General features: G+C 37.7%; 61 protein-coding genes, 1 tRNA gene, 1 rRNA gene, 1 pseudogene and 1 riboswitch (1 of these 65 running past the window's edge). Of the genes and pseudogenes, 32 read left to right on the forward strand and 32 right to left on the reverse strand.

The window, feature by feature from the left end; genetic code table 11:
• A 16S ribosomal RNA gene (locus AC4G3K_RS10350) occupies nt 1–324 on the reverse strand; the annotation flags it as partial.
• Between the two features lie 593 nt (nt 325–917).
• Nucleotides 918–1,820: a DMT family transporter gene (locus AC4G3K_RS10355; RefSeq protein WP_491133257.1), complete on the reverse strand. Its 903-nt coding sequence runs from the start codon at nt 1,818–1,820 to the stop codon at nt 918–920.
• A 130-nt stretch (nt 1,821–1,950) separates the two neighbouring features.
• Between AC4G3K_RS10355 and AC4G3K_RS10360 the strand changes: the two genes are divergently transcribed.
• The 5 genes from AC4G3K_RS10360 to AC4G3K_RS10380 all read left to right on the forward strand — a co-directional run bounded on the left by AC4G3K_RS10360 (nt 1,951) and on the right by AC4G3K_RS10380 (nt 4,559).
• Complete coding sequence (locus AC4G3K_RS10360; RefSeq protein ID WP_491077747.1) at nt 1,951–2,634, forward strand: MgtC/SapB family protein; 684 nt, start codon at nt 1,951–1,953, stop codon at nt 2,632–2,634.
• A 278-nt stretch (nt 2,635–2,912) separates the two neighbouring features.
• Nucleotides 2,913–2,984, forward strand: a tRNA-Ala gene (locus AC4G3K_RS10365).
• Between the two features lie 272 nt (nt 2,985–3,256).
• Complete coding sequence (locus AC4G3K_RS10370) at nt 3,257–3,571, forward strand: ArsR/SmtB family transcription factor (protein WP_491077746.1); 315 nt, start codon at nt 3,257–3,259, stop codon at nt 3,569–3,571.
• 81 nt (nt 3,572–3,652) lie between these two features.
• A complete protein-coding gene (locus tag AC4G3K_RS10375) occupies nt 3,653–4,081 on the forward strand; it encodes a DMT family transporter (protein WP_491077714.1) in 429 nt (142 codons plus the stop codon).
• Nucleotides 4,082–4,094: 13 nt separating this feature from the next.
• Nucleotides 4,095–4,559, forward strand: coding sequence for a DMT family transporter (locus AC4G3K_RS10380; RefSeq protein ID WP_491077713.1), 465 nt, complete (start codon nt 4,095–4,097; stop codon nt 4,557–4,559).
• Nucleotides 4,560–5,383: 824 nt separating this feature from the next.
• On the opposite strand, the gene AC4G3K_RS10385 is transcribed toward AC4G3K_RS10380, so the two are convergent.
• Nucleotides 5,384–5,563 carry a hypothetical protein gene (locus AC4G3K_RS10385; protein ID WP_491077712.1) on the reverse strand — a complete coding sequence of 60 codons (180 nt, stop codon included), beginning with the start codon at nt 5,561–5,563 and terminating at the stop codon, nt 5,384–5,386.
• A gap of 174 nt (nt 5,564–5,737) precedes the next feature.
• Nucleotides 5,738–6,220: pseudogene (locus AC4G3K_RS10390) on the reverse strand (GNAT family N-acetyltransferase).
• 137 nt (nt 6,221–6,357) lie between these two features.
• On the opposite strand from AC4G3K_RS10390, the gene AC4G3K_RS10395 reads away from it, so the two are divergent.
• Nucleotides 6,358–6,564, forward strand: coding sequence for a hypothetical protein (locus AC4G3K_RS10395; protein ID WP_491077711.1), 207 nt, complete (start codon nt 6,358–6,360; stop codon nt 6,562–6,564).
• A 220-nt stretch (nt 6,565–6,784) separates the two neighbouring features.
• On the opposite strand, the gene AC4G3K_RS10400 is transcribed toward AC4G3K_RS10395, so the two are convergent.
• A complete protein-coding gene (locus AC4G3K_RS10400) occupies nt 6,785–7,585 on the reverse strand; it encodes a formate/nitrite transporter family protein (protein WP_491077710.1) in 801 nt (266 codons plus the stop codon).
• Nucleotides 7,586–7,767: 182 nt separating this feature from the next.
• Nucleotides 7,768–8,298, reverse strand: coding sequence for an HD domain-containing protein (locus tag AC4G3K_RS10405; RefSeq protein WP_491077709.1), 531 nt, complete (start codon nt 8,296–8,298; stop codon nt 7,768–7,770).
• A gap of 431 nt (nt 8,299–8,729) precedes the next feature.
• Here AC4G3K_RS10405 and AC4G3K_RS10410 point away from each other — a divergent pair, with 431 nt between their 5' ends.
• Nucleotides 8,730–9,227: a cupin domain-containing protein gene (locus AC4G3K_RS10410; RefSeq protein WP_491133258.1), complete on the forward strand. Its 498-nt coding sequence runs from the start codon at nt 8,730–8,732 to the stop codon at nt 9,225–9,227.
• A gap of 222 nt (nt 9,228–9,449) precedes the next feature.
• Nucleotides 9,450–10,196: a YqcI/YcgG family protein gene (locus AC4G3K_RS10415; RefSeq protein ID WP_491077707.1), complete on the forward strand. Its 747-nt coding sequence runs from the start codon at nt 9,450–9,452 to the stop codon at nt 10,194–10,196.
• A 79-nt stretch (nt 10,197–10,275) separates the two neighbouring features.
• Here AC4G3K_RS10415 and AC4G3K_RS10420 read toward each other — a convergent pair whose 3' ends face one another.
• A complete protein-coding gene (locus AC4G3K_RS10420; RefSeq protein ID WP_491077706.1) occupies nt 10,276–10,473 on the reverse strand; it encodes a YwbE family protein in 198 nt (65 codons plus the stop codon).
• A 114-nt stretch (nt 10,474–10,587) separates the two neighbouring features.
• Between AC4G3K_RS10420 and AC4G3K_RS10425 the strand changes: the two genes are divergently transcribed.
• Nucleotides 10,588–11,061 (forward strand): hypothetical protein, encoded by a 474-nt coding sequence (locus AC4G3K_RS10425; RefSeq protein WP_491077705.1) that lies wholly within the window; start codon nt 10,588–10,590, stop codon nt 11,059–11,061.
• Nucleotides 11,062–11,143: 82 nt separating this feature from the next.
• Here AC4G3K_RS10425 and AC4G3K_RS10430 read toward each other — a convergent pair whose 3' ends face one another.
• The 7 genes from AC4G3K_RS10430 to AC4G3K_RS10460 form a co-directional block, all read right to left on the reverse strand.
• Complete coding sequence (locus AC4G3K_RS10430; protein ID WP_491133259.1) at nt 11,144–11,923, reverse strand: enoyl-CoA hydratase/isomerase family protein; 780 nt, start codon at nt 11,921–11,923, stop codon at nt 11,144–11,146.
• Between the two features lie 249 nt (nt 11,924–12,172).
• Nucleotides 12,173–12,538, reverse strand: a complete 366-nt coding sequence (locus AC4G3K_RS10435; RefSeq protein ID WP_491133260.1) for an SCP2 sterol-binding domain-containing protein — start codon at nt 12,536–12,538, stop codon at nt 12,173–12,175.
• Nucleotides 12,539–12,651: 113 nt separating this feature from the next.
• Complete coding sequence (locus AC4G3K_RS10440) at nt 12,652–13,869, reverse strand: acyl-CoA dehydrogenase family protein (RefSeq protein WP_491133261.1); 1,218 nt, start codon at nt 13,867–13,869, stop codon at nt 12,652–12,654.
• On the reverse strand, nt 13,829–14,998 hold the full coding sequence (locus AC4G3K_RS10445) for an acyl-CoA dehydrogenase family protein (RefSeq protein ID WP_491133262.1): 1,170 nt from the start codon (nt 14,996–14,998) through the stop codon (nt 13,829–13,831). Before AC4G3K_RS10445 ends, AC4G3K_RS10440 begins: the two co-directional genes overlap by 41 nt.
• A gap of 32 nt (nt 14,999–15,030) precedes the next feature.
• Nucleotides 15,031–15,636 (reverse strand): TetR/AcrR family transcriptional regulator, encoded by a 606-nt coding sequence (locus AC4G3K_RS10450; protein ID WP_491133263.1) that lies wholly within the window; start codon nt 15,634–15,636, stop codon nt 15,031–15,033.
• Nucleotides 15,637–15,797: 161 nt separating this feature from the next.
• Nucleotides 15,798–16,760, reverse strand: coding sequence for an ABC transporter substrate-binding protein (locus AC4G3K_RS10455; protein WP_491133574.1), 963 nt, complete (start codon nt 16,758–16,760; stop codon nt 15,798–15,800).
• A gap of 118 nt (nt 16,761–16,878) precedes the next feature.
• A riboswitch (cobalamin riboswitch) is annotated at nt 16,879–17,072 on the reverse strand.
• Nucleotides 17,073–17,107: 35 nt separating this feature from the next.
• Nucleotides 17,108–17,410 carry a DUF6509 family protein gene (locus tag AC4G3K_RS10460; RefSeq protein WP_491077699.1) on the reverse strand — a complete coding sequence of 101 codons (303 nt, stop codon included), beginning with the start codon at nt 17,408–17,410 and terminating at the stop codon, nt 17,108–17,110.
• A 153-nt stretch (nt 17,411–17,563) separates the two neighbouring features.
• Between AC4G3K_RS10460 and AC4G3K_RS10465 the strand changes: the two genes are divergently transcribed.
• A complete protein-coding gene (locus tag AC4G3K_RS10465; RefSeq protein WP_491077698.1) occupies nt 17,564–18,253 on the forward strand; it encodes a polysaccharide deacetylase family protein in 690 nt (229 codons plus the stop codon).
• Between the two features lie 164 nt (nt 18,254–18,417).
• On the opposite strand, the gene AC4G3K_RS10470 is transcribed toward AC4G3K_RS10465, so the two are convergent.
• The 5 genes from AC4G3K_RS10470 to AC4G3K_RS10490 all read right to left on the reverse strand — a co-directional run bounded on the left by AC4G3K_RS10470 (nt 18,418) and on the right by AC4G3K_RS10490 (nt 22,891).
• On the reverse strand, nt 18,418–18,750 hold the full coding sequence (locus tag AC4G3K_RS10470) for an antibiotic biosynthesis monooxygenase family protein (RefSeq protein ID WP_491133264.1): 333 nt from the start codon (nt 18,748–18,750) through the stop codon (nt 18,418–18,420).
• Nucleotides 18,751–18,817: 67 nt separating this feature from the next.
• The gene (locus AC4G3K_RS10475; RefSeq protein ID WP_491077696.1) at nt 18,818–19,855 is read right to left on the reverse strand and encodes a siderophore ABC transporter substrate-binding protein; all 1,038 of its coding nucleotides are present in this window, start codon (nt 19,853–19,855) and stop codon (nt 18,818–18,820) included.
• 375 nt (nt 19,856–20,230) lie between these two features.
• Complete coding sequence (locus AC4G3K_RS10480) at nt 20,231–20,995, reverse strand: iron ABC transporter ATP-binding protein (protein WP_491077695.1); 765 nt, start codon at nt 20,993–20,995, stop codon at nt 20,231–20,233.
• A complete protein-coding gene (locus tag AC4G3K_RS10485; RefSeq protein ID WP_491077694.1) occupies nt 20,992–21,948 on the reverse strand; it encodes an iron chelate uptake ABC transporter family permease subunit in 957 nt (318 codons plus the stop codon). Before AC4G3K_RS10485 ends, AC4G3K_RS10480 begins: the two co-directional genes overlap by 4 nt.
• Nucleotides 21,935–22,891, reverse strand: coding sequence for an ABC transporter permease (locus AC4G3K_RS10490; RefSeq protein WP_491133265.1), 957 nt, complete (start codon nt 22,889–22,891; stop codon nt 21,935–21,937). The genes AC4G3K_RS10485 and AC4G3K_RS10490 overlap by 14 nt, the downstream gene beginning before the upstream one ends.
• Before the next feature lie 383 nt (nt 22,892–23,274).
• Between AC4G3K_RS10490 and AC4G3K_RS10495 the strand changes: the two genes are divergently transcribed.
• Nucleotides 23,275–24,339: a YeeE/YedE thiosulfate transporter family protein gene (locus tag AC4G3K_RS10495; RefSeq protein ID WP_491133266.1), complete on the forward strand. Its 1,065-nt coding sequence runs from the start codon at nt 23,275–23,277 to the stop codon at nt 24,337–24,339.
• Nucleotides 24,340–24,360: 21 nt separating this feature from the next.
• Entirely contained in the window at nt 24,361–24,588 is a 228-nt protein-coding gene (locus AC4G3K_RS10500) for a sulfurtransferase TusA family protein (RefSeq protein ID WP_491133267.1), read from the forward strand.
• Between the two features lie 47 nt (nt 24,589–24,635).
• Here AC4G3K_RS10500 and AC4G3K_RS10505 read toward each other — a convergent pair whose 3' ends face one another.
• Together AC4G3K_RS10505 and AC4G3K_RS10510 are read right to left on the reverse strand one after the other, a co-directional pair.
• Nucleotides 24,636–25,559 carry an MBL fold metallo-hydrolase gene (locus tag AC4G3K_RS10505; protein WP_491133268.1) on the reverse strand — a complete coding sequence of 308 codons (924 nt, stop codon included), beginning with the start codon at nt 25,557–25,559 and terminating at the stop codon, nt 24,636–24,638.
• A 22-nt stretch (nt 25,560–25,581) separates the two neighbouring features.
• Entirely contained in the window at nt 25,582–27,018 is a 1,437-nt protein-coding gene (locus AC4G3K_RS10510) for an NAD-dependent succinate-semialdehyde dehydrogenase (protein ID WP_491133269.1), read from the reverse strand.
• 189 nt (nt 27,019–27,207) lie between these two features.
• On the opposite strand from AC4G3K_RS10510, the gene AC4G3K_RS10515 reads away from it, so the two are divergent.
• From AC4G3K_RS10515 to AC4G3K_RS10545, 7 genes are all read left to right on the forward strand, one after another.
• A complete protein-coding gene (locus AC4G3K_RS10515; RefSeq protein ID WP_491133270.1) occupies nt 27,208–29,286 on the forward strand; it encodes a peptidoglycan D,D-transpeptidase FtsI family protein in 2,079 nt (692 codons plus the stop codon).
• Nucleotides 29,287–29,419: 133 nt separating this feature from the next.
• Nucleotides 29,420–29,878, forward strand: coding sequence for a hypothetical protein (locus AC4G3K_RS10520; RefSeq protein WP_491133271.1), 459 nt, complete (start codon nt 29,420–29,422; stop codon nt 29,876–29,878).
• Between the two features lie 265 nt (nt 29,879–30,143).
• Nucleotides 30,144–31,607, forward strand: coding sequence for a hypothetical protein (locus tag AC4G3K_RS10525; RefSeq protein ID WP_491077686.1), 1,464 nt, complete (start codon nt 30,144–30,146; stop codon nt 31,605–31,607).
• Between the two features lie 235 nt (nt 31,608–31,842).
• Nucleotides 31,843–33,303 (forward strand): spore germination protein, encoded by a 1,461-nt coding sequence (locus AC4G3K_RS10530; RefSeq protein WP_491133272.1) that lies wholly within the window; start codon nt 31,843–31,845, stop codon nt 33,301–33,303.
• Between the two features lie 10 nt (nt 33,304–33,313).
• Entirely contained in the window at nt 33,314–34,423 is a 1,110-nt protein-coding gene (locus AC4G3K_RS10535; protein ID WP_491133273.1) for a GerAB/ArcD/ProY family transporter, read from the forward strand.
• 5 nt (nt 34,424–34,428) lie between these two features.
• Nucleotides 34,429–35,550 (forward strand): Ger(x)C family spore germination protein, encoded by a 1,122-nt coding sequence (locus AC4G3K_RS10540; RefSeq protein WP_491133274.1) that lies wholly within the window; start codon nt 34,429–34,431, stop codon nt 35,548–35,550.
• Nucleotides 35,551–35,581: 31 nt separating this feature from the next.
• Complete coding sequence (locus AC4G3K_RS10545; RefSeq protein WP_491133275.1) at nt 35,582–36,367, forward strand: potassium channel family protein; 786 nt, start codon at nt 35,582–35,584, stop codon at nt 36,365–36,367.
• A gap of 1 nt (nt 36,368) precedes the next feature.
• On the opposite strand, the gene AC4G3K_RS10550 is transcribed toward AC4G3K_RS10545, so the two are convergent.
• The 3 genes from AC4G3K_RS10550 to AC4G3K_RS10560 all read right to left on the reverse strand — a co-directional run bounded on the left by AC4G3K_RS10550 (nt 36,369) and on the right by AC4G3K_RS10560 (nt 39,614).
• Complete coding sequence (locus AC4G3K_RS10550) at nt 36,369–36,791, reverse strand: YugN family protein (RefSeq protein WP_491133276.1); 423 nt, start codon at nt 36,789–36,791, stop codon at nt 36,369–36,371.
• A 161-nt stretch (nt 36,792–36,952) separates the two neighbouring features.
• A complete protein-coding gene (locus AC4G3K_RS10555) occupies nt 36,953–38,305 on the reverse strand; it encodes a glucose-6-phosphate isomerase (RefSeq protein ID WP_491133277.1) in 1,353 nt (450 codons plus the stop codon).
• Between the two features lie 145 nt (nt 38,306–38,450).
• The gene (locus AC4G3K_RS10560) at nt 38,451–39,614 is read right to left on the reverse strand and encodes an iron-containing alcohol dehydrogenase (RefSeq protein ID WP_491133278.1); all 1,164 of its coding nucleotides are present in this window, start codon (nt 39,612–39,614) and stop codon (nt 38,451–38,453) included.
• Nucleotides 39,615–39,756: 142 nt separating this feature from the next.
• Here AC4G3K_RS10560 and AC4G3K_RS10565 point away from each other — a divergent pair, with 142 nt between their 5' ends.
• Entirely contained in the window at nt 39,757–39,999 is a 243-nt protein-coding gene (locus AC4G3K_RS10565; protein WP_491077678.1) for a DUF378 domain-containing protein, read from the forward strand.
• A 46-nt stretch (nt 40,000–40,045) separates the two neighbouring features.
• Here the strand turns inward: AC4G3K_RS10565 and AC4G3K_RS10570 are convergent, their stop codons facing one another.
• Both AC4G3K_RS10570 and yugI read right to left on the reverse strand, forming a co-directional pair.
• Entirely contained in the window at nt 40,046–41,248 is a 1,203-nt protein-coding gene (locus tag AC4G3K_RS10570; RefSeq protein ID WP_491133279.1) for an ornithine--oxo-acid transaminase, read from the reverse strand.
• A gap of 205 nt (nt 41,249–41,453) precedes the next feature.
• Complete coding sequence (gene yugI, locus AC4G3K_RS10575; RefSeq protein WP_491077676.1) at nt 41,454–41,858, reverse strand: S1 domain-containing post-transcriptional regulator GSP13; 405 nt, start codon at nt 41,856–41,858, stop codon at nt 41,454–41,456.
• Nucleotides 41,859–42,102: 244 nt separating this feature from the next.
• Between yugI and AC4G3K_RS10580 the strand changes: the two genes are divergently transcribed.
• Nucleotides 42,103–43,449, forward strand: a complete 1,347-nt coding sequence (locus AC4G3K_RS10580; RefSeq protein ID WP_491077675.1) for a sodium-dependent transporter — start codon at nt 42,103–42,105, stop codon at nt 43,447–43,449.
• 44 nt (nt 43,450–43,493) lie between these two features.
• A complete protein-coding gene (locus tag AC4G3K_RS10585) occupies nt 43,494–43,838 on the forward strand; it encodes a helix-turn-helix domain-containing protein (protein ID WP_491133280.1) in 345 nt (114 codons plus the stop codon).
• A gap of 908 nt (nt 43,839–44,746) precedes the next feature.
• On the opposite strand, the gene AC4G3K_RS10590 is transcribed toward AC4G3K_RS10585, so the two are convergent.
• Both AC4G3K_RS10590 and AC4G3K_RS10595 read right to left on the reverse strand, forming a co-directional pair.
• Complete coding sequence (locus AC4G3K_RS10590; protein WP_491133281.1) at nt 44,747–45,913, reverse strand: aminotransferase; 1,167 nt, start codon at nt 45,911–45,913, stop codon at nt 44,747–44,749.
• A complete protein-coding gene (locus AC4G3K_RS10595) occupies nt 45,910–46,410 on the reverse strand; it encodes an Lrp/AsnC family transcriptional regulator (RefSeq protein ID WP_491077672.1) in 501 nt (166 codons plus the stop codon). Before AC4G3K_RS10595 ends, AC4G3K_RS10590 begins: the two co-directional genes overlap by 4 nt.
• A 220-nt stretch (nt 46,411–46,630) precedes the next feature.
• On the opposite strand from AC4G3K_RS10595, the gene AC4G3K_RS10600 reads away from it, so the two are divergent.
• On the forward strand, nt 46,631–47,800 hold the full coding sequence (locus AC4G3K_RS10600; RefSeq protein WP_491133282.1) for a MalY/PatB family protein: 1,170 nt from the start codon (nt 46,631–46,633) through the stop codon (nt 47,798–47,800).
• Between the two features lie 113 nt (nt 47,801–47,913).
• On the opposite strand, the gene AC4G3K_RS10605 is transcribed toward AC4G3K_RS10600, so the two are convergent.
• The gene (locus AC4G3K_RS10605) at nt 47,914–48,117 is read right to left on the reverse strand and encodes a hypothetical protein (protein ID WP_491077670.1); all 204 of its coding nucleotides are present in this window, start codon (nt 48,115–48,117) and stop codon (nt 47,914–47,916) included.
• A 164-nt stretch (nt 48,118–48,281) separates the two neighbouring features.
• On the reverse strand, nt 48,282–49,022 hold the full coding sequence (locus tag AC4G3K_RS10610) for a peptidylprolyl isomerase (RefSeq protein ID WP_491077669.1): 741 nt from the start codon (nt 49,020–49,022) through the stop codon (nt 48,282–48,284).
• 130 nt (nt 49,023–49,152) lie between these two features.
• Here AC4G3K_RS10610 and kapB point away from each other — a divergent pair, with 130 nt between their 5' ends.
• Complete coding sequence (kapB, locus tag AC4G3K_RS10615; protein WP_491077668.1) at nt 49,153–49,539, forward strand: kinase-associated lipoprotein KapB; 387 nt, start codon at nt 49,153–49,155, stop codon at nt 49,537–49,539.
• Between the two features lie 41 nt (nt 49,540–49,580).
• Here kapB and kapD read toward each other — a convergent pair whose 3' ends face one another.
• Nucleotides 49,581–50,201 (reverse strand): 3'-5' exonuclease KapD, encoded by a 621-nt coding sequence (kapD, locus tag AC4G3K_RS10620; RefSeq protein ID WP_491133283.1) that lies wholly within the window; start codon nt 50,199–50,201, stop codon nt 49,581–49,583.
• 982 nt (nt 50,202–51,183) lie between these two features.
• Between kapD and AC4G3K_RS10625 the strand changes: the two genes are divergently transcribed.
• Genes AC4G3K_RS10625 through mnhG form a run of 7 tightly spaced genes read left to right on the forward strand, consistent with a single transcriptional unit; the run spans nt 51,184 to nt 56,940 of the window.
• Nucleotides 51,184–53,592 carry a Na+/H+ antiporter subunit A gene (locus AC4G3K_RS10625; RefSeq protein WP_491133284.1) on the forward strand — a complete coding sequence of 803 codons (2,409 nt, stop codon included), beginning with the start codon at nt 51,184–51,186 and terminating at the stop codon, nt 53,590–53,592.
• Entirely contained in the window at nt 53,589–54,011 is a 423-nt protein-coding gene (locus tag AC4G3K_RS10630; protein ID WP_491077665.1) for a Na(+)/H(+) antiporter subunit B, read from the forward strand. The genes AC4G3K_RS10625 and AC4G3K_RS10630 overlap by 4 nt, the downstream gene beginning before the upstream one ends.
• The gene (locus AC4G3K_RS10635; RefSeq protein ID WP_491077743.1) at nt 54,011–54,352 is read left to right on the forward strand and encodes a Na(+)/H(+) antiporter subunit C; all 342 of its coding nucleotides are present in this window, start codon (nt 54,011–54,013) and stop codon (nt 54,350–54,352) included. The genes AC4G3K_RS10630 and AC4G3K_RS10635 overlap by 1 nt, the downstream gene beginning before the upstream one ends.
• Complete coding sequence (locus AC4G3K_RS10640; protein ID WP_491133285.1) at nt 54,345–55,829, forward strand: Na+/H+ antiporter subunit D; 1,485 nt, start codon at nt 54,345–54,347, stop codon at nt 55,827–55,829. The genes AC4G3K_RS10635 and AC4G3K_RS10640 overlap by 8 nt, the downstream gene beginning before the upstream one ends.
• 7 nt (nt 55,830–55,836) lie before the next feature.
• A complete protein-coding gene (locus tag AC4G3K_RS10645; RefSeq protein ID WP_491077663.1) occupies nt 55,837–56,313 on the forward strand; it encodes a Na+/H+ antiporter subunit E in 477 nt (158 codons plus the stop codon).
• Nucleotides 56,313–56,594 carry a Na(+)/H(+) antiporter subunit F1 gene (locus AC4G3K_RS10650; RefSeq protein ID WP_491077662.1) on the forward strand — a complete coding sequence of 94 codons (282 nt, stop codon included), beginning with the start codon at nt 56,313–56,315 and terminating at the stop codon, nt 56,592–56,594. The genes AC4G3K_RS10645 and AC4G3K_RS10650 overlap by 1 nt, the downstream gene beginning before the upstream one ends.
• On the forward strand, nt 56,581–56,940 hold the full coding sequence (gene mnhG, locus AC4G3K_RS10655) for a monovalent cation/H(+) antiporter subunit G (RefSeq protein WP_491077661.1): 360 nt from the start codon (nt 56,581–56,583) through the stop codon (nt 56,938–56,940). The genes AC4G3K_RS10650 and mnhG overlap by 14 nt, the downstream gene beginning before the upstream one ends.
• Before the next feature lie 49 nt (nt 56,941–56,989).
• Here mnhG and AC4G3K_RS10660 read toward each other — a convergent pair whose 3' ends face one another.
• Complete coding sequence (locus AC4G3K_RS10660; protein ID WP_491077660.1) at nt 56,990–57,376, reverse strand: hotdog fold thioesterase; 387 nt, start codon at nt 57,374–57,376, stop codon at nt 56,990–56,992.
• Nucleotides 57,377–57,558: 182 nt separating this feature from the next.
• Here AC4G3K_RS10660 and AC4G3K_RS10665 point away from each other — a divergent pair, with 182 nt between their 5' ends.
• Nucleotides 57,559–57,671, forward strand: the 5' portion of a protein-coding gene (locus AC4G3K_RS10665; RefSeq protein WP_491077659.1) for an asparagine synthase. It continues 67 nt past the right edge of the window; only the first 113 of its 180 coding nucleotides appear in the window; it begins with the start codon at nt 57,559–57,561; its stop codon lies beyond the right edge, outside the window.

The following is a 57,671-nucleotide window of genomic DNA, read 5'->3' on the forward strand; positions in this document are numbered from 1 at the left end:
CAGTGTGGCCGATCACCCTCTCAGGTCGGCTACGCATCGTTGCCTTGGTGAGCCGTTACCTCACCAACTAGCTAATGCGCCGCGGGCCCATCCGTAAGTGTTAGCCGAAGCCAACTTTCCTTCTCTCCTCATGTGAGAAGAGAACCTATTCGGTATTAGCACCGGTTTCCCGGAGTTATCCCAATCTTACGGGCAGGTTGCCCACGTGTTACTCACCCGTCCGCCGCTAATCATCGGGAGCAAGCTCCCTTTGATTCGCTCGACTTGCATGTATTAGGCACGCCGCCAGCGTTCGTCCTGAGCCAGGATCAAACTCTCCGAAAGATGTTTGATCTAGCTAAATTTTTAAAGCAAATTGACGAGATTTGAAAAATCTCTTGTTTTTAGACTTGCTTGGCGTTTCGTTTTGTTTAGTTTTCAAAGAACAATCTGTCGTGTTAGCGACTTTTATATTATATCAAGATAACATTTTGTTGTCAACAACTTTTTTAAAAAGTTTTTTTGACTTCATTTTCTTTTGTTATCTTGTTCGCATTAGCGACTTTTTTAATATATCAGAATATCTTATCTTCGTCAACAACTTTTTAAAAGTTTTTTGTTTGACGAGCATTCAACGAAGTGAACGATAGTTAATATATCATGTACATATATTAGAGTGCAAGTACTTTTTTCACTTTTTTTCGCTTTTTTATATTATTTCTCCATAGCATCATGAGACAACATTAAACTTACCAGCATTTAATCAATGTTTTTGGTCGTTTTTGTCCCTTTCCTCACACCAAATTTCAATCAGAACCTATTCATTCATTTTATCCTTTTCATCCATTCCATATAAGTACTCATAAAACTAGCTACGACATTTATTATCTAAATAAATTGCAAGGAAAACTAGTATGGGTACCTTGCGATGTAGCTTATTATTTAACAACACGATCCACCAATAGGTCTTTTCTATTATTCACTAAAATGAATAAAGATAATCCCATTAATACAAATAAGGCACCAACCAATTGCATAACTGATATGGTTTCATTAAATAAATAGTAAGCCAATACTGTTGCACCTATAGGTTCGAATAGTATCGCCATTGATATTTTCGTTGTACTTACCCATTCTATTGCCCAATTGAAGAGCGAATGTCCCAATAAGGTTGGTACTATTGCCAGCAAAATAAATAGGTACCATTCTTCTATAGAATAATGGACTAACTCATGTCCACTTCCCAATACATAAATTATTAAGATGAATGCACTTATACCATATACAATAAATGTGTAAGCAGTAAGTCCAATCCTTTTACGAACTATTTGTCCAATTAAAAAATACGCCGTTGCCAGTGCACATGCTATCAAGGCCAGTACATCCCCGAACAAAGCAAGCCTATCATGTGCAAAATCACTGGCACTAATTAAGATACTGCCGGCAATTGCTATGATAATACTTATGGCTCCTCCAAAAGAGATTCGTTCTTTAAATAAAAAATAGGTACCTAAAAAAGCAAATAAAGGCTGCAACGTTACCAATACAGTCGAATTAGCCACAGATGTGTGTTGGAGAGATTCAAACCACAAAATAAAATGAAATGCAAGAAAGCCACCAGCCAATATGCATAATATCCAATCTTTTTTATTAATCCCCTTTATTTCTTTAATAGACCCTTTACAGAAGAAAGGTAAAAGAATCAAACTGGAAAATAACATGCGATAAAAGGCGATGACACTGGATGGCGCTTCCGAATAACGGACAAGTATCGCTGAAAAAGAGACTGCTATAACACCAATAACAATAGCAAAATAAGGTTTGAAGAGTGACTGTTTCATATACTTCATCCTTCTCTGAAACTTAAATAATTTTTCTAATAATTCATTATTCTGGAACCTCATCGTATCATATTCTATTCTATATAGAAGAACTTATTTATAAAGGATGGGTACCTACATGGATTTTTCAATTGATTTACAAATGATTATTAAACTATGCATATCAGCTGTACTTGGATTAATCATAGGATTGGAGCGGGAAATTAAAAGAAAACCGGTTGGTCTGAAAACATCTCTCGTAATCTCCATAGTTAGCTGTTTATTAACTATTGTCTCTATTGAATCTGCCTATAATGCGAAAGGCTCCTCATTAGGCGTAACAGTTACAATGGATCCGCTCCGTCTTGCAGCTCAGATTGTATCTGGGATTGGTTTCATCGGTGCAGGGGTTATATTGAGAAGAGGAAATGACAGCATTTCCGGTTTAACTACTGCAGCATTAATTTGGGGAGCAGGTGGTATAGGCATAACAGTTGGAGCAGGCTTTTATATGGAAGCAATCGCTGGGGTATTCTTACTAATCATCAGCGTTGAGTGGCTCCCATTATTATTTAGTCATATCGGGCCTAAGAAATTCAGGGAAAAAGACCTGCTTCTCCAGTTAATCATTGCTGAAAAAGACAGTATTGCACCCATTATAGAATTAATAGAACAAAAAGAGATTTCAATCAAATCTGTTCGTATAAAAGATTTGACTAACAGTCATCAAATTCGCTTAAAAAGCACTATTGACAGCAAACGCCGTATAACGGATGTTTATTATTCCATTTCGAAAATCGAAGGAATAATGAGTATTGAAATTGAAAATGCATAACTCTGATTAGTATGGAGCAGAAGAGAAACCACTCTAGTTTCCCTTCTGCTCCTCTTTATATGCCATTTTATTACTTGAATCCTTTTGATATATCTTACCATTAGATTTCATCTCATTTTCAAGCCCATAGCTATCATACATTTTAAACATTATACTTCCGCTTCCATATCAAAGTAACTAATATACATTATATTTCAGAATTAAATGATAATTAAAACAAGATTGACTTTCATTCTAAATTAGTTAAAATAAGATTGTACAGTTTAACTTTATATTATGGGGCTATAGTTCAGCGGGAGAATGCTTCGCTGGCAGCGAAGAGGTCAGGGGTTCGAATCCCCTTAGCTCCATTACCAGAAAACCCTTGTGTAGCAAGGGTTTTTTCTTTTTATCCCCTCCCTCTTCCATCTCAATAACCATCAAAGTTCACAAACATTTGCATTTAATTTATAATTATTAATCTGTTTATGCCTCCCTAACTCTTATTCATATCCTTATTTATTCTGCCTCAATTTCAACAAGAAACTTCTCTATTTCATCAACTGTAATTTATTTATTTCACATATTATAATTTTTATTCCATCAACTTGACATATCGGGAAATCTCGATATAATTATGCTCATGGAATTAATTGATGTATTCAAAGCGTTATCTAATGAAACAAGACTCAATATTCTAAAGTGGTTAAAGGAACCAGAGAAGTACTTCCCAAAACAAGGCGCTCACCTACCAAAGGAGGTTAATTACAAGGGTGGAGTATGTGTTGGAGATATTCAAGAAAAAGCCAAGATTTCTCAATCTACGGTTTCTAGCTACTTAAACATGATGCAAAAAGCTGGTTTACTTGAATCAATTCGTCATGGACAATGGACTTACTATAGGCGTAATGAAGAATTTCTTCAACAGTTAGCTAATTACTTTAGAACAGAGATCTAATTTATATCGATTTCTGTTTTTTTTACTCAATTATATCTATTCTTCTAGATATGCAATTATACAAAAAAGGAGATATCATCTATGCGCTTTATATTTTTCATATTAGCTCTATTGGCTGGAGCAGCCCTTAGTTTTGAAGGAGCTATCTATGCTGAATTAGGAAAATCAGTTGGACAAATAGAAACAAGCTTTTATAACTTCTTTATGGGTTCAATTATTATGGGACTATTGTGGTTGTTTTTTGGAAAAGGAAAGCTTTCCTATACATTTGAAGCACCTAAATGGTCGTTACTTGGTGGTGTTCTAGGTGTTGTTTATTTAACCTCCATCGTTGTAAGTGTCCCATTTGTTGGTGTTGGTATAACAATGGTTGCAGTAATTATCGGACAATTAATCATGAGTATGGTTATTGAACATTTTGGTTGGCTGGGTAGTAAAAAAACAAGAATTAATAAAGAAAAAATCTTTGCAGTTATTTCAATGATTATTGCACTTATATTAATCAACTAGGAGGTACATAATTATGGGGTTACTTATGATTTTATTCACATTGATTGGCGGTATTACATTAAGCGCTCAATCATCTATAAATGGTACATTTAGTCGAAAAGCCGGAACAATTGAAACAACCTTTCTAACCTTTCTTACTGGAACAATGTTTCTTACCATTTTTATTATGTTTTTTGGTAGTGGAAATGTACTTGGACTTCTAGAAGCACCTAAATGGCAATTGAGTGCAGCATTTTTAGGCACTATGTATTTACTTCTGACTGTCATGGCAGTTCCTAGAATTGGGGTTATCGCAACTAATATTTCTGGAATAGCTGGTCAACTTATAATTGGGGTAATGATCGATCATTTTGGATGGTTCAACAGTTTAGTCATAGAATTAGACATTAAACGTGTTTTTGCATTACTATTTATGTTTATTTCCCTCTATTTTATCTATAAAGGGCATAAACGCTCGATAGAAGAATCAAAAATATAGAAAGTTAAAAAGCTGCCTAGTTGCAGCTTTTTTTATAGCTCGGTTAACCTTAAATGTTAATATCCATTCCTGGCCTTCGCTTTACGCGGACGGTCCGGGAGCCTCGCTTTTCTAAGCAATCTCAGGCCATCTACTACGATCAACCAGCTAATCCAATCAACAATGAACTTTAACAAAGCCTAATAAATAAAAGTACTAATTAATAAAGCTAACTACCTTTGTATTTTTACATATATTAATTGCACATTTAGAATGTCCACCTTGGAACCCTATTTCTTTCATAATTCCTTAAGGTTGAGTTTTCATTTAAAAATTCATAAAAATACTACTTATCTGCAAAATAACAAGGACTTATCACACACTAACAAGATTGTTAGAAATGAAAAATCAATAAAAATTTGTTGTATACTCCGTTTAGTTAAACAAGACTTATGAGGTGTAATCATGAATACAATCACAATAAGCAACAAATCTGAAACAAAACATAATATAGAATACATAAATGCTATACACGCTGTTAGCAATGCTAAGCACCCATCACAGTATCTTTACAAAATTACACAATACAAGAAAGCAAAGCATTATAAACAACTTTTAGAAGCCCATGAATGCCAATGTTCTTAATATACTCATTGAAAAAGAAATGCAATTAAGAGCGTTCCTTTTTCATCATGAACAGGTGGAGAAAAACGACTCGTTTATCTCCACCTGTTTTCATTTTAGGGCCTGTTCTTTTCCCCATATTTCATATTGTTCAGTTTTGATACATGCAGTGGTAAATCCCTTTTACAGAAAGGATCCTACAGAATATGTATGGAAAGATTTTAGATTGTCTGAACGTAACTCACTATTAAATAAACTGCGATACAGACTACAATACTTTGTAAGTATAGGCCTGCTTCCTTCTTTAAAGAATCTTCCTCACTGTTTTGCATTTTTATGGAGCGCACTGATCCATAGAGAATCCCTGCGATAACAGCAATAATTAGGGGAATTGTATTCATAAGCACCTGCCTCCTTTGTGATTATTCTAACATAGAATAATTTTCCGTATTGTCAGCAGTGCTTACTCTATATGTATCCTATTTGCTATTCTTAAATCCGGACAAAAAATTTCGATAGAATACTCTCTTGAGGGTGGAAAATATATACTACTATCGCCTATGCCTTGAGACCAACTACCTGCTTCTCATGAGTTTTTTATAATAAATTAACGTAGTATTCTCATTCAATTTTCTGAGTTCACCTGTTCGAATATAGCCCATCTTTTCATACAGATGACAATTGCCTTCTTCCTCTTTGATCGTCGCCAATTCCCAACTTTCCGCCTATGGGTAGTACTGTTCAGCGATTTTTATCGTTTTCTGAGCAATTCCCATACCCTGATACTCAGGTAAAACGAACATGGGACTAATTTTATATACTTCGGTCCCTTCTCTCCATTGAATATTAATAGCTCCAACAAACTGTCTGTTAAATAGAATTTTATAAAACACACCATTGCGATTGTTCACTCGCTTCAATACCCTTTCAATGCCCTCAGCTGTAGGATTTGTATCATAATCCTTATATTTCTCCAGCAGAGGCATAAATGCTTCACGTTGGTTGGCTAATAAATCTGTTGCGTCCCTTTCCTCTGCTTTCACCAAAGTAATATCCATTTCAACAACCTCCATTCGGTTTACTGTTCGTATAAATATCTTGCCACGCATTTGTCTTACGCCCTTTATCTCTGCGAAAACACACCTCTTCTATTTCCTTCGAATACGATGGTAAAAAAACGGAAGGGACTGTAAGAATGAAATCTGAAAATGATTTTAATATATTGGATTTTGCCCTCCCGCTGCTGGACATTATTGTGATTATGCTGACAGACGAAAATCCTGTGAATGGGGTCATCCTATTAGTACTTTTAAAAGCTGTTACAAAGGATCCTATAATGGAAATATTATTTATTATATTAGCCATTGTTCTTTGGGCTGCCCGTCAAGGTGAAGAAGACTAACTGTTTTTCAATAATAGACAAGCTGTCCCGATTCATAAATGGCTCCCATTAAATATATTACATGGATATATGATTAAATCGTATACTTGTTAATAATTAATCATTCCATCTTTTCTAAAAACACTTGGATCTCTTTTAATCCAAGTGTTTAGTCGCTATTTATTAGATAATTTATAACCAATACTCTTTCTATAAAACAAGTTATATTCTTTAAAACTTCCTATTTACCATTCTCATTATCAATTGAAGGGACAATAGATGATTGATAGGATTTCCAATACAGAAGCGCAACGAGAACAGATCCGCCGATGGCATTCCCCAAAAATACAGGTACAAAATTTATAAGATAATCCATCCAAGTAAAATAACCTTCGAATATAGCTGCCGGAATCACAAACATATTCGCTACTACGTGCTGAAAACCAATTGCCACAAATGCCATGATTGGGAACCATATTCCTGCTATTTTCCCTCCAATATCGTTGGCACTGTATGAGAGCCATATGCCAAGTGCTACGAGCCAGTTACATCCAACTCCTGAGATAAGAGCCGGCCAAAAATCTACATCGATTTTATGAGCAGCAATGTCCACGGTTTTTTCGAGATAAACCCCACTTGCTGTAAACTCTCCTAAATGGCCAAAGAAATAGGCTACAAATATGGCTCCCGCAAAATTACTAATCGTGACCCAAAACCAATTATGCACTAGACGTGATAAAGGGATTCGTTTGGCGAGCCAGGCCATTGGCACGGCCATCATGTTTCCGGTCAATAATTCTCCGCCGGCAATTAAGATTAAAATAAGTCCAAGCGGGAAAACGGCTGCTCCTATAAATGTTCCAAATGTTCCCCAATCTTCCGGCAAGCTTGCGGTTACTCGGATATACAGTAAATAACCCACTGAAATATAAGCACCACCCAAAAATCCCAATACTAATAAATTTGTTAATGATAAACTGGTCTTCTTCACACCTGCTTCTACTGCTGCTATAGCAATTTCGTGTGGTGCTTTAAAACCCATATCATTTCCCCCGATCTATGTATTACGGTTTTTACACCCAACATGGAAATATATCTCATTCTACCCAAATTTATTATATTCGTATTCCGGGTAGGCATAAAGAGAACATTTTATGAATAATTTCTATTTGCACAAAAGCAAGCATAAAAATCCCCCTCGTCTCACAACTGAAGGGGGTTTATTTATACCATTTTTTTATGTTCTTTTAATTCCTTATCAATCATAGAATCCAGTTTTATGATACTGGCTTTTGCTCGTTCGTAATCTATTTTCCGATAATGGTGAAGTCCACCTTCTTCTTCATCCTTTTCATCTGCCCATTTCACTACTTGCTGAAGCGGTGTCCTCATTATATCATTCGAAGGTAAAAAGGAATCGGTATGAAATAAAATGGCGTGGGAAATAACCTTTGCTTGAATCGGATTTTCACCAAGCCTAATTAATAATTTATGAGCTCTTTCAGCTCCCTTTATTGGATGAATATCATTTTCCCTATATAAATCATAATCCCATTTACCATTCCGGTACCAAGTAAAATGTCCAATATCATGAAGCAGACCTGCCTTCGCAGCAGAATCCACATCCACCTTCTGCTCTTTAGCTAAATGAAAGGCATGATAAGCAACGGCAATAGCATGTGCCAAGCCAGAACGATTTAAATATTTCTGAGCTATGCGATGTTCAAAGATATCTAATAAAGTGACGTCTCTCATTCGGTCTCCCCCCTGTATATTTTTGTATATTTATCAAACCGATTTTATATTAATGTGCATTATACACGGATTCTACTGCAGTTAAAAGTAAAGTAATTTCATTATTTTATAAAATTACCTTCTTTTAATCTCTTCAAACAAATATTTTATAATCAGAAATTCTTATATACTATTTAGCCGAATACAATCAGGTACCATTAAAACTAGATTTATTCATTGCAGGATTATCCTCTTATCACTCTTTTTCACTATAAATCACTCATAACCATAAGGATCGTTCTCCACTTTCTACTTCCTACTTTTATAATGCTATTTGTTTAATCCTCTTAAAAATCCTACCTGGCTAGCAAACTCTCACTAACAATATGTGACAGGCCCTGTTTATCACTTTCGAAACAGGGAATTTCTTAAACAAAAAAGGAGGAAATACTATGAATCATTATCAAACCTTTTTCTTGAAAGATGACGGAACAATCCCTAATAACCCAAGCTTACCCGTCGTTCTCTATAAACAAGCCGTCCAAAACCCGGAATCCAATATGGAGATTCTTTTCAATAAAAACCAATGGCTCAACAGTTGGATTGATGGAGTATTTGATTATCATCATTATCACAGTAATTCACATGAGGTACTCGGTGTTATTAAAGGAGAAGCCACATTAATGATTGGCGGTGAAAAAGGCACAGAAATTCATGTTCAGACAGGCGATGTAATCATTCTTCCAGCCGGTACCGGACATAAACGCCTGAATGCCAGCTCTGACTTTTCTGTCGCGGGTGCTTATCCAGATGGAATGAACTATAACACTAAATATGGGAAGGAAAATGAACGTCCCGAAGTATTAGTAGAGATCAGTAAAGTACCACTTCCTAAAACCGATCCAGTTACTGGCAAGGAAGGGCCCTTGATGAAAGCATGGCAAGGATGATTTATAGAAGTTATAAGACTTTTGCCATTTAATAATATTGCTGCAGGAAATCGGACCATACGAAAGTAGATTCTTAAAAACTGCCAATATATGAATAAATTCCCCCCCTCTAGCTCCTTTTTATAAACAAAAAACAACGTTTTACTATTATTCGTATGTTTTAATAACAATTTTTAGGGAATAAAGAACTAAATAAAATGAATCTATAGGGGAATAAACAGTATGCTACAGCAAAAAACCAATTTATTAGAAAAGCAAGATATGACGAATCCACAAGTCGTACCCGAATGGGTAACTAAGGAGTACGAAACATTCCATAACACTGTGACTGACCCTACATTTCCTTGTTATTTTGGTATGAAAGCAGAGAATAAAGGCGAACTCCGTTATGCGTATATGACTCATGAGGATTGGTCCTCTCTACCGAAAGCAGTAGAAAGTTTCCTTGAATTATTTAAAGAGCCCCCACATATCAGGCATGGATTATTTGTATTTGTGGAACCTGAGAAAGAGGAACGCGATATCCCTTACTACAGGGATTACTTTTGGAGGATTCTGCAATATTTACACGAACATGATCCTAAACTATGGCCGGAAGATAAACCGAAAGATCCTGAGCATTTCCTGTGGGACTTTCACTTTGCCGGCGAACCATTCTTTATCTTTGGTAATTGTCCTGCCTACAAACAGCGTAAAACACGTGACCTCGGTAATAGTTTAGTTCTTGGCTTTCAGCCACGAATGATTTTTGAAGGACTTGAGGGAACGGAAAAAGGCGGGATTATGTCCAGAGAGAAAGTTCGTGAACGTGTAGAAAAATGGGATCAACTCCCGAAACATCCCGACATCAGCCATTACGGCGATCCCCATCATAATGAATGGAAGCAATACTTTATCGGTGACGATATAGAACCTATTGCCGGAAAGTGCCCATTTCATCATAAGGATGCTCAAACAACAAGAAGCTGATCAATAGATCAGCTTCTTAATTATTGGGGCTATACTGTCATTCACCATCTAGGATAATTAAAAACGGCGGTTGTCCTCATTATTTAATAATATGCTGAACCCTTCCGACCTGGCCATCCGTTAACCGTACTTTAATGCCATGCGGATGTGTTGCTGAATTGGTTAGTATATCTTTAACAATACCCCGAGTTAAGGTTCCGGTACGCTGGTCCTTTTTTAAAACGATATCGACTTCTAATCCTGCTCGTATATCACTGCGATTTTTTCCGTTATTCATCTTTATAACCTCCCTTGTTTATCAGAATCCATAATTACATGCTTTGAGCATAACGTAAACGATCCATTAATGGTATAATGAACGAATAGTAAAATCCACTTTTCTGGAGGCAGTATGTTAACTTTTGAAGAAAAAATCGCAATTATAGAGTCCTTTAAGGAACTCGAACGTAAAAATGTTTCTCTTGGACGTGTCAATTATCAATATCCTGAAAGCAAATCAGATAAAATGAATGTAGTCTACCACCTGCACCCTAACGGCAATGGTTTTGTCTATGCTGAAGGAATCCCAGGTTACCGTATTGATTATAAAGGTTTGGTAAACATCAGAGATTTTTCCGCAGAGCAATTGGAAACAATTATATCAAAATCCATTCAGCTTCTATCTACTGATCGGTTTGAAAATCATGACACCGATACCACTAGTGAAGAGGAAACTTGGATAAATAATGAAGGTCATACTCTTACCATTATGTTCGAGGATGATATGTGGAATGTATACGCAGGCTTAAACCTGGATGGAACGTTCCCATCATATAATGAAGCAAAATCTTATTTAATGGAAGAAGGATTCCATAAACATAAGTAACCTAAAAGCCCATTGGTACTCCATATCCAATGGGCTTTAAATTTACCTGGTGAACTGTCTCATTCCGTCGGTCTTCCGTTAATTATTTACCGGTAAACTCTGCCTTTCTTTTCATAGAAAAGGCACTAATCCCCTCCATTGCATCTTCTGATTGGGCTATTTTTAACATATTATCCAATTCAATAGAAATCCCGTCCTCCAAGGAAACATCAGTACCTCTCATGACTGAATCTAGGATGCCTTGAAGCGCAAGTGGCGGCCCAGCAGCCAATCGGGTAGCAATTGCTAAGGTTTCATACTTCAGCATTTTTGCAGGCACAACTTTATTAATCAACCCGTATTCCAGTGCTTTGATTGCTGATATTTTTTCCCCGCTTAACATTAATTCAAGCGCCCGCCTACGGCCAATCAATCTTGGCAGCCTTTGGGTCCCTCCATAACCTGGCATAATTCCAAGTTTTATTTCAGGTAATGCAAACTCCGCTGTGTCCGCAGCTATAACCAAGTGGCAGGCCATTTGCAGTTCATTTCCTCCGCCGAGCGCACGTCCATTTATACTTGCGATAACGGGTTTTGGGAAGAACTCTATCCGATTGAATAAGTCATGCATACCTTGAATCGTTGCCCTTGCTTTTTCCGGCTCCGTCAAATCAGCAAATTCATTCACATCAGCTCCAGCCGAAAAAGATTTTTCTCCTGCTCCGGTTAAAATAATCGCTCTTATTTCGTTGGAGTTCTCTATATCGTCTAAATAGGAGCCAATTTCATATAATGTATCTCTGCTCAATGTATTTAGGGGAGGGCGATTAATCGTAAGGATCGCAATCTTTTCGTTTACTTCTAATACACAATTTTGTCCCACTAACCCGCCTCCTTTTCTATTATAATGGCAATTTCTTACTTTTGAGCAATCCACTTCAGCTTTTCGAACGATCTAGCTTCGGCTCCTAGTCCCTCGAGTCATAAGGGTAGACACTGCGGAGGCCTACACGACGTAGGTCACAAAGACGTTGCCACACGATGTGGCGTTCTTAGTCTTTGTTCCTTAAATTCACTCCCTACGCGCCTCCCTCTTATGCTTTTCGGGCCTGCCCAGTCGCCTCAGCTTTTCTTATAAATATTCCTTCACGTTATATTGTTTTAATATTCCTTCTAATTTGATGGCTTTGCCGATGTCGCCTTTGATTTTTAGTTTGCCGGACATGAAGGCTACTGTGCCGCTTAATTTGCCGACAAGGAATTGTCTGAAGTTTTCAACGGACATGATAAGTGTGCAATCTGCAGATATTTCTTCTCCTTCTACGACTTCTGCCTGACCATCATGAATATTGAGCTGGTAGACTCCTTCTTCGGAACCGGTAATCGTAAACTGATAACGGGTGGTAATCCCTTGTAGTGGCTGTGGATTACTTTGAAATGCCTCCTCAATTTTTGCAAAGGACTCCGCTAATGTATATTCTTCAATCGCTTTTCCCATTTAAAAATCCTCCTTTTATTTATACCTTTTAAATATTTGAATTATCAGTTTTTAAAACAAATTACTTCAGATGCTTTTCTTTTCACCACCTCCTAACATGATTAATAAATTCATCACACGCGGATTCCATATGGATCATAAAGATGACGCGCAATGATTAATTGCTGAATTTGATTGGTCCCTTCGAAAATGTCATAGATTTTTGCATCTCGATACAATTTCTCAACAAGATGACCTTCTAGACCATATGGTCCAAGAATTTCCTGACATGCCGAAGTGACTTCCAATGCAATCTTACCTCCGTAGGCCTTACACATGGCCGCTTCTTTTGCATTTGGTTTTCCTAAATCCGCTTTCCAGGCAGCTTCCCAAGTTAACAGACGTGCCCCTAGTATTTTCTGCTGCATTTCTGCCAATAGCCTCAGGGCTTGTTGATAATGGTTGCCGTGCTGAGGATATTCTTTTTTTACAAAATCCAATGTATATTCGTAGGCGGCTCTTCCGATTCCCGTAGCCATGGCTGCTATGATGGGTCTTGTGCTGTCGAACGTTTTCATAGCAACCCTGAATCCACCTGATCCATCCCCTTTATTGCTATAAGCCTCTTCTCCGCCCAGTAAATTTTCATCCGGGACAAAACAATCCTCAAACACAAGTTCTGCCGTTTCCGAAGCACGAAGCCCCATTTTCTCTGCCAGCCTTGAACAAGAAAAGCCAGGTGTACCTTTTTCTATGACAAAAGCCCGGTGCCCGGCTCTTCCCAGCTTGCGATCTACCGTAGCAAATACAACAACCCAGGAAGCTCTTTTCCCATTGGTAATGAATATTTTCTGTCCATTTATGACATAACCGCCATCTACTTTAACAGCTGTCGTCTGTAAACCAGATACATCTGAGCCTGCCTCCGGCTCAGTCAAGGCATATGCTCCCCATCTTGGTTCTTCATCTCTTGAAAAAATGGATAAAAATCGTTCCTTTTGTTCAGGTGTGCCACTATGCTGAACAGGAGGTCCGCCAAGCCCCGGACCCGGAAGTGTTAAAGCAACTGCACAATCTCCCCAGCCCAGCTCCTCTGAAGCAATTACTCCCAAACGATTCCCCTGACGCTCCTTCACTTTTCTAGAGTCTTTATTCGTTTTCACCTCGCTTGACTTCCCAAATGAAGATGTACTGAGTGTAATTCCGAGTTGATTTACTTTGTTTAGCCAATCATCAGGCACTTTCTTTAATTGGTCAGCAATCATGGATACGGATCGTATTTCGTTTTCTGCAAACCAATGAACCATCTCTTTAACTTGGCTTTGATGTGGCGTCAACTCGTAAGTGATCATTGCTCACCCCCCTCTCCGAACTATGAATGATCCAGTTTCCTGCCCTGATTTCTAAATCTCCTTCTTGCTCAAACCAGCCAACTTGTGCCTGACCATCCCGCATCCATTTTTCCACGGGATGCTCCTGAACATATCCATGTCCTCCGAGGAGCTGTACGCTCGAGTCTGTTACATATCGAAGTGATTGATGGGCTCTGTTAAGTGCCTGAATACTATGAAAAACGGCATTTGACTCTCCTTCATCAATTTGTTTTGCTGCATATAAAACAAGATGCCTGGCTATCCCTGTCTGAATCGCCATTTGGGCAACAGTAAATGAAACACCCTGGAACTTCGCGATTTCGGTACCAAATGCCTTTCTCTGGGAGGTGTATTCCACTGTATAGTCAAGAGCAGCTGCCATAACGCCAATTTCTTTCGCAGCCTCTAATGTACGGATGCGGCTTAATGATTCTTTCAACCACATTTCCGCTTCTGAACCGCTTGCCATAATCGCCATATTGGTAGCGGTTACTTCACTGAGATGGATTCGAGCGAAACCAGCACTCAATAAGCCTAAGCGATAATCACCATCTATTACTTTCCATGAATGATTAATTCGGTCTAAAAAGAGCAACACTGCTTCACCATTTGTATCAATACCGGCTATTAAAAGGTATTCAGCCGTTCTGGCATTTTTCAATGGGCTCGTTTCTCCGTCAATAATATATCCATTATCCGTTTTCCTGATTTGCACCTTTTGCTGATTTGGATACACTAGGGCCACTGTTGGATAATTTCCAGATGCACATTGAGCTTGATAAAAAGAAAATAGATGATGTTCTTCTCTTAACCTAATAAACGAAGCCCCCTCTCCTGCACCTGGTAGACCCTGAATTGTATTAAGGTCACCATAAGTAAGCGCCTCGGCAATTTGAACCTGGGAAACGAGCGGCAGTTCCAATCCTCCAAATGATTCGGGCAATTCCAGATTTAATAATCCAAGATCATGCAATTGCCTTATAATCTCCTCACTAACACCTTGATTTTTTTCTATTTGTCTGGCATGTGGACGAATTTTATGTAATGCTAAATCCTTTGCCACATTAACAAATGCCTGTTCTTCCTCACTTGGTAAAAATGATACCAACTTTCTCCCTCCTTCATATCTATACAACTGGTTTAATAGATTGAAAGATTGCTAAATGAGTTCATTACCAGCCGGTTTAATAATCTTGCCAGATATTCTACATCTGTCTTTTGATGATTTGGCTCCCTGAATTTTTGAATAACCACTTCATTAATTGCGCCAACCATTGCCTGGGATATAATTCGAATTTCCTCTTCATTCATATTCTCCGGAAACTCCTGATAAGCAAAAATAAAGATGAGATCTCCAAAACTCTTAAGTGCTTCTCGTCTGACCACTTCTACCTCCTGAGATATCCCAACCGATTCAAGCAAAATAAAATTGGCAACAGCCTTATTGGTAAAACAAAGTTCCAAGTAGCGCAATATACCTGCGTACGCTTTATAACCAGTTCTAGGTTCATTAAAAGCAGCAAGTTTAATCTCTTCCGCAATGTCTCCAATCAAGCTTTCACATAAAGCAACAATCAAAGTCTCTTTATTGCCGAATTGTTGGTAAAACGTCGTTTTTGAGACACGCGCATATTCCACGATATCCAGAACTGATGTGTTTTTATAGCCTCTAGTAGTGAATAATTGCAGGGCTGCATATAGCATTTTATCCCTTGCTGCAGTCGGCAGATCATTTACAAATAACATGCTTATCCTTCCAATCCCATGTGTGAGTACGAATACGTATTAGTATCATCTTACGTTCGCAAAAGGAAAATATCAATATTATTATTAGAATATTTAAAATATTTAATTCGACAAAAAAAGCCTCCCCGTATTAGTCCGGTTCAGCTCTTAAATAGTACTATTTATTTAAAAATATTAGGATAGATTTTTTCAGATAACAGTTGTAAACCTTCCGTTAAACGTGGTCCTGGGCGTGACACAGTATCGTTATTTACATCATAAATCTGCTTATCTTTAACAGCAGGTACTTCAGACCAGGCCTTTCTTCCATATATCTGTTCTTCAGGATTTTTAATATAATAACCATATGTAGTAATAATTACATCAGGCTCGCGCTCAATAACTTGTTCTTCACTCATCGTAACCCATCCTTTTTGATCGGCGGCAATATTTTCTGCCTGAATGATTTCAAGCATATCTCCCATAAAGGTTCCGCTGCCTGCCGTATATAAATCTGGAGAGGAGGATACTTCAATCCACACTTTCTTTTTATCTTTTATATTGCTGGCCTTCTCTTTAATGTCTGCTACTGCTTTCTTCATATCATCAATAATTTTTTCACCCTTTTCGGATGTCCCTGTAGCCTTCGCAATTAACTCAATTGTCCCATATGCTTCTTCAAATGAATTCGCATCTGGAACAATAATTACATTAATACCAACTGCTTTAAATTGCTTGATTGTATCCTTGGCATTATTAAAATGGCTTGCTGAAAGCAAAACTAAATCAGGATTTAATTCCAAAACTTTTTCTACATTGATTTCTAAACCGCCAACTTTAGGTTTGTCAGCAGCCTCTGTCGGAAAATTACAGTAATCAGATACAGCCACAATTTTCTCACCCAGGCCAAGTGCATAGGCAGTTTCAGTATTGCTTGGCAATAAAGATACGATGCTTTCAGGTTGTTCCTCAATCTTAATTATTTCGCCCGACCCATCCTTCAGCTCAATTGGAAAAGCCGCGGATGCGGATTCAGAAACCTCTTTTTTCTGAGTTGAGTCATCATTAGCCGATGAACATCCAAATAAAAAAATGGACAATAGTAACGTTAAAACAAATAAAAATGAATAGTTTTGCTTTTTCAACACTGTTATTCCCCCATACTTTTAAATAATAAAAAAACCTTAGCTCGAAAAAAAGCTAAGGCAGATACCCATACTAATGCAAGAGGCTCGGGCTGCCCTACTCTTCCCTCCGAAAAATAGTACATGCAATGAAAGAGCAGGTCTCCTGGCTTAACGCATCAATTTACTCTGATTTACCTTCCTATGCTCAAAAAACGAGCCAGTGGTTTACAAACCATTTCATCCGCGCATACAGTAGCGGGGGCTGCACCGGAATTACACCGGTTTCCCTATTATCCTTATGAATAAGGCACTCTTGCATTATTCTATATTCATAATTCTTATACTATCTGTAATTTATGACTTCTTCAATCTTCTTCATATTCTACGTCAGTATGTTCTTTACAGAATTGTAACACCATAGATAACTCATCATCCTCAAGCTCAAAATCGAGAACGCTTTGTGTTTCACTCTCTATGAATTCATACTTTGAAATTTGATCCTTATTTTCATCAATTACATATATAACACGTAACTGTAGACCTTTTTCAGTATAAAGCTCATCATCCTCGGGAACAGCAATTTCCAGTAAATATTCGTATCTTTCCCCGGAAAGAATACCAAATGGGTCTTCTAGTTTTTCCACTGTATAACTTTGTATCTCTATCATGTTTATCAACCTTTCTGAAATGCCTATGTATTATTATACATGTTCCTTTTCGATATTAAACATTTTACCTTATTATTCAACTTCTTTTAAGAATATATTTTAGTCGGTAATCGAAAACTATAATAAAATCATTTTCTAACAGAGGAGTTTATTATGCGTATTTTATCTGTTATCACTTTGCTCATTTTCCAACTTTTCATACCAGTAGAATCATTTGCTAAAACAGCCTACCTCAGTTTCGATGATGGACCATCTAATTGTACACAGGATATATTGGATATCCTTAAAAATCAGGATGTCAAAGCAACCTTTTTTGTAACAGGAACAGCAAGTCCGGGACATATGTATTTGTATAAGGAGATTGTTAAAGATGGCCATGCCCTTGGGCTACATTCCTACTCACACGATTATTCTAAAATTTACCGATCTGCAGATTCATTTTTCAAAGATATTAATCAACTTGAAGAATTCTTAAAAAAAGAAGTAGGCGAAAGCCCAAAAATTTTACGGTTTCCTGGTGGTTCCAATAATTATGTCGCTAAACAATATGCCGGTACTAATTTAATGAATCAATTAAAAACTGAGGTAGTAAAGAGAGGATATAAATACTATGATTGGAATTGTGATGCAAATGATGGACTGAACCCTCCCATTCCAGAAAAAAAATTACTTACATTAATTATGCAAGGGGTGGATGAAAAAGATTCTCTATATATTCTCTTACACGATTTTAACGGCAATACTACAATCGTAGATGGACTGCCCGAAATTATTCGCAGACTGAAGCATAAAGGCTATGAATTCAAAATAATGGATGAGTCAACCCCAACTTTAGTCTTTTAATTTCCAGCAATTCTAAGGATCATTACATATAAAACTTCTAGTATATTGACTGACAGGTATAAATAAGCATGTATTCTGGAAGAGTTTCTTGTTTCAAAAATTAAGGGAAATTCACTTTATAAAAAACGCCCTTTCTTTCAAGGGGCGTTTTGTTGTCATTATTCTTATTCAACTACGAAATAATTTCCATGCTCACTATTAATCACGTATTCAGGTTGGGGTGGTTTCCCACCATGCTCTTTGATTTTCGCTTTATGTCCCGCAATATGCTCAGGGCTCTTCTCCCATGCTTTCCACGCATTCTCAGATTCCCACCGAATGATCATAATTATTTCTTCTTCTCCGCGTGTTGTTTTTTTCATTAAAAGCTCCCTGCCTAGAAAGCCTTCGCGTTGTTCTATCAAGGACGGTCCCTGATCTGGCTTCTTTTTGAAGCGTGCCAGTATCTTATCTGAGTTCCCCTCTGTTACTGTCCACTTACGAATCTGAACAAACATACTTTACTCGCTCCTTTTTATGAAAGGAGCATGTCCTTTTTAAGACATGCTCCTTAATTGATAAAGATTATTTTAATTCGTTTAAGATTTCATCTAGTTTTTCTACCTCAGTTGTTACACCGTTACTTGAGAAGTACCAGTTCACACCGTCTAAGTAGACGATCTTGCCGTCTTTATAAGCACGAGTTTGTTTGATAATATCATTTTCAACATCTTTTTTAATTGTTTCAACATCAGAAGCAGTACGGTCAATGATTAATAATACTTCTGGGTTTACAGATAGGATTGACTCATATGAGAAGTCAGAACCGTGAGATGATGCTTCAATATCAGTTGTCGCCGGTTTGAAGCCAAAGTCATTGTAAACATATGCGAAACGGGAATCTTCACCATTATCGAAACCAGAGATTTTCTTGTCATTATACATAGCTACCAGTGCATTGTCATAACCAGCTGCTTTTTCTTTTACTGCATCAACTTTCTCTTGTAATGACGCTTTTAACTCTTTACCTTTTTCTTCTTTATCGAAAATTTTAGCTGCTAAATCGACTGTTTCATTTACAGCTTCTATGTAATTCTCGTTATCAGAACCGATGAAGATTACATTCGGTGTAATTTCTTTTAATTCTTCATAGAATGGTGTTTGACGGCCAGAGATGAAAATAACATCCGGCTCGGCAGCTGCTACTGCTTCAAAATCGATTTGCTTTAATGTACCAACATCAGCAACACCGTCAGTAACATATTTTTCTTTTAAATGTTCAGGCATATTCCCTTTACCGCCGCCAGCTGCTACTCCTACGATTCCTTCAACACCCATTGCATCTAGTGTATCTAAGAAACCATAATCAAGTGTAACAATTCGTTCAGGCATTTTATCTAATTTTACATCTTCAAATGTAGTTGTCGTACCTTTTTCTTCATCTTCACGAGAATCTGTTAAGGAAGATACTGTCATTGGATATTTAGAACTTTCAGTAGTTCCTTTTTCTTCTGTTTTTGTTTTCTCAGAAGATCCTCCAGTTGTTGACTCATCACCTGAGTTACAAGCTGTTAACACTAATGTTAAAGCAGCCATTGCAGTTAATACTTTCCACTTCTTCATCCTTTGTTTTCCTCCTAGGTATCCTGTTTAATTGAAAACGATTATCATTTTCATTTGATATTATCATTTTAAAGGAAAATCACAAATTATGTCAACACTTTTAAATTTTCTGATAAACCTTTTTATTACTTGCTTTGCCAAATAGTATCCTGTTTGAGGATCTCCCAACTTGCAGGTTTACCTCTCTTTTTGTGCGATACCTTAGTAAAGTCTCTATTCCCTTTTTCTTAAAGAAATATATTTCCATATAACAAAGGACTTCAAAATACGTTACTATTTTGAAGTCCTTTGCATAATTTTATGTTAGATTTTTTAAAATATAGCGTCTGCTTGCTGATTGCTCCAGAAATAGATAAGCACAGCTTTTTGCAGATCTTAATGAGAATTAAAGTAAACGCAAATACGGCAACCATCTTGCTCCTGTACAGGAATATGCATATCATACACATCACGCAAGGATTCTGAGTTAATAATCTCATGCGCTGGGCCATCCTTTACAAGTCGTCCATCCTTTAACGCCACGATACGATCAGAGTATACGGAAGCAAAATTTATATCATGCAATACAATGACAACGGTTTTCCCTAACTCATCTACTAGCTTACGCAGGATTTTCATAATTTGTACAGAGTGTTTCATATCCAGATTATTTAATGGCTCATCTAATAAAATATATTCCGTATCTTGAGCAATCACCATAGAAATAAAAGCACGTTGTTTTTGACCGCCTGATAACTCATCCAACAACTTATCTTGCATTTCTGTTAAATTCAAATACTCCAGGGCTTGGTCTACAATTCTTTCATCCTCTGCACTCAGCCGTCCTTTTGAATAGGGGTAGCGTCCAAAGGAAACAAGTTCGCGTACAGTTAAACGAATATTCAAGTGATTGGCCTGTCTTAATATAGCCACACGCTTCGCAAAAGTATCCGATTTCATTTTCTTAACGTCCGTTTGATCTAAAAATACTTCACCTGTATCAGCATCTAAGAGACGGCTCACCATGGATAATAACGTCGATTTACCGGCACCGTTTGGACCAATAAAAGATGTGATGGCTTTTGGCTGGATTTGCAATGTTACATTTTCAATGACAGATTTCTTCCCAAAGCTTTTAGAAAGCCCTTTAATTTCAATCATCCTGCTTTCCTACTTTCCTTCAGTAATAAGTATATAAAGTAAATCCCACCGACAAAGTTAATTACGACACTTATGGTTGTATTCAATTGGAAAACATGCTGCACCATGAATTGTCCGCCTACCAGCGCAATGATACTGATTAAGCTCGCCCCAATAATTAATATGGAATGTTTATATGTAGCCAAATATTGATAAGCTAAATTTGCTACAATTAACCCTAAAAATGTCACTGGACCAACTAGCGCAGTTGAAGTAGCGATTAAAACAGACGATAAAATCAGAACTTTCAGCACAATTTTATCATAGGCTACACCTAGATTAATCGCATTATCACGCCCTAAAGATACTACGTCTAAATCACGTAATAATCGATAGCCGTAAATAAAGGCTGCACCTAAAATGACAATTGAAATAAGCAATAATTCAGTCTTCACATTCATAAAGCTTGCAAACAAACGAGCTTGCAGACTTTCATATTCTACAGGATCGATGATAACTTGCATAAAGGTGACCAAACTTCCAAGTAATGTTCCAATAATCATACCTGCCAATAATAGAAGGAAAATCGGATATTTATCTGCCCGGAATAAAAAACGATACAAAATCAGTGCGAAAACTACCATTGCAATGATTGCTACACCAAAATTTAAGTACCGGCTTACAACAAAGATAGAAGCCGAACCTGCCGTAAAGTAAATCACCGTTTGTACGACTTCATACATGGAGTCAATTCCCATAACAGAAGGCGTTAATAGACGGTTATGTGTAATCGTCTGAAAAATCACAGTTGCATACGCAATTGCTGTACCGGTTATAACCATTGCAGCTAAGCGTTCCACACGCTTAGGAAAGGCGTAACTAAAACCGCCTTGAATATTATAAAAGGCAAATAACGCCATACAAACTATTGCAATAACAGCCAAAATAATTAGCTTTACACTATTTTTTCGCATATGCTTTCCCCCTAAACAACATGATTAAGAAGATCGCACTGCCAATTACAGCGACTGTTGTATTTACCGGTATCTCATATGGATGCACAATTAATCGGCTTAGGATATCACATGCCAATAAGAATGCCGCTCCCATGAAAATCGTATGAGGAATTGTTTTACGTAAATTATCTCCTAGATACAAGGAAACGAGATTCGGTACAATTAATCCTAAAAACGGTATCATTCCTACTGTTAAAACAACTGTTGTAGAAATGAGCGCTACGATAACAAGACCGATATTTAACACTGTACGATAACTTAAACCTAAGTTTTTGGCAAAATCCTCGCCCATACCTGCTACAGTAAATTTGTTAGCGTAAATATAAGCAATAAATATCGCTGGTACTGCTACATACAGTAATTCATAGCGTCCAGAAACGACTAATGTAAAACTTCCTAAGAAGAATGACTCTACATTTTGCAAAACATCTGCCTCATATCCTAAAAACGTCGACATAGCACCAATAATATTACCGTACATAATCCCGATAAGAGGTACAAATATAACATCTTTGAATTTTATACGTTCAAGCAGCTGCATAAAGACAAATGTTCCAATTAAGGCGAATGCAAAACTAAATAAAATTTGGCCCATATAGGACATGCCTGTAAAGAATATCATTGAAACAATGACACCTAATTTGGCCGCATCTAGTGTACCTGCCGTTGTCGGTGATACGAACTTATTTCGGCTTAAACTTTGCATAATTAAGCCCGCAATTCCCATTCCTGCACCAGCTAAAATAATAGCCATTAACCTTGGCAACCGACTCATCAAGAAAATTTGCGTCTTATCTGAATTCCATTCAAGCAGATCGCTCGGTTTAATATCAATAGCCCCTATAAATAGCGAGATAAAGGAAAGGATAACAGTTGCTAATACTAATATCCATAGTCTCATTTGCAATCCCCGTCAAATTGGTTTCTCAACAACATTAAATGATAATGATAATCACTATTGAGTCGTCTTTCATTATAGACAATGAAAATAGTAAAATCAACAACTACCGATAGTCATTATCAGTTATTAGTTTAAAAATTAGGAAAATAATAATGTGGTATTTTACTAAAATCAAAACCTTAAATTAGGCTGCCTATGGGCTGTGATGAATTAGCCACTGAAAGTTTTTTATTCACATCCTCATAAAATATATCTAACTGTTTAAATAACATTTTATTTAAACCACTACTTTAGAATCATTTTTGCATTAACAGGCATTAAATCATAGTAATCTTATATGTTTTATTATAATATAATCCTATCCAATTATCGGGAGGTTCAACATGATTCAAATCATTAGTTATGGTCTTATCGTCGGACTTTTATTAGGGTTCGTTTTACAAAGAGGTCGGTTTTGTGTAGTCGGAGCATACCGTGACCTACTCCTCGCTAGGGACGGGCGCATGTTTCTTGCGACCATGATTGTCATTGCCATTCAGGCTATTGGCGTATATACTCTCGCAGCTAACGGAGTCATTACCATTCAAGCAGATGCTTTTCCCTGGTTAGGGACTATCTTCGGCGGATTCATCTTTGGAATTGGTATGGTTCTTGCCGGAGGATGTGCCACTGGTACATGGTATCGTGCTGGCGAGGGTTTAATAGGGAGCTGGATCGCATTAGGCGGTTATGCACTTGGTGCAGCAATGACTAAGTTTGGCTTACTAAGTACAGTGGGCGGAAATGTACTTTCCTACAGAACAAGCGATACTTATATCCATGAGACATTTAACCTATCTCCATGGGTACTAGTTATCACTTTCGCCTTACTCATAGGTGTTTTGGTATACCGTAACTTAAAGCAGCCTAAATTACCTTCTTTTAAAATGAAACAACAGAAAACAGGGTTTGCTCATATTTTATTTGAGAAACGCTGGCATCCATTCGTAACAGCACTGCTAGTGGGTTTAATCGCTATACTCGCATGGCCGTTAAGCGAAGCAACGGGGAGAATGGCTGGTCTTGGAATTACAACCCCAACTGCACAGTTATTAACTTTCTTTGTTAATGGTGATACATCACTGTTAAACTGGGGAGTTTTCCTAGTTCTTGGTATTGGGATTGGATCCTATATTGCCGCACGCGGCAGTAATGAATTTAAATGGCGCCTACCCGATAAAAGAACACTTGCATATAATGCAAGCGGAGGACTGATCATGGGCTTTGGTGCATCGCTTGCTGGAGGTTGCACAATCGGAAATGGGTTAGTAAACACAGCTCTATTTACTTGGCAAGGATGGGTTGCCGTTGTTTTCTTCTTATTAGGAACATGGACAGCGACTTACTTTACTATTATCCGAAAACAAAAAAACCAAAAAGCAGGAGCCGGCAATACAGCGGTAGCCTAATTTAACAGGAGGGTTTACGTAATGACAAAAGTACTCGAAACAAATGGAATGGTTTGCCCCTTCCCACTAGAAGAAGCGAAATTGGCAATGGCAGACATGACCACTGGCGAAGAATTAATCATCAATTTTGATTGTACGCAAGGAACAGAAAGTATTCCGCGCTGGGCTGCAAAAGAAGGTCATGAAATTACGAATTTTGAACAAACTGGCAGTGCTGAATGGCAAATCGTTTTAAAAAAAGGACAATAATATAATCAATAGGCAGTCGCTTTAAATTTATTAGCGACTGCCTATTTTTAGTTAACCCACAATGTTTCTCCTATGAGCAATGTCTTCAATTGTTCTTTTGGCAGTTTCTTTCTGCTCCATTCACCCAATAATCGGTCTAACGCTTCCGGTCCTGTATCATCAGCCAGTCGATAAGCACCGTAATGCATCGGGATAAAATAATCCCCATTCAATTCTAGAAATGCTTTAACCGCATCTTCCGGATTAATATGAGAGCTTGCCATGAACCACTCAGGCTCATACGCTCCAATCGGCATGAGCACATAATTGGGATGAAACGTTTCCGCAATATCCCTGAACCCTTTAAAGTAGCCGGTGTCCCCTACAAAATAGACTGTCTCAGCTGTACGACTATTTTCAATCACCCATCCTCCCCAATGGGAAGTATTCATATCGCGGATACCTCTTCTCGTCCAATGCTGAGCAGGAACGAAATGAAAAGCTAATTCTTTACTATTAAATATTTCCCACCAGCTGGCTTCATGAACATTACTATATCCTTTTTTTATAAATGTTCTCCCCAAACCTATGGGTACATAATAAACAGGATTCCCTTTCAGTTTACGGATGGAAGGGAAATCGAGATGATCATAATGTCCATGGGAAATTAAAACAGCATCAATCGAAGGCAAATCATCTATTTTTATTCCCGGTTCTGTCATTCGGGATTGAAATCCCATCCGCTTTGCCCAAACCGGGTCAGTAAGTATATTTATTCCGTCCATCTGAATTAAAAATGTTGAATGACCAATCCAAGTTATGGAAGTACGAGATTGATTTCTATTTAATTCCTCAATCTGCGGGTCATCAACACGGCTAATTTGAGTTTCTAAATCCTTTTGTTTTCTGCGCCGCTCTTTATTCCAACGATACATATCACGAAAAGTATGTTCATTCTTTACCGCATCAAGATTTTCAAATTTTTTTACCATATGGACTCAATTCCTCACCTTTTTATAAGCCTAGTGATATATATTTTATCTCTAAATATTCATCCAATCCATAGTGGCTTCCTTCTCTGCCCAGCCCGCTTTCTTTAAATCCTCCAAAAGGCGCCTGCGCTGTTGAAGGTAAACCATCATTAACTCCAACAATTCCGTATTCAAGATTTTCGGCAATCCAAACGGCCTCGCGGATATTTTCCGAAAATACATAAGCCGCCAATCCAAATGGTGTATGATTTGCCCGTTCCACCGCTTCTTCAATTCGATCAAACGCGGAGATAGGTGCAAGCGGGCCAAATGTTTCTTCTTTCATGCAAAGCATATCGTCAGTAGCTCCCGAAATTACCGCAGGAGTTATAAAATGTCCAGGCATATCTCCAAGGATTTTTCCGCCTGTCAGAATCGTTGCCCCCTTTTCTTTAGCATTATTGATGTGCCGTACCACCTTATTAATGGCTTGCTCATTAATAAGCGGCCCAATATCATTTCCTTTCTCCATTCCATTGCCTACCTTTAATTGCTCCACTTTTTTCGTATAAAGTTTCGTAAAATCCTCCATAACCGATCGTTGGACAAATATACGGTTTGCACACACACATGTCTGACCGGCATTACGGAATTTCGAATCAATAGCTCCATTAACAGCCTTTTCAATATCGGCATTCTCTGTCACGATAAAAGGTGCAAGACCTCCAAGCTCGAGGGAAATCTTTTTCACCGTATCTGCAGCATCTTTCATTAAAATTTTCCCTACCTCGGTCGAACCAGTAAATGTAATCTTACGTACTCTGGAATCCTTCTGCCAAACAGATACGATTCGTTTTGCATCACCTGTGACAATATTAATGACTCCGGCTGGGATACCAGCCTTCTCTGCCAGCTCAACTAATTTTAAAGCTGTAAATGGTGTTTCTTCAGATGGTTTAATGACGACCGTACATCCTGCTGCCAGAGCAGGGCCTACTTTTCTCGTAATCATGGCAGCCGGGAAATTCCAAGGGGTAATGGCCGCTATAACGCCGACTGGTTGTTTTTGAACAAAAATACGTTTATTTGGTGAAGAAGCCGGAATGGTCTCTCCATATATACGCTTCGCCTCTTCAGCAAACCAGGTAATAAAACTGTTAGCATAACGTATTTCCCCTTTTGCTTCTTCAAATGGTTTGCCTTGCTCAAGTGTCATGATCTCCGCTAATTCTTCCATATGTATATCTATTAATCTCGACCATTGCTGCAGTTTAGCGCTCCGTTCCTCTGCTGTTAATCCTGACCAGTCTGAACCACTATTATATGCTGCCTCAACTGCTTCCTTTGCATCTGATTCTGTTCCATCCGGAATCTTCCCCATTATTTCACCGGTTGCAGGATTATAAACACTTATTGTATTATCACGATCTATCCAACTCCCATTAATATACATTCTTTGCGGAAACGAAATACTCTTCATCGTTATGTCTCCCTTCCATATGTAAATAGATGCTAATTACTAGTTTCCCATTCTGTCTCAACTATAAAACATACACTCGGTTCTGCCTAACATAGAGAATCAGGAATTAAGCGAAAACAATAGTATTATCCATATTAATCCATTAAAATGATAATAAGACAGTTTTTAAAATATTTGGAGGTTGAAAGATTGAAAAATCCCCATCGAAAAAAAAAGAAGAAAAAGCCATCTGTTAATACTCGAACAAATATACTACTATTTGTTATTTTTCTATTATTTACGACTTTAATATTACGGTTAGGCATTCTACAGATTGCCCATGGTGAATCCTTCAAAAAAGAAGTGGAAAGAACCGAAGACATCACCGTTAATAAACCGGTCCCACGAGGCCTTATTTATGATAAGAATCATAAATTAATCGTCGATAATCAACCTGTCAATGCCATTACCTATACGCGCAGCAAAACAGCTAAAACAAAAGAAATGGTAGAGACTGCTGAGAAATTATCAAATTTAATCAGTGTAAGTAAAGAAGATATGGAAGATATAAAAGAACGGGATCTTAAAGATTTCTGGATCATTATGAATCCGAAAGCAGCACAGAAAAAAGTAACAAAAAAAGAGCTCTCTGATAAGAAAGATAAAGAACTATATAAAATTCAGCTGGATCGCATTACTGAAAAAGAATTATCATCATTCACAAAAGCAGAGTTAACAACTCTCGCTATCTTCCGTAAGTTTAACAGTGGAACCTACTTAACTCCCCAAATCGTTAAGAATAAGGATGTTACAGATCGAGAAATGGCCCGAGTCACTGAAAATCTGGATGAAATGCCCGGAGTCGACACCTCAGTCGATTGGAATCGTAATTATCCATTTGACAGTGCACTAAAATCTATCCTCGGCAGGACCTCATCCTCTGATGAAGGTCTTCCAAAGGAAAAAGTCGAATACTATTCATCCCGTGGCTACAACCTTAATGAACGTGTCGGTGTTTCAAATCTGGAACTGCAATACGAAGATATTTTACATGGTCAAAAAGCTAAATCAAAAAACAAACTAGACAAAAGCGGGAATATTATATCTACTGAAGAACTCACCAAGGGCCAACGCGGTAAAGATCTGGTTCTGACAATTGATATAGATTTCCAAAAAAAAGTAGAAAGCATTATTGAAGAAGAGTTAAGAGCTAAAAAAGCAGCTTATAATGCGCCTTATCTTGACAGAGCCTTTGTGGTTGCCATGGATCCTAATACAGGGGAAGTATTAGCTTTGGCAGGCAAACAATATATCTGGAATGATGAGAAAAATCAATATGAAATGAAGGACTTTGCACAAGGGACCTATACAACAGCATATGCAATGGGGTCATCAGTCAAAGGAGCGACCGTGTTAACTGGTTATCAGGAAGGAGCCATTGAACCTGGAACCACTCTTTATGATGCACCAATGAGTATAAAAGGTACTCCGGTAAAGAAATCATACACCAATATGGGATACGTTTCTGACTTAACTGCCTTACAGCGTTCATCCAATGTATATATGTTTAAAACAGCTATTGAAATTGGTGAAGGCAATTATGTTCCTAAAGGACCATTATCTGTAAAACCTGAAGCCTTTGATATTATGCGGAATAATTTCAGTCAGTTTGGCTTGGGTAAACGAACAGGGATCGATTTACCGGGAGAACAAATCGGCTATAAAGGGACCGAATTAGGTGCCGGGAAATTGATGGACTTAGCGATTGGGCAATACGACACCTATACCCCACTACAGCTGGCCCAATATATTTCCACAATTGCAAATGGCGGTTATCGTGTACAGCCTCGTGTTGTTAAAGAACTGCATGAACCGGTACTGGAGAAAGGCAAGCTCGGACCCGTTTTCAAAGAAATTGAACCTAAGTTCCAAAATAAATTAAGTATGAAGGATGAGTGGATTGACCGTGTCCAAGAAGGGTTAAGACTTGTGACGCAAACTTCCAGAGGAACCGGTAAAGTGTTTATGGGAGAGCCATATCAGCCAGCAGGTAAAACAGGAACAGCTGAGGCTTTCTATGATGGACCAAAATGGACACCGGGAACCGAGCAGCCTGAGACGTGGAATATTACGTTTGCTTCATATGCACCATTTGACAACCCCGAAATTGCTTTGGCCGTTGTCGTCCCCTGGGCGTATCAATCTAGTGGTCATTCGATGAATTTGGAGATTGGCAAAAAAGTATACAGGGCTTATTTCGGAATGGATAAGAAAAAGGAAGATTATTAAAGTAGGGGTCATATAAAAATAAACGCTACAACCATATTGCAGTTAAGCCAGTGCCCAACTTTCAGACGAATAAGCTCTTTCTATATAGTGACACATATACTATATGGAATTTGGTTCAGAAGGAGTGAAAGCAATGTCAAATGGATATGATCAGCAAAATGAAAATTTCCCACATGAAATGAGGCAACAAGGCTATTATGGTGGTGGCCATGGACAACACGGTCATCATGGTGGCGGCTATGGTCATCAAGGTCATTATGGTGGTGGTATGGGACATCATCACCATCATCATCATGGATATTATGGCGGCGGTATGGGGTATCCTCACTATTCAGGCGGAGGATACGGCCATCACATGCCTTACCATCCAGGCCATCATATTGGTTCACATCATGGCTATGGTGGAGGTTATGGATCCCCACATCAGGGATGGCAAGGCCAGCATTGGGGGCAAGGGCAACAATGGGGGCAAGGAATCCAGGGACAATTTGGTTTTGATGGAGGATATCCATCCCAAATCCGTGATCCATATTCCTACGACGAATTTGAAACTGACCCTTCTCAAATAGCGAACCCATATTTTCAATATTGATATCTAAAGAGGCTGGGACAGAACTAAAATATCCACTTCTATATCCAAATCATTAAAAGTTATTCAACAGATGAAGAATACTAAAAACCGAACTATTCCGAAACTCTAGATGTGAGAGTTTTAGAAAATAGTTCGGTTTTTTCCTTGAATGAAAACCTTTTGTGCCAGCCTCTTTTTTAAGCGGAAAATTTAACCAGGTTAAACTTCTGTTATCAAGGGTAAAAAATTTTATACATATATTAAGTAGAAGAAAGGAATTTTACTCATGGAGGATATCTCGATAACTGACAAACAGGTATCCAGTGCTGACTTTCAGTTTGTATTTCCATTTTCTCTTATACGTGGTAAAGAGGAAGAATTGGTTGATAAGTTGAAGGAGAATCAATTTAAATGGTTTAGGCTGGATAACCTTGACAAAGAAGATGATTTCTATGGAAGGTTTGAAATAGATCACGAGAATTTAGAAAACTTTTTTCTCCCCTTTACGAATCGGATATTGTTCCCTAAAAAGGAGGACGGAAAAGGATTTCAACGATATTCCAAAATGTATCAAGTCTCTGGAACATTGCAAACAATGCATTCCAACACAAATTTTTTGGTTGAATCCCTTGACGTAACCGTGTGTCCATATCAAATAGGTTTTTTAACCGTACGTATCCATTTGGATGATCAGAATCAGTCATTGAATCTTTCTGAAGTCATTCAGTTTGCTTCAGAATTTAGAATTATGGAACAAAATCACCCCACATCCAAAATAATCTACGAAAATCAGGAGTTCGATCATGTTCAACATTTTCTACTAGATTATCTCATGCCTGATATTAAAAGATATATGGATGATAGCACTGAAGAGGATGCGTACTTTGAGTCCTTTCCTTTTTTTGAAAATAATCATTTATACGTCCAGTCTTTGATTGGATTGGCATCAGATGAAAAGGTTGAAGATTACGATGTATACCGCTTAGGAAATCTCGATGGATATACTAAAGATAAACAACCATACATAAGTTGCTATAATCAAAAATTCATTGACCACTATATCGATTCAGTTGGTTATACCCGCTGGGCACCATATACCTATTACATATCTGATGAACAAGGGATTGCCTGTATAACGAATCAGACAGGTGAATCATTCAATGACATTGCCACTACATTTTATGGCGAATATTATTACGGTTTGATGCTTACCTTATTTCATAAAATCACCTTGCTGAAGGTTGCAAATGAATACTCACATGTTCGGATTGAGCAAGATACAAAACGTGTAGAAAAATTAATTCATGCCATTAATGCCTTTTCTTCTAATTATTATTTCTTTGAACTGGCTAGTAATTCCAAAGGGCGTGACATATTTATCCAACTAAGAAAAATGTTTAAAGTAGATGAGTTGTTTGAGGATACGCGAACAACGTTGCAAAGCTTAAATCAGTATCAAGAAAATTTCAGTTCCAAACAAGGTAATATGCTTTTAGAAGTTTTGACCCTCTATACCGTGATAACTGGAATATTTGGAATGAATTTAGTTTCTGAACAACTCAAAGGAAATATTGACTGGTCCAAATTATTTCCACAATATAACGCATTAGAATTCCTGGCTTTATTTGTAACAGTGTCCGGTTTAGTCATCTCGATTTTCTTAAGCATTAGACTAGTTTATATGTGGTGGATGGATAAACGAGACCGTAAAAGGTGGCGCAAGGAAATTGAATACCCTAATACTAAATAAGTCTTATAATAGATTTCCCTCCGTTTTACTTTCGTAAACGGAGGTTTTTTATTTTTACACTAAAAACTGTAAGTGAAAGGTTCTTAGTATCACTATAATTAACAGTCCACATGTAAAACTTCTTCTCTACACTCCCCTGCTACTAATCAAATATTGAAGGGTTACAATCTTTGAATAATATTCCTTTGTTTACTAATACTAACGTTCATCAAATAATGTTTGGGTGATGATGGATATGAATTTCTTTAAAAAGAAAACGGAAAATCAAAATAACGAACACATGCATTCCAATCAGGATTCTTCTCCAGACATACGGAATTTACAGACTACCAGTTATCTGGAAGACAACATCGAAAAACTAAAAATGGCCTTTTCCAATACCTATGATTTCGATACACGATATTTCTCAAACGGTGATCAAAAATATGGAATGGCATACATCAAAACTATCATTAAAAAAAATGTGATCGATCAATTTATAGTAAAACCTTTAGTGATTAACTCCTCACTCAGCCCAGCTAATTTACCCGTGGCACATGTGTCTGTTTATACATCTTTTGACGATATTATCGACAATATACTGGACGGCAATATCGCATTATTTAAAGAAGGTGAAACAACCTGTTATTTAGTTGAAGCGGCAAATTTCAAGACTCGCTCTATTGAGGAACCTGCCTCCGAACAGAGTATACGAGGCTCACATGAAGGATTTGTCGAGAAAATTGAAGACAACTTAAATCTGTTAAGAAAAAGGGTGAGAACGGAGAATTTCGTGGTTGAAACGAAAACATTAGGTAAAAATCCAAAGGCCACAGCCGCCTTATGTTATATAAAAGGTAAAGCAGATCCGGAGATTGTAGAAAAAGTACAAAAAAAATTAGATTCTATTCACATGGACGAAGCCATCAATACAGAAGTCATTCAAAATTATATAGAAGACTATGCTTATTCTCCGTTTCCGCAGATTTTGAATACAGAAAAACCCAATCGGGTCGCATATCACTTATCATTGGGTGCTATTGCCTTAATGACTGAAGGAAGCTCTACTGTCTTCCTGATGCCAATTACATTCTTTTCTTTTTTTCATGCAGCGGATGATATTGAAAGCCGGTTTTATATAAGTTCATTTGAACGACTTTTACGCCTATTTGCCTTATTTCTGGCCATTACCTTGCCATCCTTTTATATCGCTCTAGTATCATTTGATTTCGAGATTATTCCATTAAATCTTGTAGCAAATGTTAAAGGCTCTTTGGAGAACATTCCCTACTCTCCTTTAATTGAAGCCCTTATTATGGTGGTCATACTGGAGCTTCTTAAGGAATCCGCCATCCGTTTACCTAGTTCCGTATCGCCAACGATTGGTGTTGTAGGTGCATTGGTCATTGGTACGGCAATTGTTCAAGCTAATCTGGTATCCAATACGATGTTAATCGTGATTGCAATCACAGCCATTTCATCATTTACAATTCCAAATCAGGAAGTAGCACAGATCATTCGTATTCTAAACTTCCCGCTTATCATTCTAACTTATATTTTTGGCTTAGTCGGAATATCAATTGGATTGACTTTAATTATCTTTCATTTATGTGGATTGGAATCTATGGGAAAACCATATTTAGCACCAGTCGCGCCTTTTAATTTTAAAGGTTTGTCGAAAATGTTATTCAAAATACCATTTAAGAAGGAGAGTTAAATGGACTATTATGGCTTCTAATACAAAATTATTGTCTGCTCACCAATTATACTTTCTAATTGTTCAATCCGTTAGCTCTGTCATGATTTTTGCCATTCCTTATATCGTCAATGAACATAGTAAACATAACGCCTGGATATCGGCCACCATCACTTTAATCTTCTTCCAGCTACTTGGATGGGTTATTTTTTCTTTACATAAACGCTTACCAGATAAAAATTTATTTCAAATGACAGAGATTCTGACAAGTACATGGATTGGAAAAATTATAAATTGGCTGTATATCATCTATTTCATACTCCTTGCTACATATACGACTCTATATTTTGCCTATTTATCAAAAGAATGGACATTGCCAGTTACTCCGCTGTTTGTTGTTTACCTTATATTTATTTTAATGGGAATCTATTTAGCCAGAGGAACGATAACCACACTCGCACGATTTAGCGGCATAACATTACTGGCTTTAACGGGCTTTCTCCTTTTCTCTATTTGCTTTGCCATCCCCAAGATTAATCTGTTATTTCTACTGCCTGTTGGGGATGTTCCAGTAACCAAAATTTTGAACGGCTCCTATCATATGGGGATTGGATATGCGGGTCTAAGTTCATTGCTTGTGTTATTGCCACTTGTACAAGGAAACCAAAAAACAAAAAAAAGAGTGATTACCTTTTCAATCCTGACAATTTCACTCATCTACTTTTTTTTATTAGTTGTCTGTCTTGCTCATTTTGGTACATATGCATTAAAAATCGTTCCAATTCCAGTCCTCTATTTATTGAAATTATTGACCATCCTTAGCATTTTTGAACGCATGGATTTGGTGATTATGTGTGCTTGGATTTCGCCTATGCTCGTTTCCTATGTCCTATATATTTTCTTGGCAGGAGTAGGGATATCTGAAAATACTCCATTCAAAAACAAGAAAATCATCGTACTGGTTATTTCTTTAATCATCTCGATTCTATGTTATCTTTTTCCAGAATCGCAGGATAACATAATTCGTCTTACCGATGTTTTGCTCCCCTACACTTTCGTATTCATGATAGGGTTTCCCATTCTTCTACTGGCCATTTCTATGATTCGAAATATAAACCAGTCATCAAAACCAGGTAGGTGATATTCGTGAAACTATTAAAGCTCAGTTTATTAGTATCAATCTTAATCTCAACTACAGGATGCTGGGATCAGAACTTCTTAAGCAAAACTTCCTTGGCATTCAGTTTAGGATTCGATACAACCGATGACCCAGATACAGTAGAAGTTATATCAATCATTCGTGCATTAAAGCCTTCTGGCGGGGGACAAATAGAACCCTATAATACAAGTTATAAAGTAAGAGGAAAATCTCCATTAATATTAAGGGAAAAAATGAATCAAATTACCCCTGGTGAATTCTCAATTAATAAGTTAAGTAATGTTTTAATTGGAGAAGAATTAGCAAAAAAAGAGATCTATCCTCTGCTAGATGTGTTATATCGTGATGCTAAGAGTAATGTAAACGCAAAAGTCGTGATCACAAAAGGAAAATCACAAAAAATTTTAAAACCGGAATATATAAAAGGTACTTTAATTAGTAAAGCATTAAGAGATTTACTCAGCAGCGCAGAAGAACATTCCCTCATTCCAGAGCAAACATTGGCAACCATTATGCCCGCCATGTTCGATCCCGGTCAGGATTTTGTCCTTCCCTATATAGAACCAATAAAGGGCGGCCTGATAAGGGTAAGAGGTGTAGCACTTTTTAATAATTTAAGCTATACCGGAAAAAATTTAATTGGAGAGGACTCTTCTTTATACTTATTAATGGTTGGTAAAGAAGGTCCTTATGCTCAATTCACAATCAATGATCCAACATCCGAAAAAGGGTTTGATCAAAAAATTAGTTTTTTTATACGGAAAAGTAACCATAAAATTAAATTAAAAATTATAGACTCTAAACCAGTATATACGGTTTCCTTAAAGCTCAAGGTTTCTGTATCCGAATATACGAAGGGCTTGATTTCACGGTTTGAAAAAACAACTCTCGAAAAGCACATGACTGAAAACTTGACTAAGCAAGCACAAAAAGTAACCAATCTGTTGGTACAGAGCAACTGCGATGCACTAGCGCTCGGACGCAAATTGATGATTGAAGATCCAAATCTATTTAAGGAATATAAAAAGGACGAAATGTTAGATTTGAAAAGAGTAGAAATTAATCCAACTGTTAAAGTGGAAATTGTTGATAATGGGATTTTAGATTGATTACAGATTTCTGATAAGAGCGAGGATGAGTATGAATACAGCTCAATATATTTTTAATAAACTTCACTTAGTTGCTCGCCTGATTATTATTATCGTTGGCATTATTCTTGTCTATGGTATCCTTATGCATCTTATTGAGCCTGCAACATTTACTAACATTGGGGAGGGAATATGGTTTACCATTGAATCGATTACCACTGTAGGATATGGAGAAATTGTACCTAAAACTCTTTTAGGTAGGTTAGCTGCCAGCACATTAATCTTAATTGGAGCCGCTTTTGTTTCTTACTATTACGCCTCTATGTCATCTTATGTGATTAAGCGTCAGACAGCCCTGCAACTTGGTTCTGCCATCTATACAAAAAAGAAGCATCTCATTATAGTTGGTTGGAACGAATGTACTAAAATGCTGATTGATACATGGCATAAGCAGAATCCGCGTCGAAATATAGTCATAATAGATGAATCGTTGGAATCTCATCCAATGCCCGAAACTCATGTATTCTTTTTAAAAAATGACAGTACAAATGAACAGACCTGGATTCATGCCAATGTAACCGAGAGTGAATTCATCATTTTAACAGCAGATCGCTCGAAATCTGAACGTGCATCGGATTTGCATGTCATCGCTTCTTTGCTGTGTATTAAAGGCCTATATCCAGAAGCTACATGCATCTGCGAAATAATGGCTCCCTTTCAAATGAACAATGCCAAACGAGCTGGTGCAGACCATATTATTGCGACTAATTCCATTATTAGCCAATCTTTTATTGAAGCAGTCGAACAGGATCCATCTATCGAAGATAAATTTATTTAGTTTACTCATAACCCAAGATAGCAATTTCGGCCTCATTTACTAAGGACTTGCCTAAATCAATATATCTTTCCAGGCTAGAATCCCCTAATGCATCCTCTGAAGAATCATAAGCGTAGTCGGAGGTGCATTCTTCCGCCTGTGAATACTGTTTCATAAAAAAGTTCGCTCCAGTCTTGGCTTCATAGGATAATAAAAAAGGGGTCCCAAAGCGGATAACGCCATTTTTATCTTCTATTGAACCCTTATAGGTGGTAAAGGGAATTCTGATATAATTTGATTTATTTCCGTTATCCATTAAATAATCAAAGTACCCATGCTGATAATCCCAATTCCCGCCAACAATGAACCCTTGGCTACCAAGCTGATGATGGGCATACACATAATTTGTCATAGTATTTGTAAGACGTGATGGAATTTCAATCATGCTTTTCCCTTCCTTCCATTAGATGATCCTTTATTATCATCCGCTTAATGAAGGAAAGGTATGTCTGGTATTGGCCGCCTTCAACACCTAATATTCTCACTTATGGTACATACAAAAAATACCCGGTCCATTTACCGGGTATTTTTTGCCCAAACATATTGTTAAGAATTTAATCGTTTTTCAAGTTCAGCTTTCTTTTCTTCAAAGCCTGCTTTGCCAAGTAGAGCAAACATATTCACTTTATATGCTTCGACACCGGGTTGATCAAAAGGATTTACCCCCATTAAATAGCAGCTCATTGCGCATGCTTTTTCGAAGAAGTAAACCATGTAACCAAATGTATATTCATCAAGTGCCGGAATGCTCACAACCAAGTTCGGAACTCGGCCATCTGTATGAGCCAATAATGTACCCTCAAATGCCTTATTATTCACGAAATCTACTGTTTGTCCAGCTAAATAATTGAGGTTGTCCAAATCATTTGCTGCCTCTTCAAGAACTAATTCATGGCGTGGCTTTTCTACTTTAATAACTGTTTCAAACAGATCTCTGCGACCTTCCTGTACGTATTGTCCTAATGAGTGAAGATCAGTTGAGAAGTTCGCAGAAGATGGATAAACTCCTTTTTGATCTTTACCTTCACTTTCACCAAAGAGTTGTTTCCACCACTCGGAGAAATACTGTAAGGATGGCTCATAGTTAATCAACATCTCAATGGTTTTCCCTTTACGATAAAGAAGATTACGAACAACTGCATATTGATACGCCTCATTGTTCTCTAATTCAGATTCAGAATAATCTTGCTCAGCTGCGGCTGCACCTTTCATAATAGCATCGATATCCGCTCCGCTTGCAGCAATTGGCAGCAATCCAACAGCTGTAAGAACAGAATAACGTCCGCCTACATCATCAGGAATGACAAATGTTTCGAAGCCTTCTTCATCAGCAACTGTTTTTAAAGCCCCTCTAGCTTTATCTGTAGTTGCATAAATGCGGCTCTTTGCTGCTTCTGCTCCATATTTTTCTTCCAATAGCTTGCGGAAAATACGGAATGCAATCGCTGGCTCAGTAGTTGTACCTGATTTAGATATAACATTAATCGAGAAATCTTTTCCTTCAAGAAGATCTATTAAATCACGCATATATGTAGAACTGATATTATTACCTGCAAAAATGATTTGTGGAGCTTTACGTTTTTCACTAGGCAGGATATTATAAAAGCTATGTTGAAGCATTTCAATTGCCGCTCTTGCTCCAAGATAAGACCCGCCAATCCCAATAACCAATAAAACATCAGAATCGTTTTTAATCTTTTCTGCTGCTTTCTTTATACGTGCAAACTCTTCTTTATCATAATCAGCAGGCAAAGATAACCATCCAAGATAATCATTACCGGCTCCTGTTTTTTCATGAATCGTATGATGCAGTTGCTTTACAGTATCCTTCATATAAGACACTTCATGCTCTTGGAAAAATTCTAGCGCTTTTGAATAATCAAATTTAATATGAGTCATTTTTTGTCCTCCATTCAGTTTCCTCATTCTCACTTTACAGAATCCGAAAATGATAATCAAGTTGCGACTAATACCTTCATCTTTTTCAAGCGATTACATTTCGTAAAATTAAGAAAAAGGTCTTACAGGAAGACCTTTTCTCAAACTATAAAGATGCTTTGAGAATAGATAGTACATCCTCTTTGTTAAGCTTCTTAAAGTTTCCGAATTCACCGTTCGCCATCGCTTTGTCTGCAATGATCTCTAGTTGCGAATCATCTATATCATAGTCAGCTAACCTTGATGGAGCGCCAATCCCTGTCCAAAAGTCACTGATATTTCGTATACAATCTTTAGCGATATCTTCTTTTGATTTACCAGCGGGATCTACATCGAATACCTCTACTCCCAATCTGACCAACTTATCGAGATCTTCATGCATACAATGCCTCATCCAGTTAGGGAATAAAATAGCCAATCCCCCGGCATGAGGAATATCATAAACAGCTGACACTGCATGTTCGATATTATGTGTTGCCCAATCGCCGCGGATTCCCATACTTAGTGTTCCATTAAGGGCAACTGTTCCACAATAAAGAATAGTTTCCCTATATTGGTAATCCTCTAAATTATTTAACAATTTGGGAGCTGTTTCTTTAACTGTTTTTAATACGGATTCACACATTCTATCTTGTAATGGTGTATTATCCGTGTGATTAAAATAAGTTTCTAAAACATGTGACATCATATCAACAATTCCATAGATAGTCTGATCCCGAGGAACCGTAAAAGTATTGACCGGATCAAGGATAGAAAATTGTGGATATGTATACGGCGATCCCCATCCATGCTTTTCCTGTGTTTCCCAATTTGTAATCACACTGCCTGAATTCATCTCAGAACCTGTAGCAGCAAGCGTTAAAATCGTACCAAATGGCATAGCAGCTTTTACCTTAGCTTTCTTAGTCACTAAATCCCATGGATCTCCATCATACATAACCCCTGCTGCAATCGCTTTGGTACAATCAATTACACTTCCACCGCCAATGGCTAAAAGGAAATCAATTTCATTCTCTCTGCACAAGTCGATCCCTTTGCGCACCGTTGAAATACGTGGATTAGGTTCCACACCGGATAATTCATGAAAGGTTATATCTCCTTTCTGCATTTGATCAATGACACGGTTATATAAACCATTTCTCTTGATGCTTCCTCCCCCGTATACTAACAAAACATTTTTGACATCAGCAGGTAAAAGATGATTTAATTCCTCGACTGTATCTTTACCAAACACTAAATTTGTAGGATTTTTATATGTAAAATTTTGCATACCTATCCCTCCTTCTTATTATTCCGTTTACTATATCCTTAATTCCTTTAATTCCATTATTAAAAACCTATATTCATGTATAAAATTTTCTTTTTTACCCACTCTATTAAAAGAACCATGTTTTTTTGAAGGAGGAAATGAAATGAGTGGTATACAACGTACTGCACTTGTTTTGACAATAATAGGTGCAATTAACTGGGGACTTATTGGATTTTTCCAATTTGATCTGGTTGCAACTGTATTTGGAGGCGGAAGTCAGGCCGGTGGTTTCGCACGTGTTATTTATGCACTTGTTGGAATTGCAGGCCTTGTCAATCTTGGATTATTGTTTAAGCCAAACGAGGAAATAAGCAGCCAGGAACAACCAAATCCATCAAAATCCTAATATCTATCGAATAGGCCCATCCCTTTGCTAGGATGGGCTTATTCATTTAAACAGACAATACCTTCTTAATTTTTGAAATAGCCCAATTAAGTTCTTCTTTCGTAATGATAAGTGGTGGGGCAAAACGGATAACATTATCATGAGTTTCCTTACATAATAAGCCTTCATCCTTTAATCGTTCACAATATGGGCGTGCTGCTTCCGTTAATTCCATACCAATAAATAAACCACGGCCTCTGATTTCTTTTATAATAGGATTTTCAATCTTTCTTAATTCTTCACTCAGATAAGCTCCCAGCTGTTCGGATTTTACAGCCAAATTCTCTTCAACTAACACATCAATAGCCTCCATTGATACCGCGCAGGCTAATGGATTACCGCCAAAAGTAGATCCATGGGATCCCGGATTAAAAACATCAAGAACATCATGATTAGCCAGAATACAGGAAATTGGGAATACTCCACCACCAAGGGCCTTACCTAAAATATAAATATCAGGAACCACATCCTCCCAATCACAGGCAAACATTCTGCCCGTTCTGCAAAGTCCAACCTGAATTTCATCTGCAATAAATAAAACATCATTAACCTTACATACATCATACGCTTCCTTAAGGAACCCTTCAGAAGGTATATTAATTCCTGCTTCACCTTGGATTGGCTCAATCAAAAAGCCTGCTGTATTGGGCGTAATCGCTTCCTTTAAAGCTTCTATATCGCCAAATGGGATAAGCTTAATGCCTGGTAGCATAGGACCAAAACCTCGTTTATATTCCTCATCAGAAGAAAGAGAAACAGCAAGCATCGTTCTGCCATGAAAGTTCCCTGTGCAGGCAATAAATTCTGCCTTGTCCTTCTCCACTCCTTTTACGTCATAGGCCCATCTTCTTGCAGCTTTAAAAGCTGTTTCGACCGCTTCAGCCCCCGTATTCATAGGAAGAGCTTTATCTTTTTTTGCCAGCTTGCATATTTTTTCATACCACGGACCGAGCTGATCATTATGAAACGCTCTCGAAGTCAGGGTCACTCGATCGGCTTGCTCCTTTAAAGCCTGAATAATTCTTGGATGACAATGCCCCTGGTTAACAGCCGAATAGGCACTCAGCATATCCATATAGCGATTCCCTTCAGGATCCTTCACCCATACACCCCGAGCTTCGGATATCACAATCGGCAATGGGAAATAGTTTCTTGCACCAAACTGTTCTGTTTGTTCAATCACTTCGTTTGATATCGTAGCCTTTGTCATGAATTGCCCTCCTATCTCAAGTTTCACGCTGGTAAAAGGTATCATTCGATCCGACTAAAAGATATTTAACTGAAAATTAAATCTTAATTTTATTATCCGATAATTCTTGTGCAATTGGAATCAATAACATGATTTAGAAAAAAAACTGCCCTGATTACATTTAAAAAAGTAATCAGGGCAGTTTTCTGCAAGTTAGATTATTTACTTATTTTTTAATAAGATCTTCGCGTTTGGATTGTTCAATCCATTCTTCCAACTTATCTTTAAGTGTATTGAATCCTTGTGGTGTTTCAGCAGGTGGAATTTTAACTGAACTTTGAGCTGGTTTTTTCTTAGGTTTACGAGTTTCTTGTTTAACTGCAGGCGGCTCTTCTGTTGCACGAATGGATAAAGCAATCTTTCCAGCTTCTTCATTAACAGAAAGAACTTTCACTTGTACTTCGTCACCTAATTTTAATTGGTCATTAATATCTTTAACAAAACCATACGTGATTTCAGAAATATGAACGAGTCCTTGTGTATTTTCGTCTAAAGCAACAAATGCTCCATAAGGCTGAATGCCGGTTACTTTACCTGTAAGAATTTGACCTACTTCATATTTTGTAGTCATATAAAACACTCCTATAAATGTATTTACTTTTTCGTCTATATACGCAATTAAAAATTATAGCATAATGTTGTTCCATTATCAAAAATGACCTGCGTCATTCTTCTTGTTCCCCCTTTGTTTAAAAATAAACAACATTCACGAATGGAATAAATTACTTGCACACTGAGATTAAATATTCTGGCAATTCATTCTCTATAATGCTACTATAATACGATTAATAAGATTACAAACTAAGAGGTGCTACATGCAAAAACATGAACAATGGTCATCAAAAATTGGTTTTATCTTAGCTGCTGCGGGTTCAGCAATTGGACTGGGTGCCATATGGAAATTCCCGTACATGACAGGAACGAATGGCGGCGCAGCCTTCTTTCTTGTATTTATTGCGTTTACCCTTTTTATCGGCGCCCCCATTTTAATCGCTGAATTTATCATCGGTCGAAATACACAAAAAGATGCGGTCAATGCGTATAAAAGTATTGCCCCCCACACAAAATGGGCAGCACTGGGTTGGATTGGTGTAATCGCCTCCGTCTTGTTGCTATCCTTTTACAGTGTAGTTGGGGGCTGGATCTTATCCTATCTCAGCAGAGGTATACTCGGCCAGATTACCGGGATTGCCGGCAATAATTACGAATTATTATTTAACACCATTATTGAAAATCCTTTTGAATCTATTATTTCACAGTTCCTATTCATGCTATTGACTATATGGGTTGTCCGTGGAGGAATCAAAAAAGGGATTGAACGGGCAAGTAAATACATGATGCCAGCATTATTTATTTTATTTATTATATTGGCCGTTCGATCGTTAACTCTGGATGGAGCTATGGAAGGTGTTAGATTTTTCTTGCAACCGGACTTCAGTAAAATTACTAGTGACTCTATATTGCTGGCACTGGGACAGGCCTTTTTTGCATTGAGTGTGGGATTGTCCGTCATGGTCACTTACGCTTCCTATTTACCAAAGAATGAGAATCTAATGAAATCTGGTTTATCAGTTGTGGGCTTGAATATCCTAATCTCCCTATTGGCAGGACTTGTGATCTTCCCGGCTGTATTTGCTTTGGGATATGATCCCGCCTCAGGTCCTGGGCTTGTTTTTGTTATTTTGCCAGCTGTCTTTAATGAGTTAGCTTTTGGTGGACTATTCTTGACCATCTTTATGATTTTATTGTTATTTGCTACTCTTACTTCTGCCTTTTCCATATTAGAAATTATTGTGGCAGTTATCTCAAAAGAGAATCCTGAGAAACGGAAATCATCCGCATGGTTAGCCGGAATCATTACCTTCCTGGTTGGTATTCCAAGCGCTTTATCCTATGGCGTCTTAAAGGATGTTCATATTGCAGGTAAAACATTCTTTGATCTAGCTGATTATATTGTTTCAAACCTTGCCCTGCCACTAGGTTCTATATTTATCTCAATATTTGTCGGATACGCGATGGATAAAAATGTAGTCAGAAAAGAATTAGAAAGTGGATCGAAACTGAAAAGCTGGATGTTTAATGGTTGGTATATAATCATCCGTTACGTGTGTCCGGTAGCAATTTTATTAGTCTTCTTAAACTCTATTGGAATTATAAGGTAAGGTGGTAGAATATAGATAGGATGATTATTTAGGAGGGATTGATGATGTCTACAGTTGGCGAAAATATTCGTAAGTACAGGATTGATAAAGGAATGAGTGTAGAAGAGCTGGCTTTACGCTCCAGAATGGGCACTCACAAGCTTGAACAATATGAAGGAAATGAATTGACTCCAAGCCTCCAAGTACTCTTGACTATTTCGACCGCATTGGATTGTCCTGCCTCTGTTCTGATGGAGCATTCCAATTCAACCGGTCCAAGCCAACTCGACCCTGAACTCCAGGAACTAATCGATACCATGGGACAAACACGTGCAAAATTAATTCTAAAGAAAACCCAAAATATCAAAGAAGCCGAATTCCTAAAGATAATAGGGAACTTAAAAAGCTGAAGGGCCTTGCTCAGGTGCGAGGAGCATAAGACAGAGGCTCGAAGGGGATGTTTTCTCCCGCAGAGGCTATGCTTATGTCCTGAGCTCCTAGGCCCTGAAGCTGGATTAATTAAAAAGCTGAGGCGACTGGGCAGGAGCGACAAGCATAAGACAAATACTCGAAGGGAGGGTTAATTAAGGAGCAAAGACTACAAACGCCACATCGTGTGGCAACGTCTTTGTGACCTACATCCTGTAGGCCTCCGCAGAGTATTTGCTTATGACTCGAGCTCCTAGGAGCCGAAGCTGGATTAGTTAAAAGGCTGAAACGCCTCAATTAAGGAACGAAGACTAAATTCGCCACGTCCTGTGGCAACGTCTTCATGACCTACTTCCTGTAGGCCCGCGAGGAGCATAAGACAGAGGCTCGAAGGGGATGTTTTCCCCCCGCAGTGGCTTTACTTATGTCCTGAGCTTCTAGCCGTTGAAGCTGGATTAGTTAAAAAGCTGAAACGGCTCAATTAAGGAACGAATTAAAAATCAAAGACTAAGGACGCTACATAATGTAGCGTCCTTAGTCTTTATTAACAACATCTTATTTCCCAAGACAAGCATAAAAGAAATTGTTAGCTACTCATCAAAGATGTCTACTTACTTAATATCAGCTGGAACTAATTAAATAAATACGATTCGCTGGATTATTGTAGAGTTTGGCTGGATTAATGTGAATTACGGCTCAATTCCTGCTTGATCCGGCTGGACTCTTGCCCAACCTGGCTCTATTATTATCCTCTCATTATGACTTGAAAATTTTTTGCCTATGGGTAAGTAGGGTAATGACAAAATGATTAAAGCCTCCCCTGCATCCGATTTTATCTATCGAATGAGGGAAGGCCTTTTTTTAGCTTATATGGATTTCACAAGGTAACTTATGAATGAGTGCTTATAAATCTATCCATCCTGGTTACAGCTTCACGCAACTGATCGATTGATGTAGCGTAAGAGCAGCGAATATGCCCCTCCCCGCCCGCACCAAATACACTGCCTGGTACGACGGCAACCCTTTCCTCAATTAACAGTTTTTCTGCAAACTCATCAGAGCTCATACCAGTTGATTCAATGGAAGGAAAGGCGTAAAAGGCTCCACCCGGTGTATGGCATTTGAGACCAATCTCATTGAACGAACTGACGATATAATTTCTTCTGTGATGATAGCTCCTACGCATTTCTTCAACATATCCTGTTCCATATCGCAAAGCCTCCAGAGCTGCATACTGGGCAGATGTGGGTGCACACATAATAGCGTATTGATGTATTTTAAGCATAGCTTCAGAAATCTCTTCATTTGCACATACAAAACCAAGACGCCAGCCTGTCATGGCAAACCCTTTTGAAAATCCTGATATTAAAATGGTCCGATTCTTCATTCCTTTAATAGCAGCAAAGCTTGTATATTCTTCATCATAAACAAGCTCTGCATAGATTTCATCGGAAATAACGAGAATATCATGTTTAATGGCAATTTCAGCTAATGCTTTCAAATCATTCTTCGATAATTGTGTTCCTGTTGGATTATTTGGTGAACAGATCATGATTGCTTTAGTGTTTGGCGTAATGGCTGCTTCCAAATGTTCAGGTAACGGCTTAAAATCGGATTCTTTCGTTGTTCCAACTGTTACAACCTTACCACCCGCCATTGTCACTAATGGAGCATATGAGACGAAACAAGGTTCGACGACAATGACTTCCTCTCCAGGGTTGATAATAGCCCTTAATGCAATATCAATTGCTTGGCTTGCACCGACTGTTACAATAATTTGGCTCTCTGGTGAATACTCCACGTTAAACCGTCTGTTCATATAGGATGCAATTTCTTCACGTAAATCCAATAATCCTGCATTGGCTGTATAAGAAGTATACCCTTCCTCCATCGAGAGGATAGCAGCCTCTCTATATCGCCAAGGCGTAACAAAATCCGGCTCTCCCACACCTAGCGAAACGATTCCTTCAATACCTGCTGCCAAATCAAAAAATTTACGTATCCCCGATGGCTTCATTTCTCGTGCTGTATCAGATAGATAACTCGTTTTAATCATGGAGTTATCACGATCCTTTTATCCTCATCCTGTGGTAAAAATACAGTTCCGTCATGTTTATACTTTTTAAGAATAAAATGAGTCGTTGTAGAAATAACTGAATCCAGAGTCGACAATTTATCTGATACAAAGCGAGCGACCTCATTCATTGATTTGCCTTCTACAACTACAGACAAGTCATAAGCCCCCGACATTAAATAGACGGATGAAACTTCTTCGTAACGGTAAATTCTTTTAGCTGTCTCGTCAAAGCCAACACCTCTTTTAGGGGTTACTTTCACATCAATCATGGCTGTAACTCCTTCATGGTTTTTAACCTTAGACCAATCGATCAGAGCAGCATATCCGACGATAATAGAAGAATCTTTCAGTTTTTTTACTGCTTGCTCGACTTCCTCTTTAGACATGGCTGTCATTTTCGCTATATCATCCAGAGAGATTCTGGCGTTTTCTTCAAGAATATTTAAGATTTCAAGTTCCTTATTAGTAAGGTTCAAAACCTCACCTCCATATGTTGTTAGTTAGAAATATCTGAAAATTTAAATTAAACTTTTTACATTATAACACTTATTTTCTATCTATGAATATATAATCAATGATTTTCTCCTATGGAACACTGTTAATTTGCGCAAACCGTCTTTTTATAAGTACTGAGCTAACTGACACACTATAGATATATGATAAAATAAGAGCATCTTACTTAAGGCGGGTGAAAACATGAGCGTTATATCAAATACAGAAACTGTTCTGAATCGCAAAGGAACAGGATCAATAAAATGGGATTATGTGGATTCATTATTTTCAGGAAGTGACCTCTTGCCGATGTGGGTGGCAGATATGGACTGGGCTTCACCTGCTCAAATACAGGAGGCTTTGCTTACCCGTATTCAGCACCCTGTTTTCGGATATACCTATGCGACTGATTCAGTATTCCAGACTATTATAAATTGGATGGAAGAAAAGCATCATTGGTCCATTAGAAAAGAAAACATTTTCTTCAGCCCGGGGGTAGTTCCATCCTTATCAGCTGCTGTCCGTGCATTTACAGGAGCAGGGGATCAAATAATGATTCAAACACCGGTATATGGACCATTCTATGATGTAGTCAATAAAAATGACCGAATCCTTGTTACCAATAGAATGGGCATTAAAAATGACCGCTTTGAGATCGACTATGAAGACTTTGAAAACAAGCTTCGTGATGGAGTGAAATTATTCATTTTATGCAGTCCGCACAATCCTGGTGGGACTGTTTGGTCAAAGGAAGATGTAACGAAAATGATCAGCCTTTGCCAACATTATCAAGTACCTGTTATTTCTGATGAGATTCATGCAGATTTGGTTCTTTACAGCAACAGACACACACCAGCCGGGACTATTAGCAAAGATGTCATTACGCTTATGGCACCTAGTAAAACCTTTAATATCGCTGGATTGCAAGGTTCACTGGTTATTAGCGAAAACAAAGATTACCTTCGGAAAATGGAGCAGGAATTTCTCAAACAGGGAGTTCATGGTATTAATGTACTGGCGTATACGGCTATGGAAGCCGCCTATAAATATGGTGCTGACTGGCTGAAAGAGACTGTATTAAAAATTGAAGAGAATATTAAAATACTGACTGATTACGTATCTAAACATTTGCCAAAAATAAATGTCATTGTCCCTCAAGCCTCTTTCCTAGTATGGGTTGATTTACGGGCCATGGGAATATCAGATATTGAAATAACAGAAAGACTCATCCATAAAGGAAAACTGGCGCTTGAACCTGGTACAAAATATGGCCAGGATGGTCAGGGCTTTGTCCGAATGAATATAGGATGCTCGAAGGAAACTCTTCAGGAGGGTTTGCGCAGATTCCATGAAGCATTCAAAGATTTTCAATAATAAGAAAACAGGCATCTGCTAACCAGGTTGGCAAATGCCTGTTTTCTTATCATGCGATTGACCATGATATGGGATAAAAAACAGCATACTTTACAAGGAGCACTTCACAGCCATCACTCGATATTTTGCTCTTTTAATTTTTCCTCTAATTCTTTTGCTCTCTGTACCTGCTTACGATTGTAAACAATGATAAAACGCATGGTTAACACCGCAAACAAAGTAAAAATGGCCATCGTTAATCCCGCTGGAATGTATTCTCGTTTATCTTCTGGAAAATATAAGAATAGCCCTATGATAAACGCTAATGGTTGTGACATAGTAGAGACACCCTTTCTAATTTGAAGACATTTGAAGATTACCATATTATAACATAACACAAATCGGAAAGAGCGATATTTGATATGCTACATTTAGACGTTTTCTCCCACACAAAAAACAAGCTGCCCGAATGATACCGGGCAGCTATTTTATAACTTCTTACTTATTTTAAAATATTGATTTTTTCAATCACTACATCATAAACCGGTTTGTCATTAGGACCCACTTTAGTCGTCGCAATGTCATCCACAACATCCATTCCTTCAATAACTTGTCCAAACACAGTATGTCTGTGGTCAAGCCAAGGAGTTCCGCCTATTTCCATGTATTTTTCTACTGCTTCTTGCGGATATCCCGCTTGCTCCATTTGGCCTTTAAGGTTCGCTTCAACGGCACCTTTTTGAACAATGAAAAATTGGCTGCCATTTGTACCAGGACCGGCATTCGCCATAGACAGAGCCCCACGGAAATTAAATAAATCCATAGAGAATTCATCTTCAAAAGATTTACCCCAGATACTTTCTCCACCCATTCCTGTTCCGGTTGGATCTCCGCCTTGAATCATGAAATCATTAATCACACGGTGAAAAATGATGCCTTCATAGTATCCATTTTCGGCATGAGTCAAAAAGTTTTCTACGGCTTTAGGGGCTTGATCCGGGAATAATTTAATTTGAATGGAACCTTTATTCGTTACCATCTCCACTAATCTTTCATTACCTTGCACTTCTGTAAATTGAGGTAATACTGTCATTTTATCATCGCCTGCTTTCTCTATAATGGTCTGGTCCAGCTTAAGCATCGGTTGCTCACCGGATTGGAAAGTCTTATCTTTGATAAAAAAATTCCAAATTGCTGCACCAAGGAGGATTATTAATAATAGTATCATGGTCTTCCACTTCATTTAAACTACCTCCAATTTTCCACTTTACACGATTCTCAAAAAAAAAGCACCTTTCCGGAAGTCTTTTTCTGGGATTGTCTGGCGGACATCAGTATGATAGAGATAACAGAACTGAATGGGGGTATAAAAAATGATTGAACACCACATAGGCGACAAAGTGACTGCACATTATAAAACAGGAAAGTATGTAGGAGAAGTCACAAATATTCGCTCAAATGGATATATTGTGGTTAAAACATTGGCTGTATTAAAACACCCTATGCAAGGTGACCTTCACCACCCAAAACAAACAGAAGTTGATTTTTTTCATGAACGAAAAGCTTTAGCTTACAGGGAACAAACGAACATTCCTGCTAATATGGTAAAACCTTTTACAGAAGATATTCCTGACTATACGAATTCCCTTCGCCATTCACTTGAAATCTTGAAACAGGACTTAAAAAATGATGAATCAAAATGGGCTGAAATGTGCCTGCAATGTTTAGCCAATTTGGAACACGAGTATTTTCCTTTATGACTAATGTAAAAAACCAAATCCTCTGCACTGATTTGGTTTTTTTACGCCAACCCATTGAATAGCTTTGAAAAATCTACGACATCTCCGATTGTTGTTGGCTTATAGTTATTCACATATCTCCTGTCCTGCTCCATTAAAGTAAACAATTCGTAAGTCATCCTCGCATCATCCAAGGCTTGGTGCCACACAACATCACCCTTGTCCCCATATTGCTCAACCGCTTTCCGTAAACCAGTCTGATTTCGGTCTCCGAAAAATTTTTTATACACAATTGATACATCTACTTGTTTTCCGCTTAAAGGAAACGCATGGCCTGAGTACTGACAATTTTGCCTCAATACCTTCATGTCCATGTTCCCCCATGTAGCAATCGTAGGATTATCAGGGTAATTTAAATTCTGTAATAATCTTAAAAAATCTTCAAATTCTACTCCACTCCTAAGATCTTCTTCAGTAATCCTCAGAAATTTTCTGCATCTGTTTGTCAAGTTCGGAAATGCTCTTGGGATCACGTAGGAATTATATTGATTAACTATCTTTCCCCTCTTTACTTCAATGATTCCATATTCGACGATTTCTGGAAAGAATCCTTTTGGATCGTCTCTTTCCTCAGGCATTGTAAATTCAAAATCTATAAATAAATATGGATCATCCTGATTCAAGACCCATCATCTCCTTAATTTCTTATTAGTAACCCAACTTATTTTCCACAATTCCTCTTTTATACAAGTTGACTTACAGATTGTTAGGAATGTGGAGAATAATTCGTTTTACTATCATTTCACCTGCTGATCCGTCATTATATGGTTCTCCCTGTCCTATAAACCGTTGGATCATCAGCAGTATCTATAAACTATTCTACTCATGAGCTTGTCTCGTTGATTGGGGGAAAACATATAAACCATCAACATTTAACCGAGTCTATGTCTATCTAAGTTCTCTATAGCAAAGCTCCACTACTAAGCCATTGCATGATATGCGCTTGTCTGTACTTAATTAACGCAGGCAACTACTGCTTTTATGAAGGTCGGCAGTCATGTGAGAGTTCATTCCGTCAAAAATTATAACGGATGTATATGGGTAAATTATTATTCAGTGGCATGTTGGAGAGGAAAGAAGTCCTGTTGTATAAGTACCGCAGATAGGATGCAGACAATGCTTACCGAGGTTGTTATGAATGGCACTGTACGGTCTGCTTACATCAATAAGCTTTAATGTAGAAAATAACATAAAACAGCAGTTAAAGAACAATAATATAATAAGGATAATTTAGTATTGGTATCTGGTAAGACGGCAGTCATTCGTATAGAGTCCATCGCTTTTAAAAAAGGAATTCGTTTTTATCATAATATAGACAGATAACGAAAGAACTGAATGCCATAATCGGTAGGAAGGAGATATAGCCCGTAACAAATGTATTGTTCATTTTCATTATTCCTTTTATTTTATATTTTCCCATTACTTTTTTTCTGAATTGATAAATGATTTTTTCCTTCATATAATAACGCGCTTTAAATCCCAAATACCAGTCTTTACAAGTACAGTATAATATAAATTTCCTGTATAATTTGCTATGCTAAATGTACTTATTAGTACATTTTGTTGTAAATTTTCAATATTTTATAAATAAATTAGGAGGTCCTTATGTCGATGCTTCACTTGAGTATATTATTGCCTTTTATGGCTGCAATCTGCATCCCATTCCTGGGCAAATATGCTCGTAAAATACATACTGGATGGTTCGTACTGATTATACCTATCGTATTATTTAGCTATCTGTTTACGTTCCTGCCTGAGATCTCAAATCACCAATCCATAACAGCAAGTTTTGCATGGATTCCTTCACTAAATATCTCATTTGATGTATATGTGGACGGATTAGGCCTGCTTTTCGCTATGCTGATAACGGGTATTGGTACGCTGGTTATTCTCTATTCCATCTTTTATATGGATAAAACGAAAGAAAAACTAAGCAATTTTTATGTTTATTTACTATTATTTATGGGAGCAATGCTTGGGGTTGTTCTATCTGACAACTTAATTGTCCTTTATACGTTTTGGGAATTTACAAGCCTTTCATCCTTCCTGCTGATTGGATATTGGCACGAAAGGAAAGGCTCTCGGTATGGAGCACAAAAATCTTTGTTAATCACCTTTTTAGGTGGCTTATCCATGCTTGGAGGTTTTATTACCTTATCCGTAATGGGAAATACCTTCAGCATCAGAGAATTAATCTCCATGGCTCCAGATTTAGTTAACCACCCGCTGTTTTATTTTTCCATGATACTCGTATTGTTAGGTGCATTTACAAAGTCCGCCCAATTCCCATTCCATATTTGGTTACCTGATGCGATGGAAGCACCAACACCTGTCAGTGCTTATCTCCATTCAGCAACAATGGTTAAAGCAGGAATCTATTTAGTAGCACGGTTGAGCCCTATCTATGCTTTATCAGGTGAGTGGATGTGGATTGTAGGCCTCGTAGGTATCATTACACTCATTTGGGGTTCCTTTAATGCAGTACGTCAGTATGATTTGAAAGGAATTCTTGCTTATTCAACAGTTAGTCAGCTCGGATTAATTATGTCCCTTCTTGGAATTGGCGCAGCTTCCATTCATTTTGGATCCGCTGATTCTAACGTATATATCGCTGCTGTTTCTGCAGCTGTTTTCCATCTGATTAACCATGCCACCTTCAAAGGTTCCTTATTCATGGTAGTTGGTATTATTGATCATGAAACAGGAACAAGAGACATTCGAAAGCTCGGTGGGTTAATGACCATAATGCCAATCACCTTTACGATTGCGACAATTGGGGCATTCTCTATGGCTGGCTTGCCACCGTTCAATGGATTCTTAAGTAAAGAAATGTTTTTTGGCAGCCTGTTAGACATAGCTCAGGCAGATTTCCTTAGCCTGCAAACTTGGGGAATTCTCTTCCCTATTATTGGATGGCTGGCAAGTGTATTCACGTTTGTTTACTGCATGATTCTCTTGTTCAGAACGTTCGGCGGTAAACTGCAGCCTGAGAAATTAGATAAAAAGCCGCATGAGGCACCGATTGGATTATTGATTTCACCAATCACGCTTGCAGCATTGGTTATTATATTTGGACTGTTTCCTAACATCCTATCTTCGACCATTATTGAACCAGCAACTTCGGCTATCCTGCCGAGCTTGTATGAGAATGGCAATCCGGAGCATCTCCATATCGCAATGTGGCATGGCGTAAATGGTGCCTTGCTGATGACAATTGGGGTTGTACTATTAGGAATCATCCTTTATAAGTTCTATCCAAAATGGAGCAAAATTTATACGTATTTCTCTGATAAATACACATTAAACAATGCGTATAATAAAGGATTAACTTCCCTGGATTCAGGTTCACGTATCATCACTCGCGGATATATGAACGGAAATATCCATGATTATTTAGTTTATATATTTGGATTTTTTATCATCAGTTTACTTTATACAATATGGAAAACCGATAGCTTTACTATCGAAACGACCGATATGACTCCGATTGGTGTATATGAAATTATTTTAGCCCTTATTTTAGTCATCGCATCAACAATGATTCTGTTTGCAAAATCAAGGCTAACTTCAATTATCTTATTGGGAGCAGTTGGTTACACGGTTTCACTTTTATTTGTTCTTTTCAGAGCACCTGACTTAGCACTAACGCAATTTGTCATTGAAACAGTATCTACCTCTCTGTTCTTGCTTTGCTTCTATCATTTGCCGGAGTATAAGCCAAAGGAAAAACGTATTCGCTTTAAAGTAACGAATATGGTGATTGCACTGGGTGTCGGTATTACCATGACACTTATCGCACTCACTTCTCACAGCACCAAGTTATTTGAGTCTATCTCTGAGTTTTATAAAGAGGTTACGTACAAAGAAGCCGGTGGAGAGAATATGGTTAACGTGATCCTCGTTGATTTCCGTGGTTTGGATACAATGTTTGAAATCACCGTATTATCCATTGCGGCCATTGGCATTTATACCATGATTAAGCTCCGTCTCACGAAAAGAGGAGGGGAAGAATGAAAACAAATGATTTGATTTTACAGACGGTTACTAAAATCGCTACATTTATTATTATTTTGTTCTCTATAAACATTTTCTTTGCCGGGCATTACACTCCTGGAGGTGGATTTATCGGTGGTCTAATGACTTCATCAGCCATCATTCTTTTATTGCTGGCTTTTGATTTGAAAACCGTTAAAGAATTTCTGCCGATCAATTATTTATCTTTGATAGCGGTAGGGCTGCTATTATCTGTAGGAACAGGGGCTGGCGCATTATTCTTTGATACTCCTTTCCTGACGCATGCCTTTCAATATTTTGATTTGCCGCTCCTCGGTCATACATCGCTCCATACAGCGGTTATCTTTGATACCGGCGTCTATCTGGTTGTCATCGGAGTCACAATGACCATTATTCAAACGATAGGGGAGAGTGAATGATGGAGATTTTAATGTGTGTTGTAATAGGAATATTGTTTACGATAGCTACCTATTTGCTTTTATCAAAAAGCTTGCTTCGGATTATTATCGGAACAAGTATATTGAGCCATGCGGTGAATTTATTGGTTCTTACCATGGGAGGATTAAAACAAGGTGCCGTGCCTATTTTAAGTGAGCAGGCAAAATCTTATGTGGACCCTCTGCCACAGGCATTAATCCTGACAGCGATTGTGATAAGCTTCGGTGTCACATCTTTCTTCCTGGTATTGGCCTATCGTTCCTATCAGGAACTTGGAACGGATAACATGGATCAACTGAGAGGAAATAAGTCATATGAATAACCTTGTTATATTACCAATATTGATTCCCTTATTGACTGGAATTCTATTGCTATTCCTAACGAAAAAAATAAATGCCCAACGAGTAGTCGCTTTATTTTCATCGATATTGCTCATGGTCGTTTCCATTTCACTTTTAATCGAAGTGAAAACAAATGGCATTTTAACTCTGCAAGCCGGCAGCTGGGATGCACCATTCGGTATCAGCCTTGTGGCAGATATGCTGGCAGCCTTGCTTGTTTTAACCACATCACTCATTACATTAGTGACGATTATTTATTCTTTTAAAAATATTGATGCAGCGCGTGAAAAGTATTTTTATTACGCCCTTATTCAATTTTTAATTGTTGGGGTTAATGGAGCATTTTTAACAGGCGATATCTTTAACTTATTTGTATTTTTTGAAGTAATGCTCATGTCATCCTATGTATTGCTGGTCACTGGCGGGACAAAAGTTCAGCTGCGCGAGTCCATTAAATACTTACTTGTAAATGTGATTGCTTCCGGCCTTTTTGTAGCGGCCGTCGCTTTCTTATATTCTGTCGTAGGTACGCTGAATATGGCAGATATTTCAGAAAGAATTGCTGAGGTAGATCAACCAGGAATTATTACAGTTATCGCTGTTTTGTTCCTAATTGTTTTTGGATTAAAAGCAGCCATCTTCCCTTTATATTTTTGGATGCCCGGTTCATACTTTGCACCGCCTATTCCAATCCTGGCCCTATTCGGCTCCCTTTTGACCAAGGTTGGGGTTTATTCCATTCTTAGAACCTTTACCATTTTGTTTTATCATCAAGCTGATTATACGCATACCTTGCTCGAGTACCTTGGAATTTTAACCATTATTTTCGGCAGTATTGGTGTATTAGCCTATATGGATGGTAAAAAAATTATTATTTACAATATTGTCATTGCCATTGGCGTCATTATCTTCGGTATTTCAATTATGAATACGGCTTCCATATCCGGTTCGATCATGTATACAATTCATGACATGATGATTAAAGCAGCTCTGTTTCTACTTATTGGAGTCATGATGGCCAAAACAGGGACAAGTAATATTAAGCGTATGGGTGGATTAATTCACGAATCTCCACTTTTAGCCTGGATGTTCTTCATCGCTGCTATATCATTAGCCGGAGTTCCGCCATTCAGTGGGTTTGCAGGAAAACTGCTAATCATTCAAGGTGCTTTTGATGAAAGACATTATGTAGGAGGGTTAGTAGTTCTATTCTCAAGTTTAATTGTTTTATATTCCGTAATGCGAATTTTTATATTTGCATTTTGGGGAGAGAAAAAGACTTACGACGAGGAAACTTCCAAAAAAGACAATCGCTTTTTATTGTTGCCGATTGGTATTTTACTCGTGGTCTCAATCTTGTACGGATTGGGTTCAGAATTTGTCTATACGTATGTTTCTGATGCAGTTGATGTATTAATGAATCCATCAGATTACATTCAGGCCGTACTGAAGGAGTGATGAAGATATGTCTTATCAAATATTATTAAATGTAATTTTGGCCTTGACCTGGATGTTCCTGACAACATCAGATACAGCCGCTTCATTTATTATTGGTTATCTAATTGGGGCGATTATCCTTTTTTTATTCAGACGCTTTTTTTCAACTCGTTTTTATATGCATAAAGTAGTTGCCGTTCTTCATCTTTTGGGAGTCTTTATACGTGAATTACTGATTGCAAATTTTGACGTTTTTAAAACCATTATTAGACCAAAGCTTGAATTGAAACCAGGCATCTTTACTTATGAAACAGAGCTTAAATCGGATTGGCAGATTACTCTTCTTTCCTGTCTGATAACTTTGACCCCCGGTACATTAGTGTTGGATATTTCTTCTGATAATAAGACAATATTCATTCATGCTTTAAATATATCGGAGATTCCTGAAATGCAAAAAAGCATAAAAAATTCATTTGAACGGCTTATTCTGGAGGTGAGTGAGTAATGATTAATTTTATCCTTCAACTGTCCCTCCTGTTTATAGCCATTTCCATGCTCATTCTAATCTATAGAGTAATCAAGGGACCTAGTATCCCTGACCGCGTGGTGGCTTTGGATGCCATAGGTATGAATTTAATTTGCATGATCGCCATTTTGTCTCTTTTACTCGACACATCCATGTTTTTAGAGGTGATCCTTCTGATTGGTATTCTTTCGTTCACTGGTACGGTTGCCTTTTCGAAATTCCTGGAGAAAGGGGAAATCATAGAAAATGAACGAAATTAGTTCCTATATTTTTGTTAGTATCGTTTTACTTGGATCTATTCTGGCCGTTATATCAGCACTCGGAATTCTCCGTTTACCTGATGTATATACACGTAGCCACGCTGCTTCAAAAACATCCACTTTGGGTGTAACCTTAGTGTTGCTTGGCACATTTCTATATTTTTGGATTACTAAAGGCCATTTCAACTCCCGTTTAATATTGGCGATCTTCTTTATTTTTATGACATCTCCGGTGGCAGGACATTTAATCAGCCGTGCTGCATATAATACAGGCATTAAATTATGGAAACATAGTGTTCGTGATGACTTAAAAGAGGCAAGAAAAAAACAGCAAAATAATAAGTGACAAAAAAAGAGGATGTTCACAAGGTCATTGCCGACCTTGCAGAACATCCTCATTTTTTTAGTTGAATCACAGCAAGTGTACATCTGCTGATACAAATCAGTTCATTTTCTTCATCCGTTATTTTAATTTCCCATACCATGGTTTTTTTACCTTTGTGTATGATCGTAGCAGTTGCCGTCACGAATCCATCTTTCTTACTTTTAAGGTGATTCGCATTGATTTCTAATCCAACAACCGCTTCTTTTTCCTCATCAACCATTGAATATCCACCAAGGCTGGCTACCGTTTCAGCAAGTGCTACTGAAGCCCCTCCGTGAAGAAGTCCCATCGGCTGATGAGTACGATGGTCCACAGGCATTGTTGCTACAACCTTCCCTTTACTGACCTCAATAATTTCTATTCCCAATGTCCCCATCAATGTTTGGCTTAAATCCATTTAATTGCCAACCTTCCCATAGCTTATTTGTTATCAATTCGATAAAGAGCGGAAAAATAAAGAAGTAAAGTCTTCTTAAAACTGATTTACCTTGAAATTAGTTTTAAATGTAAATCCACCTTACCATTGGATATCTGTAAGACTTTGCAGTGAGCATATCATAAAGATGGAGGATTGATTACATGGATATTCGAGAAGGAATGGTTCCAACAGTATTAGGTGCTGCTGTCGCTGCTACAGGTTATGCCCTTAAACAATCGCATACCAGCAATAAAATGATCGCCAATACACTATT

The sequence above is a fragment of the Bacillus sp. z26 genome, assembly GCF_058313635.1.

Bases quoted from the DNA above. Each gene is read 5' to 3' on its own strand.
- AC4G3K_RS10355 (WP_491133257.1), bottom strand. From the start codon at position 1,820: ATGAAACAGTCACTCTTCAAACCTTATTTTGCTATTGTTATTGGTGTT.
- AC4G3K_RS10370 (WP_491077746.1), top strand. From the start codon at position 3,257: ATGGAATTAATTGATGTATTCAAAGCGTTATCTAATGAAACAAGACTC.
- AC4G3K_RS10375 (WP_491077714.1), top strand. From the start codon at position 3,653: ATGCGCTTTATATTTTTCATATTAGCTCTATTGGCTGGAGCAGCCCTT.
- AC4G3K_RS10380 (WP_491077713.1), top strand. From the start codon at position 4,095: ATGGGGTTACTTATGATTTTATTCACATTGATTGGCGGTATTACATTA.
- AC4G3K_RS10385 (WP_491077712.1), bottom strand. From the start codon at position 5,563: ATGAATACAATTCCCCTAATTATTGCTGTTATCGCAGGGATTCTCTAT.
- AC4G3K_RS10395 (WP_491077711.1), top strand. From the start codon at position 6,358: ATGAAATCTGAAAATGATTTTAATATATTGGATTTTGCCCTCCCGCTG.
- AC4G3K_RS10400 (WP_491077710.1), bottom strand. From the start codon at position 7,585: ATGGGTTTTAAAGCACCACACGAAATTGCTATAGCAGCAGTAGAAGCA.
- AC4G3K_RS10405 (WP_491077709.1), bottom strand. From the start codon at position 8,298: ATGAGAGACGTCACTTTATTAGATATCTTTGAACATCGCATAGCTCAG.
- AC4G3K_RS10410 (WP_491133258.1), top strand. From the start codon at position 8,730: ATGAATCATTATCAAACCTTTTTCTTGAAAGATGACGGAACAATCCCT.
- AC4G3K_RS10415 (WP_491077707.1), top strand. From the start codon at position 9,450: ATGCTACAGCAAAAAACCAATTTATTAGAAAAGCAAGATATGACGAAT.
- AC4G3K_RS10420 (WP_491077706.1), bottom strand. From the start codon at position 10,473: ATGAATAACGGAAAAAATCGCAGTGATATACGAGCAGGATTAGAAGTC.
- AC4G3K_RS10425 (WP_491077705.1), top strand. From the start codon at position 10,588: ATGTTAACTTTTGAAGAAAAAATCGCAATTATAGAGTCCTTTAAGGAA.
- AC4G3K_RS10435 (WP_491133260.1), bottom strand. From the start codon at position 12,538: ATGGGAAAAGCGATTGAAGAATATACATTAGCGGAGTCCTTTGCAAAA.
- AC4G3K_RS10440 (WP_491133261.1), bottom strand. From the start codon at position 13,869: ATGATCACTTACGAGTTGACGCCACATCAAAGCCAAGTTAAAGAGATG.
- AC4G3K_RS10450 (WP_491133263.1), bottom strand. From the start codon at position 15,636: ATGTTATTTGTAAATGATCTGCCGACTGCAGCAAGGGATAAAATGCTA.
- AC4G3K_RS10460 (WP_491077699.1), bottom strand. From the start codon at position 17,410: ATGATAGAGATACAAAGTTATACAGTGGAAAAACTAGAAGACCCATTT.
- AC4G3K_RS10465 (WP_491077698.1), top strand. From the start codon at position 17,564: ATGCGTATTTTATCTGTTATCACTTTGCTCATTTTCCAACTTTTCATA.
- AC4G3K_RS10470 (WP_491133264.1), bottom strand. From the start codon at position 18,750: ATGTTTGTTCAGATTCGTAAGTGGACAGTAACAGAGGGGAACTCAGAT.
- AC4G3K_RS10475 (WP_491077696.1), bottom strand. From the start codon at position 19,855: ATGAAGAAGTGGAAAGTATTAACTGCAATGGCTGCTTTAACATTAGTG.
- AC4G3K_RS10480 (WP_491077695.1), bottom strand. From the start codon at position 20,995: ATGATTGAAATTAAAGGGCTTTCTAAAAGCTTTGGGAAGAAATCTGTC.
- AC4G3K_RS10485 (WP_491077694.1), bottom strand. From the start codon at position 21,948: ATGCGAAAAAATAGTGTAAAGCTAATTATTTTGGCTGTTATTGCAATA.
- AC4G3K_RS10490 (WP_491133265.1), bottom strand. From the start codon at position 22,891: ATGAGACTATGGATATTAGTATTAGCAACTGTTATCCTTTCCTTTATC.
- AC4G3K_RS10495 (WP_491133266.1), top strand. From the start codon at position 23,275: ATGATTCAAATCATTAGTTATGGTCTTATCGTCGGACTTTTATTAGGG.
- AC4G3K_RS10500 (WP_491133267.1), top strand. From the start codon at position 24,361: ATGACAAAAGTACTCGAAACAAATGGAATGGTTTGCCCCTTCCCACTA.
- AC4G3K_RS10505 (WP_491133268.1), bottom strand. From the start codon at position 25,559: ATGGTAAAAAAATTTGAAAATCTTGATGCGGTAAAGAATGAACATACT.
- AC4G3K_RS10510 (WP_491133269.1), bottom strand. From the start codon at position 27,018: ATGAAGAGTATTTCGTTTCCGCAAAGAATGTATATTAATGGGAGTTGG.
- AC4G3K_RS10520 (WP_491133271.1), top strand. From the start codon at position 29,420: ATGTCAAATGGATATGATCAGCAAAATGAAAATTTCCCACATGAAATG.
- AC4G3K_RS10525 (WP_491077686.1), top strand. From the start codon at position 30,144: ATGGAGGATATCTCGATAACTGACAAACAGGTATCCAGTGCTGACTTT.
- AC4G3K_RS10530 (WP_491133272.1), top strand. From the start codon at position 31,843: ATGAATTTCTTTAAAAAGAAAACGGAAAATCAAAATAACGAACACATG.
- AC4G3K_RS10535 (WP_491133273.1), top strand. From the start codon at position 33,314: ATGGCTTCTAATACAAAATTATTGTCTGCTCACCAATTATACTTTCTA.
- AC4G3K_RS10545 (WP_491133275.1), top strand. From the start codon at position 35,582: ATGAATACAGCTCAATATATTTTTAATAAACTTCACTTAGTTGCTCGC.
- AC4G3K_RS10550 (WP_491133276.1), bottom strand. From the start codon at position 36,791: ATGATTGAAATTCCATCACGTCTTACAAATACTATGACAAATTATGTG.
- AC4G3K_RS10555 (WP_491133277.1), bottom strand. From the start codon at position 38,305: ATGACTCATATTAAATTTGATTATTCAAAAGCGCTAGAATTTTTCCAA.
- AC4G3K_RS10560 (WP_491133278.1), bottom strand. From the start codon at position 39,614: ATGCAAAATTTTACATATAAAAATCCTACAAATTTAGTGTTTGGTAAA.
- AC4G3K_RS10565 (WP_491077678.1), top strand. From the start codon at position 39,757: ATGAGTGGTATACAACGTACTGCACTTGTTTTGACAATAATAGGTGCA.
- AC4G3K_RS10570 (WP_491133279.1), bottom strand. From the start codon at position 41,248: ATGACAAAGGCTACGATATCAAACGAAGTGATTGAACAAACAGAACAG.
- yugI (WP_491077676.1), bottom strand. From the start codon at position 41,858: ATGACTACAAAATATGAAGTAGGTCAAATTCTTACAGGTAAAGTAACC.
- AC4G3K_RS10580 (WP_491077675.1), top strand. From the start codon at position 42,103: ATGCAAAAACATGAACAATGGTCATCAAAAATTGGTTTTATCTTAGCT.
- AC4G3K_RS10585 (WP_491133280.1), top strand. From the start codon at position 43,494: ATGTCTACAGTTGGCGAAAATATTCGTAAGTACAGGATTGATAAAGGA.
- AC4G3K_RS10590 (WP_491133281.1), bottom strand. From the start codon at position 45,913: ATGATTAAAACGAGTTATCTATCTGATACAGCACGAGAAATGAAGCCA.
- AC4G3K_RS10600 (WP_491133282.1), top strand. From the start codon at position 46,631: ATGAGCGTTATATCAAATACAGAAACTGTTCTGAATCGCAAAGGAACA.
- AC4G3K_RS10605 (WP_491077670.1), bottom strand. From the start codon at position 48,117: ATGTCACAACCATTAGCGTTTATCATAGGGCTATTCTTATATTTTCCA.
- AC4G3K_RS10610 (WP_491077669.1), bottom strand. From the start codon at position 49,022: ATGAAGTGGAAGACCATGATACTATTATTAATAATCCTCCTTGGTGCA.
- kapB (WP_491077668.1), top strand. From the start codon at position 49,153: ATGATTGAACACCACATAGGCGACAAAGTGACTGCACATTATAAAACA.
- AC4G3K_RS10625 (WP_491133284.1), top strand. From the start codon at position 51,184: ATGTCGATGCTTCACTTGAGTATATTATTGCCTTTTATGGCTGCAATC.
- AC4G3K_RS10630 (WP_491077665.1), top strand. From the start codon at position 53,589: ATGAAAACAAATGATTTGATTTTACAGACGGTTACTAAAATCGCTACA.
- AC4G3K_RS10635 (WP_491077743.1), top strand. From the start codon at position 54,011: ATGGAGATTTTAATGTGTGTTGTAATAGGAATATTGTTTACGATAGCT.
- AC4G3K_RS10640 (WP_491133285.1), top strand. From the start codon at position 54,345: ATGAATAACCTTGTTATATTACCAATATTGATTCCCTTATTGACTGGA.
- AC4G3K_RS10645 (WP_491077663.1), top strand. From the start codon at position 55,837: ATGTCTTATCAAATATTATTAAATGTAATTTTGGCCTTGACCTGGATG.
- AC4G3K_RS10650 (WP_491077662.1), top strand. From the start codon at position 56,313: ATGATTAATTTTATCCTTCAACTGTCCCTCCTGTTTATAGCCATTTCC.
- mnhG (WP_491077661.1), top strand. From the start codon at position 56,581: ATGAACGAAATTAGTTCCTATATTTTTGTTAGTATCGTTTTACTTGGA.
- AC4G3K_RS10660 (WP_491077660.1), bottom strand. From the start codon at position 57,376: ATGGATTTAAGCCAAACATTGATGGGGACATTGGGAATAGAAATTATT.